This is a genomic window from Myxococcus sp. MH1, from assembly GCF_059738865.1.
Window position 1 is genome coordinate 113,448 of sequence record NZ_AP026947.1, and the last position, 57,671, is coordinate 171,118.

Below are 57,671 nucleotides of genomic sequence, written 5' to 3' on the forward strand. Positions count from 1 at the left end.
CCACATCACGACGAAGGACAGCAGCAGCACGCCGATGGCGAACATGTTGATGCGCCGGCCTCCGTGCGAGTCCGCGTAGCGGCCGACGACGGGGGCGATGAGCGCGCCCACCACGCCGACGACGCCGAAGAGTCCGGCGACCTGGGGGCCGTAGTGCTCGGGGAGGCTCTCCAGATACAGGGCGAGCGTGGACCAGAAGACGCTGAAGGCGCCGAAGGTGAGGGCGCCGAGCACGGCGTGGATGCGCAGCACGGGCTCGGTGCGCGCCAGGTGGACGAGCGAGCGCATCAGCTCCGGGTACGGCATGGCGGCCACGGGCGGCTGCGAGGGCAGGGTGAAGCGCAGCACGAGGGCGAGCAGGAGCATGAAGCCCGCGGCGAGCCAGAACATGGCGCGCCAGCCCAGGTGGGTGCCCACGAAGCCGGCGGCAGTGCGGGACAGGAGGATGCCGATGAGCAGGCCGCTCATCACGGTGCCCACCACGCGGCCGCGCTGCGCCGCGGGGGCGAGGTGCGCGGCGAAGGGGACGAGGAGCTGGGGGACGACGGTGGTGGCGCCCACGAGGAAGCTGGCGATGACGAGCCAGGGCAGGGTGGGCGCGAGCGCGGCGCCGACGAGGGCGAGGCTCACGAGCGCGGACATGGTGACGATGACGCGGCGTCGTTCCAGGCTGTCGCCGAGCGGGACGATGAGCAGCATGCCCGCCGCGTAGCCGACCTGGGTGAGCGTGGGCACGAGGCCGAGCATCCCGCCCGAGGCGCCGAGGTCCCGGCCGATGTCTCCGAGCAGGGGCTGGTTGTAATAGAGGTTGGCGGCGGTCGCGCCGGAGGCGGCGGCCATGAGCCACACGAGTCCGGGGCTGAGCGTGGCGTGCGGCGATTCCGAGGGTGCTGGCGTGGACATGGCGGACGCGGCGCACTCTCCACCCGGGGACAGGTCGGGTCCAGCGCCGTCATGCTCGCTTGCTCTGGAGGTGCCACACACGGTCCGAGTGCGGGCCGGTATAGGCTCCGAGCATGGTGCGTCCTGAAGGACGAGAAAGAGGAGCACGTCCATGCTCCACCAGACCTGCGGGTGAGAGTCCCGTCCGGGTAGACACCGGAGTGCCCGGTAGCAGGCCCCAGCCGGTCGCCGAGAGGCGGCAGGCCACAGCGGGGCGTCAAAAGCCTCCGACAGGGAGGGAGCAAGAGCACGGGCCGCAACATGAAGTGAAGCCTGCCGCCTCGACAGAGACACAATGGGAGAGCCGAGCCGAGCATGTCACGGTGAAGGCCAGGTCCGCTGCGGACGAGTCCGGGTGTGAAGCAGCGGAACTCCCCGGGGTATGGGGCGCGGCACGTGTTCAAGGAGTGGTGGGGAACAGGAGAGACCCGACTGCGCAGCCGTCGTCGCGGCAGGGCCCCGCGTATAAGCCGAAGGCGAAAGCGAGGGGAGTGCAGCGGGAGTCCGAGGGGGCCGTAGTACCGATGAGGGGCGTGCAGGACAACGCGCCCGGAGGGAAGGGCCCCTGCTTGAGTGGTGCTTGGGTGGGAGGTAAGAGCGAGGGCATGAGCCGCCACGGCGGCTCCAATCTCCCCGGTGGACCAGAGTCCACCGACAAAGTTCGACGACTCCAGCGCAAGCTCTTCGTGGCAGCCAAGCGGTGCAAGGAGCGCCGTTTCCATGCGCTGTATGACCGAGTCCACCGGAGTGACGTCCTGTGGGAAGCGTGGGAGCGGGTTCGACGCAACAAGGGCGCGGCTGGCGTGGATGGAGTCACGCTGGCGGCGGTGGAGCGGTACGGCGCGCAGCGGCTGGTAGAGGAGCTGGGCGAGGTGCTGCGAGCAGGAGCGTACAGGCCGCCCGCGGTACTGAGGCGGTACATCCCCAAGGCGGACGGGAAGCGAAGGCCGCTGGGCATTCCGACGGTGAAGGACCGCATCGTGCAGATGGCGGTGAAGTTGGTGCTGGAGCCGGTATTCGAGGCGGACTTCCTGCCGTCCTCGTATGGCTTCCGGCCTCGCCGAAGCGCGTTGCAGGCCCTGGAGCGCATCCGGGAGGTAGTCAATGCCGGATGTCGCCACGTGCTCGACGCGGATATCCGCGATTACTTCGGCAGCATCGAGCATGAGCTGCTGATGGAGCGGGTGGAGCGACGGGTGTCGGACCGCAGGGTGCTCAAGCTGCTGAGGCAGTGGCTGAGTGCGGGAGTGGTAGAAGAGGGCCGGTACTCCGAGACGGTCTCGGGGACGCCGCAGGGCGGAGTGGTTTCTCCGTTGCTCTCCAACATCTACCTGCACTTCTTCGACAGCGTGTGGCAGCGGCAGTGCGCGCGGGTAGGCGAGCTGGTGCGCTACGCGGATGACTTCGTGGTGCTGTGCAAAAGCCGCGAAGCTGTCGAGGAGGCTGAACGAAGAGTGCGAATCATCTTCGAGAGGCTGAAGCTACGACTGCATCCGGAGAAGACGCGGCGAGTGGAACTCACCGAGGGCAAGGAAGGCTTCGACTTCCTGGGCTGTCACCTGCATCAACGCATGTCGGGCAAGCTGCTGGAGGAGCGTGGCCTCAAGCGCTACTACCTGCACAGATGGCCGTCAGCGCGGAGCATGAAGCGGGTGAGGGCCCGGGTGAAGGAGCTGACGAGTCGTCAGCGGTACGGGGTGAAGGACGTGCGAGTCATCATCGCCGACCTGAATCCGGTGCTGCGAGGGTGGGGCAACTACTTCCGCAGCGGGAATGCAGCCCGGAAGTTCAATCAGCTCGACTCCTACGTGTGCAGGCGGCTGCACCAGTTCATGGTGAAGCGCAGGGGAAGGAACCTGCGAGCCGGACAGGCTCACGAGTGGAATCGGGAATGGTTCTGGGGACAGGGGCTCCACCGATTGCGTGGGACGATTCGTTACCCGAAACCGTGCATGCTGCACGACAACACTCTCGTTAAGCCGTATGCGGGAAAACCGCACGTACGGTTTGAAAGGAGGCGGGTGGAAACGGGCCGCTGACCGGTACCGCGCCACCCATCTACCAATGGCTGGAGTCCCCTCGTCTGGAAGTCTGCCTGTCATCGAGATGTCCCCGCTGTTCGACGCGTCCCGCTCCGAGGCTCGGCGGCAGGTGGCGCGAGACATCGAGCAGGCGTGTCGTGACACGGGCTTCTTCTACGTCTCGGGGCACGGTGTGCCCGACGCGCTCCTCGCGCGCATGGAGGAGCTGAGTCACCGCTTCTTCGCGCTGCCGCGTGAGGCGAAGGAGGCGATGGACATGGCGCGGGGTGGCGCCGCGTGGCGAGGGTGGTTTCCGTTGGGTGGAGAGCTCACGTCGGGCAAGCCTGACCGCAAGGAGGGGCTCTACCTGGGCACGGAGCTGGGGCCCGAGCATCCGCGCGTGAAGGCGGGCTGGCCGTTGCACGGCGCGAACCTGTGGCCCGTGGATTTGCCGGAGCTGCGCGGCGTGGTGCTCCGCTGGTACCGCAGCAGCCCGTGGTCCTCGGAGGCACAGCCCATCACGAGCCACAACACCACCACCATCCATCGCGCCATACCCATCCCAAAGCAAAGGGCCCGTCACCCACCCGGATGACGAGCCCGCTCCAACCCAGACGAACAGCCGCTTCAGCGCGACGTCGGCGCCTCACCTCGGGGAATCATCCGTCCCCCGAGCATCGTGATTCGCTTCGCCGCCAGTCGCTCCCGGGCGTCCGGGTGGATGTCCTGCGGCGTCCACTTCAGGTCGTGGTCGAACTCCACGTGCACGGACTCGACACCCTCCTGGCCCGTGAGCCGCTGCTCGATCTCCCGCATGAAGTACGCGGCCATCATGCACATGGGCGAGGTGATGTGCAGACGCACCGTCACCTTCCCTTCCTGATGAACCACGCTCTCGATGAGCCCCATCTCCCCGATGCCCAGCGGCACGCCCGTGGCCAGGCTGCACGGGTCCGGAATCCCCTGGATGCGCTCGCGCAGCGCGCTCTCCACGGGCGTCACGGCCGCCCTCCCTGGTAGCTGTACGGCTGGATGTTCCCCTTCGCCTTCTTGCGCGCGAACTCGTCGTTCGCGATGCGCTTCTTCACCGCCTCCACGTCCACGCCCGCGTAGCGCGCGTAGTTGTCGCAGAGAATCATCCGCTTCACCTCGGGCGTCACCTGCATGCCGCACACCTGGGTGAGCTCCTCGGGCAGCTGGAAGTCGTTCCAGAACTTCTCCAGCGCCGGCTGCGGGTGGCTGAACACCGTGCCGGAGCCCCACATGATTTTCGCGGGGCCCGCCCACTTGAGCAGCTGCGCCAGCGACTCGGCGAACCAGCGCTCGCGCTTCACCAAGAGCGCCCCCGTGACCTCCAGGTTCACGTACACGTTGGGGAACAGCGACAGTTGCATGCCCGTCTCGTCCAGGAACGCCATGCCGCCGTGGACGATTTCGAAGTTCAGGTCCGGGAACGCATCCGCCGCGCCGCCGATGTCGTCGACCTTGTACGCCTCGATGGGCACCGCCCCCATCGGCAGGCCCTTGTGCACCGCGATGTTCTTGATGCCCAGCTTCTGCGCCCGCTCGAACAGCGGGAACGCGATGCGCGGGTCATCCATCCGCCAGCCCGTGTGCTTGAACGAGTCCCCCAGCCACGCCGCCGGATAGAGCTTCAGGCCCGTGGGCTTGAGCTCCTCCACCTGCTTCTCCAGGTCCTCCAGCGCCGCCGTGCCCCGCAGCGGGTCCACGCCCGCGTACACCAGGAAGCGGTCCGGGAAGCGCCGCTTGATGTCGAGCGTCTTCTCGTACGAGCACAGCCCGTCCGTGTAGAGCGTCTGCAGCGGCAGCACGTGGTGCACCGCGAGGTCGACGTCGCTCTCCACGAAGAGGATGTGGGCCAGCTCGTCCACGGACCAGTCCTTCATGAACTGCTCCGGCTTCACGACACGGTGCGTGTCGCCGGACAGCCCCGAGTGCAGGCCGAAGATGAGCTGGGCCAGGGATTCGGCGTACTTCCCGGCACGCCAGTTGGACGGGTGCAGGTTGTACGCGTGCGTAACCGCATCGATGACGAATCCGCCGCCAATCACCAGGGAACTCCCTTCAGGGGCGCGCCGGGACATCCGGCGCGGTGGTTTCACTCCAGGCCGGAGACATCACCGTCAACCCCGACGGCCAATACCTCTCCGACCAGCTGCTGAATCATCTGCGCGTCGAACGGCTTCTCGATGCGCGGGTTGGGGATGCGCTCCAGGAACTGCCGCGCCCGGGCCGTGTACGAGCCGCCGGTGATGAAGATGAAGCGCAGGCTCAACCCCGGCTCCCGCTCGCGCACCCGCTCGTAGACGTCCATGCCGGTGATGCCCGGCATCATCAGGTCACAGAAGATGGCGTCGAAGGGAGCGCCCGAGTCCAGCTTCGCCAACGCCTCCTCGCCGCTGCTCACCACCGTCACCTGGTGGCGCTTGCCGATGATGCGCGCCAGCGAGCGACCCACCGCGGGCTCGTCGTCGATGACCAGCATCCGGCCGGCGCGCTCGGACGAGGGCGGCAGCAGCACGGGCACCTCGCGAGGCGCCGCGTCCGCGGGCGCGGGGGGCAGCAGCACCGTGAAGGTCGTCCCTTGGCCCGGCTCGCTGCGCACCGTGATGTCGCCGCCCAGGCCGCGCATGATGCCGTGGCAGATGGACAACCCCAGGCCCGTGCCCGAGCCCACCGCCTTGGTCGTGAAGAACGGGTCGAAGATGCGCGCGAGCACGCTGGGCGGCATGCCGCTGCCCGAGTCGCTCACGTCCACCGCCACGCCCCCGTGGGGCCCCGGGCGCACCCAGAGCGTCACGTGCTGGTTCGTCGGGTCCCCCTCGGGGATGGCCTGCGCCGCGTTGACGACCAGGTTCAGGAACACCTGCCCCAGCCGCGACGCGTCCGCGTGCACCAGCGGCACGTCCTCGTACTTCTTGATGACCTGGGCGCGCGGGCGCAGCTCGCTGGAGGCCAGCTTGAGCGAGAACTCCAGCGACTCGCGCACGTCGAGCAGCTCGCGCCGCTCCTCGTCCTGGCGGGAGATGTACTTCAGGTCCCGGACGATGTTGCGCACGCGGGTGGCGCCTTCGTGCGCCTCCTTGAGCAGCTCCACCGTGTCCTTCAGGGTCATGGACCAGCTCGGCGCCAGCGCGCCGTCGGGCAGCATCCTCCCCAGCTCGCCGCCCAGCCGGTGCATCGCGTCCAGGGCCGACTCCAGGTTGGCCATGACGTAGGTGAGCGGGTTGTTGATTTCGTGGCCCACGCCCGCGGCCAGCGTGCCCGCGAGCACCATCCGGTCCGATTGGAGCAGCTGGGCCTGCATGCGCTTGCGCTCGGTGATGTCGCGCGCCATCACCACGACGGCGCCCACGCCGTCGAAGTCCACGGGCAGCCCCGCGCTCTCCGCGTCGAACCAGGTGCCGTCTCGGCGCAGGTAGCGGATCTCGCGCAGCGGGGCCAGCTCGCCCCGGGCCACCACCGCGTGCACGCGCTGGCGCACCATGTCCAGGTCGTCCGGGTGGACGATGGTCCAGATGGACCGGCCGATGAGCTCGCTGGCGTGCTCGTACCGCAGCGCGCGCAGCAGCGTGGGGTTCACGTACACGAAGCGCTGGTCGCGGTGGACGAAGATGACCTCGGGCGCCGTCTCGATGAGCTTGCGGAAGCTCTCCTCGGAGCGGTGCAGGGCCTCCTCGGTGCGCTTGCGCTCGGTGACGTCCTCGAAGGCGAACAGCCGGTAGCGGGACTCGTCGCCGCTGGCGCCCATGGGCGTGGATAGCCGGCGCAGGGTGCGGCCGTTGGTCAGCTGCGCCTCGTCCGCGTGCAGCGGAGGCGGGGTGTCTGCCTCCGTCGGGGAGACCAGGCGCAGCACGCTCGCGGCCTCACCCGCGCGCAGGCAGTGGCCGAGCACATCCTCGTGGGTCACCTGCCCCTTGCGGATGGCGCTCTCCAGCGACTCGATGCCCCACAGCTGGCAGAAGCGGCGGTTGGCGTAGAGCACCGCGCCCGTGCGCACCTCCACCACGTAGAGGCCCAGGGGCAGGCTGTCGCTCATCGCCCACGGCGGCAGCGGACCGCCGGGCTCGGAGGTGGTGGGGCCGGGCTCGAGCGCGGGAGGCGACTCCAGCCTGCGCACCGTGCAGTACAGCGGGCCGCCCACCGCGGAGCAGGCCACGCTCCACACCAGCCACGCCCACGTGCCGTCCCGACAGCGCCACCGGCAGGAGAAGCGGGTGGTGCCCATCCTCCGCGCCAGCGACTCCAACCGGGAGTCCACCTGGGCGAGGTCCTCGGGATGGATGAAGCCCCGATAGCCCTCCAGCCGCAGCTCCGTGGGAGACCAACCCACCGTCACGTTCCAGGCCGGGTTGGCTTCCAGAATCCGTCCCTGCGAGCCCAGCACCGCGAACAGCTCGGTCGAGAGCTCGAAGAATCGGTGAGCCCACTGCTCCATCAACATTGCGTTCCTTCGACGTCCTGAGGCTCGACACACCACGGCCCTGGGGGGAGGTCATGGCGTCGCTGGGGTGCGTGACGGGGACTAACGTGCCTTCAGCGACATAGACACCATTTCTGGAAAAAATGCATGTCCGTATTTCTTTGACCCAGGGGAGTGAGTGGGTGCCCGGGTGCAGGGCAACCACAGGGCCGAGCCCTGACGGTGGGGCTCAATTCCTGTCGCATTCCTGGAACCGCGCGAGCGCTCAAGTGGGGCGGCGCAACAGATAGAAGACGTAGCCGTAGGCGTGGCCATGGTGACGGTAGAGGTCCGTCTCGCGGTGGGCGCCGGCGATGACCTGGCGGAGGGGCTCGTCGGCGGTGGGGGCGAGGCGCCGGGCGCGCTCGAGCAGCGGGGTGTAGTAGTCGTCCCACCACGCGGAGGGCGGGAGGGTGAAGGTGTCCAGCACCTCCATGCCCGCGGCGAGCGCGGCGGCGCGGTTCTCCTCGACGGTGCCCATGGTGGGGTAGCCCTCAGTCCAGAACTCCACGGCCTCGGCGGGGCGGGTGTCGGTGAGCCAGGTGCACTCGGTGATGGCGGCGAGGCCGCCGGGTGCGAGCAGGGGCCGCCAGCGCGTGAGGCCGGGGCCGAAGCCCAGATGGTAGATGGCGCCCTCGGACCAGAGCAGGTCCACGGATTGGTGGGGGAGGTCGAGCGCACCCATGTCCTGACAGCGTGTCTGGATGAAGGCTTGCAGTCCTCGCGCGCGGGCGTCCTGCTCCAACTGCTGGAGGAAGGGTGGGTGGAGATCCACCGCGAGGATGTGGGTCCGCAAGGCTTCTGCGAGCGCCAGCGTCTGTCTTCCGTTGCCGCAGCCCAGGTCCACGACGCGGGGGGCGGGTGGCAGGGAGGGGAGGCGTCCCAATGCCTCACGTGTGCAGGCATCACTGCCAGGGCCCAACCGTGGCAGGTCGCTGTAGAGGGTGAAGAAGGCTTCGTCTGTCGTCATGGGCTCGTTCTTCGCTGAAGACCACAGTTGCCCACCCGTGGATGGCGCTGTGGCTGTAAAATTGAACCACTTCCTGGGAAAAGATTGTCCGCTTGTACGCTGAGTGAGGTGCCGGGCTTGACGGCGTTGCGAATGATCTTCAACATGCCCGCCACGTTTCCTCCCAAAGAGTGAGACGCAGCGGCGGCTATCGCCTCCCCCAAAAGCGATACCGCCGTATGAAGTCCCAGTTGAGCCCCGCGCGCCGCGTTCCCCCTCTCGGCGCGCGGTGGCCCCTGGGATTCTCCGAAATCCTCTCCAGCTTCACCAGGCAAGCGTCCGTGACTCGCACGGTGCGTCGAGCGCATCTGGCTTGCGAGCCCTGAGGGCCGGGCGGAGAGTGGGCGCCTCTTCCGGAGGTCCTCTTGCCCGTCTCCACGCTCATCCTGTCGTCATCCCTGGCGCTGCAGCTCGTGTCGGGCGCCGCCCCCGCCGCTCCCGCGAAGCCCCAGGCCCCCGCGAAGTCCGCCGCGCCCGCGAAGAAGGCGTATGCGCCGCCGCTGGCCGTGGCGGAGAAGCTGGTGGGCCCCGCGCTGACGGAAGGACACTCCTACGCGCGGCTCGCGGAGCTGACGGATGGGATTGGCCCGCGCCTGTCGGGCTCCGAGGGCGCCGCCGCCGCGGTGCAGTGGGCCCTCAAGAGCTTCAAGGCCGACGGCGTGAAGGCATGGACCGAGCCGGTGAAGGTGCCTCGCTGGGTGCGCGGCGAGGAGCGCGCGGAGATTCTCCCTTCCGCCACCACGCGCGGCCATCCGCTGTTCATCCTCGCGCTGGGTGGCAGCCCGCCCACGGCCCCCGAGGGCCTCACCGCCGAGGTGGTGGAGGTGACGTCGCTGGAGGCGCTCGCGACATTGGGTGACTCGGTGAAGGGAAAGATCGTCTTCTTCAACCACACCATGTCGTCGCCCGCGGACTACGGCCGCTTCGCGGGGCTGCGCGGTCGAGGCCCGGCGCTCGCGGCGAAGGCGGGCGCGGTGGGCTCGCTGGTGCGCTCGCTGGCCACGGCGTCGCTGCGCACGCCGCACACGGGCTCCACCCGCTTCGATGACGAGGGGCCTCGCATCCCCGCCGCGTCGGTGACGACGGAGGAGGCGGACCAATTGCACCGCCTGCTCGCGAAGGGCCCGGTTCGCGTGAAGATGGTGCTCGGGTGCTCGGAGCTCCCGGACGCGGACTCGCACAACGTGGTCGCGGAGATTCGGGGCCGCGAGAAGCCGCAGGAAATCGTCCTCATCAGCGCGCACCTGGACTCGTGGGACGTGGGGACGGGCGCGCATGACGACGGAGCGGGCGTGGTGATGGTGATGGAGGCCGCGCGGCTCATCGCGAAGCTGCCCCAGGCGCCCCGGCGCACGGTGCGGGTGGTGCTGTACATGAACGAGGAGAACGGCCTGCGCGGTGGCCGCGCGTACGCGGAGGCGCACGCGGCGGAGCTGTCCAAGCACGTGGCCGCCATGGAGATGGACTCGGGTGGCGGGCGGCCGGTGGCGGTGAGCCTGCGCTCTGGGCCGGGTGGCAAGGAGCTGCTGGAGCCGTGGCTGTCGCCGCTGGTGGCGCTCGGCGCGGCGCAGTTCTCCCCGCGCGAGGCCGGGGGCGCGGACATCAGCCCGCTGCTCCCCGCGCGCGTGCCGTTCTTCGGCGTGGAGGTGGACGCGAGCCGCTACTTCGATGTGCACCACACGCACGCGGACACGTTGGACAAGGTGGACCCTCAGGACCTGGCGCGGAGCACGGCCGCCACCGCGTGGGTGACGTATGCGATGGCCGAGTCCCCGGACACGCTCGCGCGGCCGGAGGCTCCGGCTGCGCCCCCGGGTGGCGGGGCTCCCGTGGCCGCCCCTGCGAAGGCCTCGTCGGGGCACTGAGCAGAGGAGGGGCTCGGGACTCCGAGCCCCTCCGTGGCGCCTGAGGGGCTCCAGGGCCGGTGACTCAATTTTGTCGATAATCACGAGATAGCTATCAGCGGACTGGCTGATTGCTAGGAATCGTAGCAGTATCGACAAAATTGAATGAAGCCCGATAGACCCCACTTCAGGGAAGAGTTCTGGAAGGACCCGCCGACGCTTCCGGCGGGCGTGGAGCTGGTGCGTCAGGAGGGGTTGATCATCCCGCGGACCGGTCCGGGAGGGGAGTCGGCGTATGACCTCGCGGAGGTCCGACTTCCGGAGGCCAGGGTCCCGGTGCTGTTGAGCTACCGCGCGCCCCTGTTCCCCGCGCAGGTGGTGGCCCAGAAGGACAAGCTGCTGTCGCTCCGCGAGCAGCTTCGTCACCGGGAGACGGACTTCGACAAGCTGCCGACCTTCCGTGTGCCGATGCTCGTCACCGACTCCGCGTCGCCTCGCGTGGTCGAGGCCTGCGCGAACGAAGAGCTCGCGCTGGTGGATCAACGCGGCACGTTCTTCCTGCGCACGGGGAGCACCTTCATCCGGATTCAGGGGCGCGGCTCCTCGAACCGCGTCCCTCGCGAGCCGGTGTTCCACGGCAAGGGCAGTCGCATCGTGCGCGCGCTGCTCGAGTCCCCCGGCCGTCGCTGGACGGTGCGCGCCCTCTCGGACCAGACCCAGACGAGCTACGCGTATGCGCATGGGGTCATCAAGCGACTCACCCGGGAGGGACTGGTGGACGTCGGTGGCGGCGTGCGCCTGCGCGAGCCCGTGGGTCTGCTCAAGACGTGGATGAAGCACGGACGTCCCACGGCCATCTCGAAGGAGGGGTTCAACGCGCCCTCCACGACGTCCCAGGCGCTCGAGGCGGGGTATCGGAGGCTGAGCTCCCAGGGGATTCGCTCCATCTTCTCCCTGGCGAGTGCCCTTGAACCCGAGGAGCGGTTCGTCTCGGGGCTGCCCCACGGGCTCTATCTCTCCGGTTCGCAGGAGGCGGCCATCCGCGCCTTCGAGCTGCGCCGGATGACGCCGCACAACTTCTGGATTCTCCGCGCGGAGCCCTCCGCGGAGACGGAGGTGGGAGGCATCTATTCCAGTCCGCGCGCCCTCCCGCATGGCCCGGGCGTGGCGCTCCCCCAACTGGCCGTGGACTTCCAGCACAGCGGCGGGCGTGGTGAGGAACAGGCGGACGAGCTGCTGCGTCGCTTCGCGAGGTCGTTGCCGCTCGTCGAGGACTTCGAGTGACCGACGAGGAGCGGTTCGACGAAATCCTGGGCGAGCTCCGGGAGCTGTTGCTCGACCTGGGAGCGCTGTCGACGCCCGTGATGCTCATCGGTGGACAGGTGCTCGCGTTGGAGTCGAAGCGCCGCGGAGGCTCGGGGGTCATCGCCGTCGAGACGGACACGGGCGTGGCCGTGGAGCGGGGGTTCTCGTTCGAGCCCGACCTGCTGTTCGACATGGACGGCTCGGAGTTCATGGCGGGCCGGCTCCCCGAGGTCTTCTCGGAACGAGGCTTCTCCCGACGCTCGAAGGGTTATCGTTGGTCGAAGGACCTGCCCAGTGGTCAGCGCATGGACCTGGACCTCTTCGCGCCAGGGGATGTGGAGGTCGACGCGCTCCCCACGCAGATGACGCCGCTGCTGGACTCTCGCGTCGCCCTGCGTCGGAGCCAGCAGGTGTCGCTCACCGTGGGCGGAAAGTCCCTGGCGATTCTGTTGCCCGACGCGGTGGGCTTCCTCACGATGAAGGAGCGCGCCAAGCGCGAGCATCGTCCCGAGAAGTCCAAGGACAGCTTCGACATGTTCGTCTACGTCAAGCTGGTGGGCGCGCAGTCCACGCGCGAGGCGCTCGACTCGGCGGGTGACGAGGGTGAGCGGCTGCGAGCGCGGCTGAAGACGCTCTTCTGGAGCAGGGACGCGGCGGGCGTTCGGGATGTCCTCACGTACGCGTCGCAGCATTCCTCCGACGAGCAGGCGTTGTTGGCGCAGGCCGTCGTCGACCTGTTCGACGAGCTGTGAGGTCCACGCACACTCGGGGGAGGGGCAGGGACAGGCACCCGCCCGCTCGCTCTCCGAGGTCTCCGTTGACGCTCCGGGTTCGTCATGGTTGCTTCGCGCCCGGCCCGGCTCGGCCCGCCGGGGGGTGGTGAGTGCCTCGTGAAAGTGAATGCCGGAGACTCGCGAAGCCTTCGCGACCATGCCTTCTCCTCCGTGGTGGGCTGGCTCGCCGTGGAAGCAAGGCGTCTGCCCAATCCCGTGCCGCTGCTGTCGGGCCTGTGTGAACGGCTGACCGCGTGCGGTGTGCCCGTGTCGCGCGCCTCCATCGTCCTCTTCACGCTGCACCCGCTCCTGCACGCCCGGAGCTTCCGCTGGCGCGTCGGACATGGCGCCACCGCCGAGGTCCACCCCCACGGCCTCCAGCACCTGCCCGCGTTCTCGAAGAGCCCCTTCAAGGCCCTGCGCGAGGGGCTGCCCGTCATCCACCGCCGCCTGGAGCAGCCGCTCCCGGACGGCGACTTCCCCATGTTCACCGAGCTGCGCGCCGAGGGGCTCACCGAGTACCTCGCGCTGCCGGTGTGCTTCAGCGATGACTCGCGCCACGGCGTCTCCTGGGCCACCTCCGAGCCCGGGGGCTTCACGGACGCGCACCGCGCCCTGCTCCACGAGCTGCAGCCCATCCTGGAGCTGGTGCTGGAGGTCTTCGCGCGCAAGGACATGACGGGCGTGCTGCTCGACACGTACCTGGGCCGCGACGCGGGGCGCCGCGTCCTCCAGGGACAGATTCGGCGCGGCGACGGCGAGACGACCTCCGCCGTCATCTGCCTGAGCGACTTGCGCAGCTTCACCGCGCTGTCGGATGCGCTGCCCCGCGACGCATTGCTCGAGCTGCTCAACGCCTACTTCGAGACGATGGTCGGCGCCTTCCACTCGCACGGCGCGGAGGTGCTCAAGTTCATGGGCGACGCCGTGCTGGCCATCTTCCGCATCGACGACCACGCCCTCGTGGAGGACCGCTGCGCCGCCGCCGCGCGCACCGTGCACGAGGCGGTGCGTGCCAGCGAGCAGGACAACGCCTCGCGCCGCCGCAGGGGCCTGCCCACCTACGAGTTCGGCGCGTCGCTCCACGTCGGCGACGTGATGTACGGGAACATCGGCGCGTCGGACCGGCTCGACTTCACCGTCATCGGCCCGGCGGTGAACCTGGCCAGCCGCATCGCGGGCCTGTGCGCGGGGCTCAACGAGCCCGTGCTCCTCTCCGAGTCCTTCGTCTCCCACTACCGTGGCGACGTGAAGGACCTGGGGCACCACCCCGTCAAGGGCGTGCCCCACCCCGTGCGCATCTACACGCTCGACTCGGAGTCCTCCGCGCTCACCGCCGCGTGAGCCCGGCGCTGTCCCGTCCGTGGTGGTGATGCCCGGCATACCGCCCCGGTGCCCTCGCGCACTGGCGTGTGTACCGGCGCAAGGCCCGGTCCGCCTCCGTGCGCGTTGCGCGCCGCCGAGCTCATTCCGTGGGTGCCGGTGCCCGCGCGCGCCCGCGTTGCAGGGGTTGTTCGGGCAGCCGCAGTGTCACCAGGAACGCGAGCAGCGCGACGAAGATGGCGCAGCGGTACACCGCCTCCACCGCCCGCGTGAAGGACTCCTTCAGCGCCAGCGCCGTCCGGTCGACCGCCTCCAGCGCCCGCTGTTCCTTCGCGTCCACAGCGGAGAGCGCTGACGCCGCGGCAGGCTGCTCGCGCGCATCGGAGGGCGCCGTTTCCTTCGCACGTTGCTCCCGTACCTCCGGGCGCTGAAGGGCCTGCCGCTCGGCCTCCAGCTCCGCGCGCACGCGCTCCTTCACCTTCTCCGCCTGGAAGGCCGACTGCGCGGGGCCCGCCTCGCTCCCGTCGACACCGGGCACCGCGGACGCCAGCTCGGCGCGCAGCTTCGGCGGCAGTCCCTCCGTGGCGCTCGCCACGCGGGTGCCCAGCTGATGCGACAGCGTCGTCGCGAACACCGCGCCGAGCAGCGCCACGCCCAGCGTCATCCCGAGCTGACGGAAGAACGTGGCCATCGCCGTGGCCACGCCGATGCGCTGGGGTGACACCGCGTTCTGGATGGCCAGCGTGTAGAGCGGAATCGACGGTCCCAGGCCCACGCCCACCAGGACCATCTTCACCGTGACCTCCGTCTGCGTCGACGTGGGCGTCAGCGTGAACCCCATCACCGTGAAGCCCACCATCAACACCACCAGCGAGCCCAGCATCAATCCCTTGTACCGGCCGATGCGCGACACCAGCTGACCGCTGAGGATGTTGCCCGCCACCACGCCCAACGTCAGCGGCGTCAACGTCAGCCCCGCGTGCGTGGCCGACAGCCCCACCACGTTCACCATGAACAGCGGCAGGAACACCACGCCCGACAGGAACACCGCGCCGATGACGAACACCGCCGCGTTCCCCAGCGCGAACGTCCGGTCCTGGAACAGCTTCAGGTCCAGCAGCGGCTCCTGCGCGCGCCTCTCCTCGCGCAGGAACAACACCGTCCCCACCGCCGCGAGCGCGAACAACCCCAGCACCTGCCACGAGCTCCACGCCCAGCCGCCACCGTGCGCCACCTGCTCCGCGCCACGCCCCAGGCTGAGCGCGAGCAGGAGCGGCACCACCGCCAGCGCCAGCAGCACCGCGCCCGTCACATCCAGCCTCCCGCGCGAGGCCCCCGGCGGCTTGAGCGCCGGCATGCGCGAGAGCACGAGCGCGAGCGCCACCGCGCCCACCGGCAGGTTGATGAAGAACACCCAGTGCCACCCCAGCCGGTCCGTGATGAAGCCTCCCGCCAGCGGCCCCACCACGCTCGACAGGCCGAACATCGCGCCGAACAGGCCCTGGTACTTGCCTCGCTCGCGCGGCGGATAGAGGTCCGCCACCACCGACAGCGACGCGGTGAAGAGCGCCGCGCTGCCCACCCCCTGCACCGCGCGGTACAGGATGAGCGTCAGCGTCGAGCGCGACACGCCGCACAGGAAGCTGCCCAGCAGGAACACGACGATTCCCGCCGCCAGCACAATGCGCCGGCCCAGCAGGTCCGACAGCTTCCCCCACACGGGCACCATCATCGTCGACGCGACCAGGTACGACGTCGTCAGCCACGGATAGAGCGCGGGGGAGATGCCCAGGTCCGCCTGGATGGAGGGACCCGCCGTGGCGACAATCGTCTGGTCCAGCGCCGCGAGCAGCAACCCGAGCAGCGCGCCCGACATCGTGAACACCCTCTGTGCACGGGTGAACGTGAAGGGCGCGGCGGCGGTGTTCGCGGCGGACGGAGCCATGGTCTGGAGGCGTCCTCCGACGCGGAGCGCCACCGATGAAGGTGACGCCTGCGCGCGGGATGCGCCAGCGCTCATGCACGGCAGGTTGCTCGTCGAACATCCCCGCGCACCGGCAGACGTCACGTCCCCGCGCGTCGAGCGCGCACCGGCGCTTCGCTTGACAGTCCGAAGAGGCGAACAGTACATACCGCCCCATGTTGGTGCTCGGACCTCGGTCCGAGCTTAAAAGGGAACCCGGTTCGAATCCGGGGCTGCCCCGCAGCGGTAAGTGAGAACGAGCCTCGTCATCCGCACTGGTTCCCCTGGGGAGCTGGGAAGCGACGAGTCGTAGGAAGCCGGCCCCCAAGGCCGAAGCGCTCACGAGCCCGAAGACCTGCCCGCATCCGACCGTGGGAGAAATCCACGGACGGTTTCGACCTGGAGCCGCGTGGGACGGCCGGAAGGTTCGAGCGGCGCTCGTGCCTCGACGGGCCCTCACGCACGCTCGACTTCTCCGACCTCCATCCCCCGTGTCTCCAGTCGCCCGTGGGGGCGAAGGTCGGTCCGTGGGCTCCAGTCGGGGCCTGGTGTGCGCTCACGCGCGCATCGTGACTGCCCTTCTTCCACGCGGGAGCCCTGTCGGGCGACCTCCGGTCGTCCGCGCTGCGTGGAGGACGGACGATGCGGGACGAAGCCAGGCACACGGTGCGCTACCCCCAGGGGAACGTGCTGCTGCGCAATCTCGCGCGCGACTTCCCCGTGGTGACGCACGGCCAGGGCGTCCACCTCTTCGACGCGAGCGGCAAGCGCTACCTCGACGCCTCCGCCGGTGCGCTCGTGGCCAGCGTGGGTCACGGCAACCGCGAGGTGGCGGACCGCATCCATGAGCAGCTGCTGCGCGTCGCCTACGTCAACGGCACCCACTTCACCACCGACGTCACCGAGGCGCTCGCCACGCGCCTGTGCGCCCTCGCGCCCCAGGGGCTCACGCGCGCCGCGTTCCTCGGCTCGGGCTCCGAGGCGGTGGAGGCCGCGGTGAAGTTCGTCCGCCAGCTCTGGGTCGAGCGCGGCCAGCCCCAGCGCGGCAAGGTCATCGCGCGCGTGCCCGGCTACCACGGCAACACGCTGTACGCGCTCTCGCTGTCGGGGCGGCCCCACTACAAGACCTTCTTTGGCCCCCTGCTGGCGGAGGTCGTCACCACGCCCGCGCCGTACCCGTACCGCTCCGGGCTGGAGGACTACGCGCGCGACGGCGCCGAGCACTACGCGCGGCTGCTCGAGGAGACGATTCGCCGCGAGGGCCCGGACACCATCGCCGCCTTCATCGCGGAGCCCGTCATCGGCTCGTCCGCGGGCGCGTCGCCTCCACCGCCCGGGTACTTCGAGCGCGTGAGCGCCGTGTGCCGCGAGCACGGCATCCTCACCATCGCCGACGAGGTCATGTGCGGCTGCGGGCGCACCGGCCGCTTCTTCGCCAGCGACCTGTTCCACTTCACCCCGGACGTGCTGGTGCTCGGCAAGGGCATCAGCGGGGGCTACGCGCCCTTGAGCGCGCTGCTCATCCGCGAGGAGCACCTGGAGGAGCTGCGCCGGGGCTCGGGCGGCTTCATGCACGCGCAGACGTACCTCCAGGCGCCCGCGATGACGGCGGCGGGGCTGGCGGTGCTCGACTACTACGAGCGGCACGACCTGGTGGCCCACGCCGGGCGCGTGGGCGCGCACCTCCAGCGCCGCCTGCGTGAGGCGCTGGGCGCGCTGCCGCATGTCGGCTCCGTGCAGGGCGTGGGGCTGATGGCCGGCATCGAGCTGGTCGAGGACACCGCGAGCAAGCGCCCCTTCCCACGCGCGCGCAAGGTCATCGAGCGACTGCTGTCGGCGCTGTTCGAGCGGGGGCTGGTCCTCTGGTCCAACACGGGCCACGCGGACGGGACGAACGGGGACCTGCTCATGGTCGGCCCCCCGTTGGTCATCACCGAGGCGGAGGTCGACGAACTGGTCGACACGCTCGCCCGCGGCATCCACCACTTCTTCCAGGAGGCGTCATGAGTTTCCGCATCACCTACTCGGTGCTGGAGGCGGACCTGTCCGCGCTGCACGCGCAGTTCGACGAGGCGCTCGCCGCGGTGCGCTCGAAGCTGGGCGGAGAGCTGCCGTCGTGGCTCGGCGGCGAGGCGTTCCGGAGTGGAGACCTGCTTCAGAGCCGCAACCCCGCGCGGCCGGACGAGCTGCTCGTGTCCGTCCACCGCACGCCCGTGGCTGAGGTGGACCGCGTGGTGCGCGTGGCGCGCGAGGCCCAGCGCGGCTGGGGCGCGACGCCGTGGCAGGAGCGCGTGCGCATCCTCCGCCGCGCCGCGGACCTCATCTCCGAGCGGCGCATGGAGCTGTCCGCGCGCATGACGCTGGAGGTGGGCAAGAGTCGGCTCGAGTCGCTCGGTGACGTGGAGGAGTCGGCGGACCTGCTGCGCTACTACGCGGGTCAGCTCGAGCAGGCGGAGGGCTACTCGCGGCCCATGGCGCGGCTGTCCCCCAACGAGGACACGCGCAGCGTGCTGCGGCCCTACGGCGTCTTCGTCATCATCTCGCCGTTCAACTTCCCGCTCGCGCTCGCGGCGGGGATGAGCGGCGGCGCGCTGCTCGGCGGCAACAGCGTCATCCTCAAGCCCAGCGAGGAGACGCCCTGGTGCGCGGAGGGCCTGTACCAGGCGCTCGTCGACGCGGGCCTGCCTCCGGGCGTCTTCCAGGTCGCGCACGGCGAGGGCGAGACGGTGGGCGCGGCGCTGGTGCGCCACCCCGGCATCGACGGCGTGTCCTTCACCGGCAGCAAGGCGGTGGGCATGGAGCTGCACCGGCGGATGTCCACGGGCCGCGTGCGGCCGTGCCTCCTGGAGCTGGGCGGGAAGAACCCCGCCATCGTCTGTCGCGACGCGGACCTGGAGGCCGCCATCGAGGGTTGCTTCCGCTCCGCCTTCGGCATGTCCGGTCAGAAGTGCAGCGCCCTGTCGCGCATCTACGTGCACGAGTCGCTGTACAACGCGTTCACCGACGGCCTCGCCGCGAAGGCGCGTGACGCGCGGGTGGGTGACCCGTCGCTCGCGTCCGTCTTCACCGGCCCCGTCATCAACGCGGCGGCGGTGAAGCGCTTCGAGCGGGCGGTGGACGAGGCCCGCCAGGACGGCGCGGTGATTGCGGGAGGTGGACGTCCCCGTCTGGAGGCCGCGCTCGAGGAGGGCCACTTCGTGGAGCCCACGGTGGTGGCGCTCTCGCACGGACATCGCCTCATGCGCGACGAGCTGTTCCTGCCCTTCGTCGGCGTGACGCGCTTCTCGACGTTGGACGAGGCGCTCCTGCGGGCCAATGACTGCGACTACGGCCTCACCGCCGGCATCTTCAGCCGCGATGCCGAGGACGTGGAGCGCTTCATGGCCCAGGCCGAGGCGGGCGTCCTCTACGCCAACCGCCGCACGGGCGCGACGACGGGCGCGTGGCCCGGCGTGCAGTCCTTCTGCGGTTGGAAGGGCAGCGGCGGGTCCGGCAAGGGCGGCTGCGGCCCCTACTACGTCGCTCAATTCATGCGCGAGCAGGCGCAGACACGGATGGGCTGACGCCCTCGACAGGAGACCCCCATGACCATGCTCCATCCCGAAGTGAAGACCGCCCTGCCGGGGCCGAAGGCGCGCGCCATCATCGAGCTGGACCAGCGCTTCAGCTCGCCCTCGTACATCAAGGAGTACCCGCTCGTCGTCGAGCGCGGCGAGGGCCCCTGGGTCCACGACGTCGACGGCAACCGCTTCCTCGACTTCATGGCGGGCATCGCCGTGGCCTCCACGGGCCACGCGCATCCTCACGTGGTGAAGGCCGTCCAGGAGGCCGCGGGCCGCTTCCTGCACATCTGCGGCACGGACTTCTACTACGACGCCTTCTCGAAGCTCTGCGCCAGGCTCGCCGGCTACCTGCCCGAGATGGGACCCAAGAAGGTCTTCCTCACCAACTCCGGCACGGAGGCGGTCGAGGGCGCCATCAAGCTCGCGCGGCACCACACGCGCCGCCAGTACATCGTCGCCTTCAAGGGCGGCTTCCATGGGCGGACCTACGGCGCCATCTCGCTCAACTCGTCGAAGGTGGCCCAGCGCGCCTTCTTCGGGCCGCTCCTGCCCGGCGTCATCCACGTCCCGTACGCGAATCCGTACCGCTGTCCCAACGGCTGCGCGCCCCAGACGTGCGGCGACGCGTGCAACCCGGCCCTGGCGCTGGAGCGCGAGTGGTTCGTCAACCACGTGGACCCGCGCGAGGTGGCCGCCATCTTCGTGGAGCCCATCCTGGGCGAGGGCGGCTACGTGGTGCCCCCGACGAGCTTCCTGAAGGAGCTGCGGCGCATCTGCGACACGCACGGCATCCTGCTCGTGTTCGACGAGGTGCAGTCGGGCATCGGCCGCACCGGGCACATGTTCGCGGCGGAGCACTTCGGCGTGATGCCGGACATCCTGCTGTCCGCCAAGGGCATCGCCTCCGGCATGCCGCTGGGCGCCATCATCGCCAAGGAGTCGGTGATGACGTGGCCGCGCGGCTCGCACGGCAGCACCTATGGCGGCAACCCCGTGTGCTGCGCGGCGGCGCTCGCCACGCTGGACGTGGTGGAGGGGCTGCTCGACTCCGTGCGCGCCACCGGTGCGCTGCTCCAACGTGGGCTGCGGGAGCTGCAGTCACGCCACCCCGTCATCGGCGACGTGCGCGGCGTGGGCCTCATGGTGGGCGCGGAGTTCGTGGACCCCGCGACGCGCGAGCCCGCGAGCGCCTACGTGGGCGAGCTGGAGCAGCTCGCGTTCCGCAAGGGCCTGCTGCTCTTGTCGTGTGGCAAGTCCACCATCCGCTTCGCGCCGCCGCTCGTCGTCGGTGAGCACGAGGTGGCCGTCATGCTGCGCATCCTCGACGCGTGCCTGGGCGAGCTGTCGCTCGACCTGTCCAGGGCCGCGCCCGCCCGGGCCACGGCGGGGGTGAAGCTGTGAAGCCAGGGGCCGTGGACAAGCGCTGCTCCATGCGCGAGGCCATCTCGGCCAGCGTCAAGGACGGCAGCTCCATCGTCATCGACGGCTTCACGCACCTCATCTGCTTCGCCGCGGGCCACGAAATCATCCGCCAGGGCGTGAAGGACCTCACCGCCATCCGGCTCACCCCGGACCTGGTCTACGACCAGCTCATCGAGGCGGGCGCGGTGAAGAAGCTGGTCTTCAGCTGGGCGGGCAACCCCGGCGTGGGCAGCCTGCACGCGCTCCGCCGCCGCGGCGAGGCGTCCTCCTCCGAGCGGCTGGAGCTGGAGGAGTACTCGCACTTCGGGCTGCTCTCGCGCTTCCTCGCCGCGAGCGCGGGGCTGCCGTTCTGGCCGCTGAGCAACTACCAGGGCGCGGACATCGCGCGGGTGAACCCGGCCATCAAGACGGTGCGCTGTCCGTACACGGAGCGGGAGCTGGCCACCGTGCCCGCGCTCCACCCGGACGTGGCCATCATCCACTGCCAGCGCGCGGACATGGAGGGCAACGCGCAGGTGTGGGGCCTGCTCGGCTCGCAGAAGGAGGTGGCCTTCGCCGCGCGCAAGGTCATCGTCGTGGCCGAACAGATTGTCCCCACCGAGGTCATCCGCAAGGACCCCAACCGCACGCTGGTGCCCGGCATCATCGTGAGCCACGTGGTGCACGAGCCCTGGGGCTGTCACCCCAGCTTCGTGCAGGGCTTCCATGACCGGGACAACGACTTCTACGTGAAGTGGGAGGACATCTCCCGCAAGCCGGAGACGTACCGCGCCTGGCTGGAGGAGTTCGTTTACGGCGTGAAGGACCGTCAGGGCTACCTGGCGAAGCTGGAGACGGGGTTGCTCGACAAGCTGCGCGCGAAGGCTCGCGTCTGCGAGGGGGTGGACTATGGGTACTGAGAACAACGTCTCCACCGCGTCCGAGCGGATGGCGTGGCGCGCGGCCCAGGAACTCCACGACGGTGACGTGGTCTTCGTGGGCATCGGCCTGCCCAACCTCGCGTGCAACCTGGCGCGGGCCACGCATGCGCCGGGCCTGTTCATGATCTACGAGTCTGGCGCCGTGGGCGCGATTCCCGAGCGGCTGCCCGTGTCCATCGGCGACCCGTCGCTCGTCACGGACTCGCTGGCCGTGGTGGGGCAGGCGGACATCTTCCAGTGCCTGCTCCAGCGCGGGCTCATCGAGGTGGGCTTCCTGGGCGGCGCGCAGGTGGACCGGTGGGGGAACATCAACACCACCGTCATCGGCGACTACGCGAACCCCAAGGTGCGCCTGCCCGGCAGCGGCGGCGCGTGTGAAATCGCGGTGCACGCGCGGCGGCTGCTCATCGTCATGCGCATGGGCCCGCGGACCTTCGTGGAGAAGTGCGACTTCATCACGAGCCCGGGCCACCGGATGAACGGCAGGACGCGCGCGGAGCTGGGCCTGCCCGGCGGTGGCCCCACGCGCATCATCACGGACCTGGGCGTGCTCGACTTCGACGCCACCGGCGAGGCCGTGCTGTCCGAGGTCTATCCCGGCGTGACACCCGAGCAGGTGCGCGCCGCCTGTGGCTGGCCGCTGCGCGTCGCCGACTCCGTGCGCACCACGGGCGAGCCCGACCTGTCCGTGCTGTCGCTCCTGCGCGAGCGACTGGACCCGCAGCGCCTCTATCTCTGAACGCATCCCCAGGAGCCCCTTCTTATGGCAGAGGCCTTCATCGTCGACGCGGTCCGTACCCCCATCGGTCGATTCCGAGGCGCGCTCAAGGGCGTGCGGCCGGATGACCTCGCCGCGCATGTGCTGCGCGCGGTGCTCGAGCGCAACGCATTGGATGGCGCGCGCGTCGACGAGGTGTTCCTCGGCTGCGCGAACCAGGCGGGTGAGGACAACCGCAACGTGGCGCGCATGTCGCTGCTGCTCGCGGGCCTGCCGCACTCGGTGCCCGGCGTCACCGTCAACCGCCTGTGCGCCAGCGGACTGGAGGCCATCATCCAGGGCTGCCGCATGATTCGGCTGGGTGAGGCGGACATCGTGCTCGCCGGCGGCGTGGAGTCGATGACGCGCGCGCCGTGGTCCATGCCCAAGCCTGAGGACGGCTTCCCCTCCGGCAGGTGGGAGGCGTGGGACACCGCCCTGGGCTGGCGCTATCCGAACCCGAGGCTCGCCGCCCTGTTCCCGCTGGAGCAGATGGGCGAGACGGCGGAGAACGTGGCCGAGCAGTGGGGCATCGCCCGCGAGGCGCAGGACGGCTTCGCGCTCGCCTCGCACCGCAAGGCCGTGGCCGCGCAGGCGGAGGGCCGCTTCGCTCGCGAGCTCATCGCCGTGGACGTACCCCAGGCGAAGGGGGCTCCCGTGCGTGTCCAGGTGGACGAGGGGCCTCGCGCGGACACGTCGTTGGAGCGGCTGTCCGGCTTGAAGGCCGCGTTCCGCGCGGGAGGCAGCGTGACGGCGGGCAACTCCTCCACGCTGAACGATGGCGCGTCGGCGGTGCTGCTCATGAGCGAGGCGGCGCTGAAGTCCTCGGGCGCCACGCCGCTGGCGCGCTTCGTGAGCAGCGCGAGCGTGGGCGTGGACCCGCGCACCATGGGCATGGGGCCGGTGGGCGCGTCGCGCGCGGCGCTGGAGCGCGCGGGGTGGAGCGTGGACTCCGTGGACCTGGTGGAGCTCAACGAGGCCTTCGCCGCGCAGGCCCTGGCGTGCATGCGCGAGCTGAGGCTCCCGTCGGAGAAGGTCAACGTCAACGGCGGCGCCATCGCGCTGGGGCATCCGCTGGGCTCCAGCGGGGCGCGCATCGTCACCACGCTGGTGCACGAGCTGGGGCGTCAGGGCGCGCGAAGGGGCCTCGCCTCGCTGTGTGTCGGCGTGGGGCAGGGGCTGGCGCTGACGGTGGAGCGCTGATGCGAATCGAAGACCTGCGTCACGAAGCCCGGGAGGAGCGCTTGTCCGCCACGCTGCACATCTACCCCGCGACGGAGGCGATGCCCTGGCACTACCACTTCGATTGCCCACACGGGCACGAGGAGTCCGGCACGCTCGAGTCGCTCGACGCGCTGGCGGACGTGCTGCGCCGCTGGGGCCGCCACCTGGTGGACCTGCCGTGGACGGTGCTGCCCACCTTCGGTGGCGCGGCGCCAGCCCGCACCGAAGGGGTGTGGAGCTGGGATGACTCGCGCGTGCTCGTGGGCTCGGATGTCCACGCGCTGACGCTGTGCCCTCGCGAGCAGACGTAGGGCGCCAGATGCCCTTCATCCGGCAAGCATCGCAAACGGGGCCGCGACGGCGGACATAGCCTCTTGCGCCTCACGACTCCCGGCGGGGGGCGCCTTGCGCCGGAGCGTTCGAGAGGAGCGACCATGTTGCGTCTGTCCTTCGTCGTATCGGCCTCCATGCTGTTGGCTGTCCTGGGGGGGTGTGACGACCCGGACCCCAGGCCCGAGCCCGAGCCGGGCCCCGAGCTGTCCGAGACGCCGCTGTGGCAGGTGAAGGGCACCATGACCGAGGCGGGGGAGTGCTTCGGCGGCTCGGTGGCGCTCGCGGACTTCGATGGCGATGGCCAGAAGGACCTGGTGGTCGGCTCATTGCCCTGTCAGGTGCTGCTCGCCCCCACGCGCCATCCCGGGGGCGTGTACCTCTTCAAGGGGCAGCCTCCCTACTTCTCCACCGAGGCCGCGTCCGCGCGGATGAGCTGGACGAACACGCATCCCCAGACCTCCGGGACGCAGCTGCGCGTGAGGACGGGCGAGGTGAACGGGGATGGGTTCGCGGACCTGCTCGTCCAGGGGCGCTATGGCAGCCAGGTCTTCCTGGGGCAGGCGGACCTGAAGGCGATGCTGGCCGCGCCCGCCTTCCGCGCGCCGGGCAATGGCCTCTTCCTCAGCAGCCTCTTCGCGGACCTGGATGGGGACGGACGCGACGACCTCATCGTGAGCCGCGCCAACGAACAGAGCTTCTACCGGGCGACCCCGGGCTCGGAGCAGGGCCCCTTCACCCTGGTGCACTCCCGCCCGGGCTACTACGCCATCGAGGTGGTGGAGGACTTGAACGGGGACGGCGCCGACGACGTGCTCATGACCACGGAGACGGGAGGCCGCGCGTACTTCCTGGGGTGCAAGCCGGGCAGCACCTTCGCGTGTCAGGGCCTGCTGTCCGCCGAGCCCGTGCGCCAGGAGCCCTTCGAGGGCCTGGGCTATCGGCTCCCGGACATGAACGGGGACGGGCACCGGGAGGCCGTCGCCTCCGCGGACAACGGGCCGTACTCCGTGCACCTGTCCGAGCCCGATGGGACGTACGCGTCGACCGCCATCTGGTCCACGCAGGGGGACCCGGCCTTCCCGCTGCTGGGCAGCTTCCAGGCCGTGGGCGACCTGGACGGCGACGGTCACCGCCAGGACTTCGTGATGGGCTCCCTGGGGCGGCTCTACTTCTTCTCGCCCAAGGAGGACCTCTCGCAGTCGCTCCACCCCGTCTGGGCATGGCCTCGCGCGGACACCATCCCCAACGGCTATGAGAACTATCGGCGCTACAGCGTCGCGGTGCCCGGGGACCTCGACGGCGATGGCCGTGATGACCTGGTGGTCGCCTCCGTGCCGACCGGGGACCTGCTGGAGCATCCCCTCGGGGACGTGTCCGTCTTCTCCGGAGGGCGCGTGCCGAAGTCGCCGGCGGAGCCTCCGCACCTGATGGCCGCCAGGTCCTGCGGCCTGAACCTGGACCCGGTGAACGGCAAGCCCGACCTCACGGTGGACCAGGACGTGCTCGAGCGCACCGCGCACGTGACGTGGAAGACCTTCGCCGCCGACTCCTGCGAGGTGCGGGAGCAGTGCGTGATTGCGCCGGGCCGCCGCAAGCTGCTTCGCTTCAGCACCTCCATCATGAACCTGGGCAACAAGGCCGCCATCTTCCCGCCCATCGAGGAGAACCCGGACCTGTATGTCTTCGACGAGTGCCATGGCCATCACCACCTGGCGAACTTCGCCGCGTACGAGCTGCGCGACGCCCAGGGCCACCAGGTGATGTCCGGCCGCAAGCAGGGCTACGCGCTGGTGGACGTGCAGAGCTACTGCTCGGACGCCGAGCCCTGGAACTACTACGAGCCGATGGGCATCTCCGCGGGCTGGTCGGACATCTACACGCTCGACGTGCCGTGCCAGTGGGTGGACGTCACGGACGTGCCGGACGGCACCTACACCTTCCAGGTCAGCGTGGACACGCGCGACATCGTCGAGGAGGCGACGGTGCACCCCAACACCGTGTCCTTCCCGGTGAGCCTGCAGGGAGACACGGTGACGGTGCTGCCGTAATGCTGCGGGGCCATGAGCCCCGAGCGCCCGCTGTACCTGGACCACAACGCCACCACCCCCGTGGACCCGGAGGTGGTGGACGCCATGCTGCCGTACCTGCGCGAGCACTTCGGCAACCCCTCCAGCGGACATGCGTACGGCCGCCGTGCCCACGCGGCGCTGGAGGAGGCCCGCCGCAAGGTCGCCGCGCTCATCGGCGCGAGGCCCGACGAGGTGTTCTTCACCTCCGGCGGCACGGAGGCCAACAACCTGGCCATCCGAGGCACCGCCGAGGCCCGCGCGGACCGGCGCCACCTGCTCACCTCCGTCATCGAGCACCCCGCCACGAAGCTGCCCTGCGACGCGCTCGAGTGGCGCGGCTGGCGCGTGACGTGGCTGCCCGTGGACGCACAAGGGCGCGTGCGCGTGGAGGACGCCCGCGAGGCGCTGGACGCGGCGGGCGGCGAAACCGCCCTCGTGTCACTGATGCACTCCAATAACGAAACGGGCGTGCTGCAGCCGGTGGCGGACCTCGCGGCCCTCGCGCGTCGTCATGGTGCCAGCGTGCACACGGACGCGGCGCAGTCGGTGGGCAAGGTGCCGGTGGACGTGACGGCGCTCGGCGTGGACCTGCTCACGCTGGTGGGCCACAAGCTGCGTGCCCCCAAGGGCGTGGGCGCGCTGTACGTGCGACAGGGCACGCCGCTCCGGGCCGTCACGCTCGGCGGCGGGCAGGAGCGGGGGCTGAGGCCCGGCACGGAGAACGTCCCATACGCCGTGGGGCTGGGCGTCGCGTGTGAGCTGGCGGGCCGGCGGCTCGCCCAGGGCACCCAGGCGCTGCTCGCGCTGCGCGAGCGGCTGTGGACCGGACTGCGAGACGCGGTGCCGGGGCTGGCCCTGAGCGGGCAGGACGCCGAGCGGCTGCCCAACACGCTCAACGTCCGCTTTCCCGGGGTTCGGGGTGGGGCGGTGCTGGCGGCGACGCCGGAGGTGGCCGCGTCCACCGGCTCGGCGTGCCATGACGGGGGCGAGACGGCGTCGCCCGTGCTCCGGGCCATGGGAATCCCGGAAGCGGACGCCCTGGGGGCGGTGCGCTTGTCCCTCGGACCGGACACCACCCAGGAAGAAGTCGCGCGGGCGGTGGTTGTGCTCGCGCGCGGGTGGAAGCAGGTGGCGGGCTGAAAACTTCCGTGCAATCACCCGACCTCGTCCGGCGTAGGGCGTTCTACCGGGGCAGGCCAACGGTGCGGCGCCACCCACCGGCGCGAGAGGGTTTCACGTGAGCTTCAGGGTCGACGTGTGGGAGGGAGGGCGCATCGCGCTGTTCTCCCTGCGGGCCAACCGGCTGCGCACGGTGCTGACGACGGTGGGCATTGGCGTGGGCGTGTGCACGCTGCTGGCCATCGTCGGCATCATCCAGGGCATCAACCAGTCCTTCGCGGACCAGCTCGCGCAAATCGGCGCGAACACGCTCCAGGTGTCCAAGTTCCCCTGGACCATGCGTGGAGACTGGTGGGAGTACCGCAACCGGAAGAACCTGTCGGCGGACCTGGTGGAGCCCATCCTCCAGGCCTCCGAGCACGTGGTGGCCGCCGCGCCGCTCTACTACGACCGGGTGGAGGCGCGCTTCCTGGAGCGGCGCATGGCGTCGGTGACGGCGCTGGGGACCACGGCGGACTACGCCATCATCTCCTCGTTCACGGTGGACAAGGGCCGCTTCCTGACGGAGGCGGACGTGGACAACCGGGCGCAGGTGGCGGTCATCGGCGCGGAGCTGGCGCGCACGCTGTTCCCGGGCCTGGACCCGGTGGGCCACCGCATCATCCTGGGCTCCAAGCCCTACCGCGTGGTGGGCTCGCTGGAGGCCAAGGGCACCATCCTGGGGGAGAACCAGGACACGGTGGTGGTGGTGCCCTTCCGCACCTTCCAGGCGGACTTCGGCAAGCGCAACTCGCCCAACATCGCGGTGTCGGTGGACTCGCCGGACAACGTGCTCAAGGTGCAGGACCAGCTCACCGTGGCGCTGCGGCGTGAGCGCAGGACGCCGCCGGAGGCGAAGGACGACTTCGCCATCAACCGGCCGGAGCAGCTGGCCAACATGTACGCGCAGCTCACCGGCGCGCTCTACGGCGCGGCCACGGGCGTGGGGCTGATTACCCTGCTGGTGGGAGGCATCGGCATCATGAACATCATGCTGGTGTCGGTGCGCGAGCGGACGCGGGAGATCGGCGTGCGCCGCGCGCTGGGGGCCAAGAAGCGCACCATCATCATCCAGTTCCTGATGGAGGCGGCCAGCGTGTCCGCGGTGGGCGGGACGCTGGGGACGGTGGTGGGGTTGGGGCTGGCGAAGACGGTGTCGTTCATCACGCCGCTGGCCGCGACGGTGGAGCCGTTGACGGTGGCGGGCGGCGTGGGGTTCGCGGCGATGGTGGGCCTGCTGTTCGGCATCTGGCCCGCGGCGCGCGCGGCGAACCTGGACCCGGTGGAAGCGCTCCGCCACGACTGAGGACGACTGCCCATGATGGCCTTGCTGGACACCTTGCGGCTGGCGTTCGGGACGTTCGTCTCCAACCCGCTGCGCTCCTTCCTGACGCTGCTGGGCATCGTCATCGGCGCCACCACGGTGGTGTCGATGATGGGTCTCATCGAGGGCCTGCGAATCCAGGTGAACGAGAACCTGTCGGAGCTGGGCGCCAACTGCTTCCAGGTGCAGCGGCTGCCCTTCGGCGCGGGCAACCTGTCGCTGGCGGAGCTGTCGCGCCGGCCGCGCTTCACGCATGAGGACCTGGAGGCCATCCGCGAGCTGCCTTCGGTGCTGACGGCCGCGGGGGAGGACTCGTCCGGTGGCCTGAAGGCGTCCACGCAGCTGCGCGAGTCGCGGGCGAACGTGAGCGTGTGGTCGGGGACGCCGGAGTACTTCCAGACGAACTCCGTGGTGGTGGCGCACGGGCGCGCCTTCACGCAGACGGAGTACCTGGATGGCAGGCGGGTGGCGGTCATCGGCCCGGACCTGGCGGAGACGCTGTGGCCCTCGCTGGACCCGCTGGGCCAGTCGTTCCGCCTGAAGGGGCGCAACTTCATCGTGGTGGGCGTGCTCAAGCGCAAGGGCGGCTTCCTGGGCGGCAGCGGCCAGGACAACCAGGTGATGACCCCGCTGACGGCCTTCCGTCCGCTGTTCGGCGTGCGCGACTTCCGGGTGAGCATCCAGGCGACGTCCGCGGAGGTCGTCAAGCGCGCGCAGGACGAGGTGACGGTGCTGATGCGCCGGCGTCACAACCTCAAGCCGCTGGAGCCGGATGACTTCTTCGTGTTCTCCAACGAGAGCTCCACGGAGATGTTCAACAACATCTCGCAGGTGATTTCGGTGGCCAGCTTCGGCGTGTGCCTCTTGTCGCTGCTGGTGGGCGGTATCGGCATCCTGAACATCATGCTGGTGGCCGTGACGGAGCGGACGCGGGAGATTGGCATCCGCAAGGCGCTGGGCGCGAAGAAGCGGCGCATCCTGGCGCAGTTCGCCACGGAGGCGGTGGTGCTGTCCCTGGCGGGCGGCCTGCTCGGCGTGGCGCTGGGGGTGGGGCTGGCGCACCTGGCGCGCTGGGTGCTGGGCCTGCCCACCGAGGTGCCGGGCTGGGCCATTGGCCTGTCGCTGGCGATGAGCAGCGGCGTGGGCCTGGGCTTCGGAATCTATCCGGCCGCTCGCGCCGCGAAGCTGGACCCGGTGGAGGCGATGCGCACGGAGTAATGCGCCACCTGGCGCCGAGCCGTGTCTGGTGAAAAGGGGGCCCGCCCGCGAGCGTTTCCGCGGACCGGGCCCCTTCCTATTCCACGCGCGAGGGCGTGGGGACTACGGGCAGGGCGCCGTGCAGATGAGCTGGCCGGTGATGGGGTGCTTGTAACAGAACGGCGCGCACTCGGACTTCGGGGCGGGCTCGGTGGTGAAACCCGTGGTGACACCGAAGACAGCGGCGGCGGCGGTGAAGACGACGGCAACGCGGAGGTGCTTGAGAGCCTTCATTGGGGTGTGTCTCCAGACAGCGTGTCCGTACGGCCCGGCAAGAATGGCGCTGGGCGTAATTAATGACAACTAAGAAATTGAGAACATCTCTGTGCGTGTGGCTTTGCTGGTGAGACACGCACAACGCGCGCCGGTGAGACATCCTGGATTGGAGAGGGATTGCGGCGCGCTTGTAACTATCGCGTGGGTTGGTGCGAGCGGGGACCGCCGCCGGCCCACTGGTAGCCGAGCGTCGCGCCGGAGCCGACGAAGGCCAGGGCGATGAGCTGGCGCACGGCCTGGAGGCGGGTGCTGGGCTCGGAGAGCTTCGTCAGCAGGCCGTCGACGGCGGCGGCCAGGAGGGTGCCCGCGGCGGCGCCAGCGAGGGCTCCGACGTAGGCGTCGGCCCTGTCCTCGCTGCGGCCGAACGCGAGCTCGCCCAGGCCCCAGGTCCCGAGCGCGGCGAGGGGCGGGGTGAGCAGGAGGCCTCCGCCGACGGCCGCGACCTCCAGGTCCATGAAGCGTCCGCTGCCCGGCGTGGCGGGGCGGAAGAAGAGCAGGCGCGAGGGCAGGTAGCCCCCGAGCATCCCCGTGGCCGTCTGCGCGCTCGTGGCGCCCAGGCGTGTGTCCCCGCCGACGCGGGTTGCGCCCCAGATGCCGGTGAGCGGGAGCAGCGCGAGGCCGCCGTGCGCGACCCAGGCGCCCGTGGAGAGGGGCGCGTCCTCGGGACGGGTGGGCTGGTACGTGCTGCTCGCGCCGAGCGGAGGCGGGGTGGTGGGCTCCAGCCGAGAGGCTCTCAGCGGGACATCGGCGCGGGACTCACGGGGCGCGACGAGGCCCGCGCCCACGAGGAGCCAGGTGCTCAAGATGACGAGATGTCGTGACATGCGCGCTCGGGCCGTGAGGAAGAACGGGAGGGTGCTCACGTGGATGCACCCGCTCCACCTCGCCCCGGGGCCGAGTGACGTGCGTCACACACTGTCCTCGCGCCCGGGTGTTGTCCGGTGGACGCCGTGTGCGTGCGCTCGGTGTCACCAGACAGGTGCCGCGACAGGGGAGCGCCATTAGCTTCCCAAGGTGAAGCTGGCCTGCTCCGTGCTCGTCGCGTTGCTCGTCGCCGGGTGCCCTGCTCCGAATCATCGGCACGACCTCCGGCTGCGCGCGCTGCCCACCGCAGCGGATGAGACGCGCTCGCTGGCCTTCTTCCAGTCGCTCGGCGTCGCGCTCACGCCCGGCCACCACGTGGAGCTGGTGGAGAACGGCCGCGTCTTCGATGTGCTCGACGAGGAGATTCGCGCCGCGCGCTCCAGCATCCACATCGCCAGCTACATCTGGCGCCCGGGTGAGCCCTCGGAGCGACTGGTGCGCGCGCTGCGCGAGCGACAGCCCGGGGTCGCGTGCCGCGTGCTCGTGGACCCGCTGGGCAGCGTCAACTTCGACTCCGTGGGCATCGCGCTCGCGAACGCGGGCTGCGAGGTGCGCATCTTCCGTCCCATCCAGGGCGCCATGCCCTCGCTCGACGCCGTGCGCATCAAGACACGCCTGCACCGCAAGCTCGTGGTGCGCGACGGCGAGGTCGGCGTCACCGGAGGCTTCGGCATCTGGCGCAGCTGGCTCGGCGACGCGGAGGGGCCGGAGTACTGGCGCGACATGAGCGTGCGCGCCGAGGGCCCCGCCGTGCGCGAGATGCAGGTGGCCTTCGCGCAGAACTGGCAGGAGGCGGGCGGAGACTTCCTTCCACCCGAGGCCTTCCCGGAGCTCGCCTCCCGAGGTGAGGCCCGCGCGGGCTTCGTCGCGAGCACGCAGAACCGCTTCCTCTCCGACGCGCGCCGCATGACGCTGCTCACCATCGCCGCCGCGAGGCGACGCCTCTGGATTTCAAACTCGTACTTCATCCCCTCCGACGCCATCGGCGACATGCTGCTGGAGAAGGTGAAGCAGGGCGTGGACGTGCGCGTGCTCGTGCCCGGGCGACATCACGACATCGCGCCGGTGCACGCCGCGCAGCGCGCGTCCTACGCGAGGCTGCTCGAGGGCGGGGTGCGCATCTGGGAGTACGAGCTGTCGATGATGCACTCCAAGACGATGCTCGTGGACGAGGACCTGTCCGTGGTGGGCTCGACGAACCTGGACCCGCTGGCGCTGAGCACCTCGGACGAGTGCTCGCTGGTGGTGGAGGACCCGGCGCTGGCCGCGTCGCTCGCCGCGGCGTTCGAGAAGGACATGCTCCACTCGCGCGAAATCCACTGGGACGGCTGGCGCCGCCGGGGACTGCTGCAGCGGCTGGGAGAGAAGCTGCCGTGGCTCATCGGCGACTATCTCTGAGGCACACCTCAGAACCGGAACGACGTGCCCAACTGGACGAGGGGCTCCTCGGCCTCCCACGATTCGGTCCGCGGCGCGGCGGCGGGGCTGCACATCCCGAAGGGGCAGAGCAGGATCGGAGGTGGATAGGTCGTCCTGCGTGTCCGCGTGGACTGGACGCCCACGCCGAGCGACAGGTGCCACCGGGTGCTCAGTGGATGGGAGTAACCCACGAGCCCTCCGAAGGAGCTGCGCCTGCCGAACGTGTCGTCGCCCACGGTGAACAGGGTGTAGCTCGCCTGCGCCGCGACGAAGACACCTTCCTGGAACGTCTCGCCGAAGAAGACGCGGCTGCCCACCTGCGCGCCCACGAGGTTGATGTCCGGGCCGAAGTGGGTGCCGCCGAAGAACGACAGGTGCCGGAAGGGCTGATGCTCCATGCTCACCATGAGGAGGGGGAGCTCGGCCCGTGTCCGGTCGAAGCTCCAGGAGTGGCCTCGCGCCCCGACGTTCACCGCCCAGTTCCGGGACTCGAGGTTGGAGGGCGCGTGCCCGGAGGGGCGCGGTGGGGGGCTGGTGTCCCCCTGGGCTCGGGCGAGGAGGGGGAGGGCGACGAGTCCGCTCAGGAGGCCGCATCGAATCAGGTCGAGGTTCATGGGGGCGTGGACCTGGGGAGGCGTGGGGGTCAGAACCGGAGCGTGAGCGCCAGCTGCAGCACGGGCTCCACGGCCTCCGTCTCCGAGACGGCCTCCTGGGCGGCAACCTCCTGCTTGCAGTAGAGGAAGATGCAGGGCGCGATGTTCGAGGCAGGGGAGGTCTGCGTCCGGGTGCGGGTGCTCTGTGCGCCGGCCCCGACGGAGATGATCCACCGCCGCTCCAGCACATGCGAATAGCCCACGAGCCCTCCCAAGGAGGTGCGGGTGCCATCCGTGTTGGAGTCCACCTCGATGAGGGAGTGGCTGGCCTGCGCCGCCACGAAGAAGCCTTCGTGGAACGTCTGGCTGAAGAAGACCCGGGTGCCCACCTGCCCTCCGAAGGTGTCGAGGTCCACCTTGAAGTGGAGGCCCCCGTACAGGGACAGGTAGCGGAAGAGCTGCTGCTCCAGGTTCACCGTGAGGAGGGGGAAGCCGGCGGGCGACTCGTCGAACGAGAACGACTGGCCGCGCACCGCCAGGTTCAAGGACCGAGTCCAGCGGTCGGCCTCGACCTCGGTGGCGGGGTCGAGGAAGGGCGAGGGCGCCGCCTCTTCCTGGGCGTGTGCGAGGAGGGGGAGGGCGACGAGTCCGCTCAGGAGGCCGTGACGCAACGAGCTCAAGTTCATGGTGGCGTGGCCCCAGGGCAAAGGGTGTGCCGGGCGCAACCCGGCGGGATGACAACCCCCGGGACGCGCGAAGTGAGCAAGCCGGTGCACAGACGCGAAGCGCGCTTCGCGAGGCACCGCGTCTTCCAGGTGGCGATGCCCACCGGCGCCGGGCTCAAGCTCGACGAGGTCGGCGCCGTGAGAGGGCGGAGGACTCGCGGTGCGTCGTCGGACGCGCCCCAGACAGTGACGCGCCACGCGTGGTAATGGCTGCGGGCATGAGCACCCAGGACGTGGTGGGGCGGGCCCTCATCCGAGAGATACGGCCCGAGGATGATGTGGCGGTGGGAGAGCTGCTGGTCGAGGCCTTCACCACCCAGTACGCGAAGAAGCTGCCGGAGGTGGTCTACACGGAGGAGCGCAAGCGCGAGCTGCGCGACGTGGCGGCTCGGCGGAAGATCGCCTCGCTCCTGGTGGCGGAGCTCGATGGCGAGGTCGTCGGCACCGTGGCCCTCTTTCCTCCCGGCGCGCCGGGCTCGGAGGCGTGGCTGCCTCGCGCGGCGGACCTGCGTGGGCTGGCCACCGCGGTGAAGGTGCATGGCACCGGCCTGGCCCGGCCGCTGCTCGATGCCGCCGAGGCCCTGGCCCGGCGCTGGGGCGTGGACGCGGTGTGTCTGCACGTGCGCCGGGGCGCCGTCGGCGTCGCCCGCATGTACATGTCCCGCGGCTACGTGCGCGAGCCCGAGGGCGACATGAACCTGCCCACGGTGTTCCTCGAGGCGTACGTGCTGCGCCTGAAGTAGCCGTCGCCCGGTGGCCGCCGCCCTGATGACCCCTGTCATCAGGCCCTCGACGGCGGTCACCAGGAGCGCGCCCACCTCGGCCCCCGGAGTCGCGGACCTCCTCTGTGATTCCAGGGGCTTGGCGAGTCACCGACCCTGGCACACCTCGTGCTCAAGGCACCTGCATCGGCTGACCTGGCTCAGCCCCTCGCAGCCCAGCCCCCGAGGACCTCGTCATGGCGCTCTCCCCCATCTCCCGCTCCGCCGTCTCCCCCGTCGCCCCCTCGCTGTCGTCCCGCGCCGAGTCGGTGTCGCAGGCGGCGCGGCCGACGCCGATGAACGCGCCCTCCGCCCAGTCCCTCTTCCAGAAGGACGGCTTCGAGGTGGGCGGGGGCCTCAAGAGCGCGGAGGGACTCCAGAAGCTGGTGAAGGTGCTCGCCTCGCAGCTGGAGGTCCTCAATGAGCTGGCGCAGGTGCTCGGTGGCGCGCAGGGCCAGGGCGGCACGGGCGTGCCCCCGCTGAGCGGCGCGCAGGGGCAGGGCGGCACGGGCGTGCCTCCGCTGGGTGGCGCGCAGGGGCCGGGCGCGCTCGCGGGCTGCGCCGAGACCTCCGCCGCGGCCCCGTCCCCGCAGGTCCCGAGCATCGGCGCCGAGGCGCCGTCGCCTTCGGGCAAGGCCGCGGCCCCGTCCCCCGGACAGCCCGCGGAGGCGGTCGGCGCGAAGCAGAAGGTCTCCGACTCGCAGGGCGCGAAGAAGGACGGCAACACGCTGTCGCTGCACAACGACGGCGACAAGCCGATGACCATCCAGTTCACGCCCAACGCGGGGGAGAAGGCGGTGGACCCGGTCACCCTCCAGCCGGGCGAGAACCGCACGGTGAAGTTCCCCGAGGGGTGGTCGGGCAACTTCCGCAGCACGTCGGGCGACGGCAAGAACGCCACGCTCGGTGAGGTGAAGTTCGACGGTGGCTTCGGGAAGACCTACTACGACGTCAGCTACATCGAGGGGCACAACACCGCGATGACGATGCAGCCCGCCAGCGGCGGCCGGACGTCCGGGACCCTGGAGAACCTGCTCTCCTCCGCGCCCGACGCCGTGAAGGCCCGAGGTGAGGACGGGTCGGTGTATGGCATCAAGAAGACCACCACCTCGGAGGTGAAGGACCCGGCGGTGGTAGACTTCTTCCGCAAGCACGTCGGCGCGGACCAGGGTTATGTCATCCCCACCGACGACGCGAGCACGCTGGGCAGTGGTGACAGCAACCTGGTCGTCCGCTTGAAGAACCTCACCTGAGTCCCACCGGCGCCGCGCGCGCCGGCCGTGTCCCCTCCATGAGCGTCCGCCTCCCGCCGAATGCCCCCCGCCCCGGAGTCCCCCCTCGGTCCGCGAGGGAGGAGGCGGCGCGAGAGCAGGCGAAGCCCGCGGAGGCGAAGAAGTCGGACAAGTCCACCCAGGCGAAGGGCACCGGAGGCAAGCCCGCGACGGGTGGGAAGACCGGGGCCCGCCCCGCCGAGGGTGAGCAGGCGCAGCAGGGCGCGCAGGGCGGCGTCCACCGCGACGGGATGGATGCCGGCGCCCAGCGCGGCGGCTCCGGCGGGCTCGAGGGCTTCACCCAGGGCGGCGCGGAGGCGCTCGGCACCGCGCCCCCGACGGGCACCTCCACGGGCATGGCGGCGAAGCCCGCGCAGGTGGCGACGCCCACGCCTGCGACGCAGCCGCAGCCGTCCACGCGCGCCGAGCAGCAGGCGCCTCCGACGCCGCAGCAGCCCGCGCGTGAGTCCACTTCGGCCCAGGCTCCGCGCGAGCGGGACCTCGCGGAGCGCGCGCCGCGCGAGGAGACGCCGGCCTCGCGGGAGGGCCGCGCGAGGGTGCGCGCCGCCGTGATGGACCGGCTGATGCGGGGCTACGCGGACCTGGAGGCCAAGCTCTCCCAGTTCGTGCAGGCCCCGGGGCGTCACCAGGGCGTCGTCACGGTGCCCATCATGATGAGCGAGAGCTCCGTCACGCTCGAGTTCTGGGCCGTGGCCGCCGGGACGGCCGATGACCGGGCCTTCCTGGCCGAGGTGCTCGGTGTGCCGGCGAACGTGGATGACGCGTACCTGCTCGAGCTGTTGCGCGAGGAGATCCACCTCGCCTTCGACGTGTTCCAGCGCTCGGAGCCGGGCAAGCAGGCCCGCGCGGCGTACGAGGCGGTGCTCACGCGCTACGACGCGGCCCGCATCCAGCCCGTCATCGAGGGCCACGACGCCGGCCCGATGGTGTCCGAGTGCGCCCGGCTCCAGCTGTCGTGCGAGCCGGCCTTCACCCGCTCACTGCTCCTGTCCCCGCTCCAGCTCGCCGTCGCGCGCTTCGCCGACGAGGGCAGCGCCACGCAGGTGATGGTGGCCGGGCTGACGCTGCAGCAGCTGGGCTCGCTCGTGGGGCACCTGCGCACGCTCAACCCGCTGCTCAGCAACGCGCAGGTGCGCAACCTCCTGTTCCGCGCCTCCACGGATTTGAAGCTCGCGTTGCGAAAGCCACTGGGTGACGCAGAGGTGGAGCGCGTGCAGGAGCTCGCGAAGCAGCTCCTCCGGCTCCAGGCCGTGGAGTACCTCCACGTCTGAGGAGCGACGCCCACGAGGGACATCGCCCGAGCGTCGTGCACTCCGGCGCGGGGCGAGGGAGGCGTCGCGCCGACACGCGTGTGACGAGGGTGCCCCTTGCAACGGGAGCACGCCGCCCGCGCATTGCGCGGGGCAGCGCGGCTCCAGCTCGGCCTGCTCAGCAGAGGCGTCGCGCCGGCATGCGGTCGGCTCGAGACGCAGGTCCCGCTCCGCGCGTCAGTCCGCCAGCCTTCGCGGCGAGCGTGACGCGCGGCCCAGGTAAGGCCCTCCGCTCAGGAGGACTCGCGGGCGAAGGCGCCCCTGCGGGAGCCGCCGCCATCGGAGTTGCCCAGCGCCGTGGCAATCTCGCCGCCGCGCTGCGCGCGCTCGGCCTCGGTGGTGCCCTCGGCCTTCTCGACGACGAGCATGCCGCCGCCGTTGTGCTCGCTCCAGGCGGTGCCCACCGCGTCCTCGAGCGCCCCGGCGTCCATCTTCACGCTCTTGCCGGTCCCCGGGTCCTTCACCGTGTAGTTGCCCTGCGCGTCCTTGCCATCGACGGTGACCCAGTGCGCGCGGCCCTTGCCCGCGTCCTTCGCGTTCGGGTCCACCTTGTTGGAGTCCACCAGCACCGCGGCCTTGCCGTCGCGCGCCAGGGCTTCATCCATCAGCTTCTTGTCGAAGGAGCCGGAGGCCTGCGTCACCGCCGCGCCCTCATGCGCAATCATGTTCGACAGCTCGTGCGGCGTCGTCCCGTCGCCGTTGGTGAATCGCGACTCGAGCGAGTCCATCGTCTCCGTCGACGGCTTCGCGCCCGTGGTGCCCTTGTCCTTGCCCAGCATCACCGCCACCGCGGACCCGCAGTTGGAGTCCTTGGTCTGCTGGAGCACCGAAGCGCCGTCCGCGGGCCCGCCCAGCTGGGGCACCTTCATGGACGACAAGTCACTCACGCAGGCCACCTGCTGGGGCTGGGTGGCGGACGCCGTGCCCACCGCGCTGGCCAGCGCACCGAAGCGCTGCACCCACTCGCTCAGCTGCGCCTCCTGCGCGCCGTACGCATCCGTGGGCGCCTCCACCGGCGTCACCTCGGGGGCCGCCGCCGTGCCCGTCCCGGATGCTGCGGCCCCCGGCGCCGGCGTCACGTCGACGCGTGGCTGCTCGAGGGTCCTCACCAGGGTCGGAGAGAGGGGGATGCGCACGGGGGGCCTCCAGGGACAAAAGGGGTACGTGGTCATCCCACTCTAACCCGAAAGTCCCTCCGCGTTAAGAGTCCCGCCCCGTATCCAGGTCGTGCTTGCGCAGCAGTTTCTTCAAGTAGACACGGTCGATGTCCGCCTCGCGGGCGGCCCGGGAGATGTTCCCCTCGCAGCGCTCCAGTAGATTTTTCAGGTAGTCGCGCTCGAAGCCCTCGATGAGGCGCTCCTTGGCTTCCTTGAAGGGGAGGTCCAGCTCGACCTTGGCGCCCCCCTCCTCGCCGGAGGACTCCAGCTCCGGCAGGGCCTCCTCGCCCAGGTTGACCACCTGCTCCACCACGTTGCGCAGCTCGCGCACGTTGCCGGGCCAGGGGTACTGGGCCAGCAGCGCGCGCGTCTGGACCGACAGCGCGCTGGGCGCCCGGCCCGTCTGCTTGAGCATGTGGTCGATGAGCGCCGGGATGTCCTCGGGGCGCTCGCGCAGGGGCGGCAGGCTCACGCGCAGCACCGCGAGCCGGTGGAACAAGTCCCGCCGGAACTTCCCCTGCTGCACCGCCTGCTCCAGGTTCACGTGCGTGGCGGCCACCACGCGCATGTTCACGGAGATGTAGTCGTTGGCGCCCACGCGCTTGACCTGCCGGCGCTCCAGCACGCGCAAGAGGCGCGGCTGCAGCTCCAGGGGCAGCTCGCCCACCTCGTCCAGGAACACCGTGCCGCCCTGGGCGCGCTCGAAGGCGCCCGCGCGGTCCGTCTGCGCGCTGGTGAACGCGCCCTTCACGTGGCCGAACAGCTCGCTCTCGATGAGCGTGGGCGGCACGCCCGCCAGGTCCACGATGACGAACGGGCCCTTCTTGCGCGGGCTCTGCTGGTGGATGGCCTCCGCGCACAGGTCCTTGCCCGTGCCCGTCTCGCCCTGGATGAGCACGTCCGCGCCGCCGGGGGCCAGCCGCTCCAGCAGCGTGAAGGCCTCGCGCATCTTGCGGCTCTGCCCGACGAGCGCCCCGAAGTGGTCCTTGTCCGACAGCAGGACGGCGCGCTCGCGCGTGTCCTCGGGCATCAGCTTCAGCTCGGTGGTGCCCAGGGTGATGACGGTGCCGGGGCGCAGCTCCAGGGACGTGAAGCGCAGCCGCTCGCAGAACGAGCCGTTGTGCGATTCCAGGTCCGTGGCCACCACGTGCTCGTCATGCACCTCCAGCCTCAGGTGCTGTCGGGACACGGCCTTGTCCGCCAGGACGATGTCGCACGTGGGCGCCTTGCCCACCACGTGCGTGCCCTGTCGGAGCGGATGCACCTTGCCGGAGTCCGGACCCGAGAGGATCCGGAGCACCATCTTCACCTGACCCGCCCGTCCGCGCGTCAGCGTGGCCGTGGCATCCAGGTTCGCCTCTTCCTCGTCCGGCGGCAGCGACACGAGGGCGGACGCTAGCACGCCCCGGCGGGGGTGCCACCTTCCACGCGTGTCACCGCTTCCGGGGGCGCACCAGCGCGCGCACCGGCCGCGCGGCCTTCTTCTCCTCGGGCAGGGAGGAGAGGAAGCCGTCCACCTCCCCCGCGCGCTCGGGCAGCTCCGCCTGGGTGAACCACCCCTTGGCCCGCGCGGCCTCCTCGCGCGCCTGGGGCACCTGCCCCGTCCGGGCCAGCGCCTTCGCCAGCGCGAAGCCGGACTCCGCCAGCGCGTCCGGGGGCGCGTCCGGGAAGCCCACGGCCTCGCGCAGCGGCTTCACGGCCTCGTCCGCGCGGCCCAGCCCGAGCAGCGCCTGGCCCACGCCGTCCAGGGAGAACTGCAGCTTGTCGTCGCCCGCGGGCAGCACCTTCTGCTTCATCGCGAGCGCGCGCTCATACGTCTTCAGCGCGTCCTCGAAGCGGCGCAGGCCGAGCTGACACATGCCCAGCTCGTCGAGCGCCTCCGCCAGCTTCAGGTTGTCCGCGCCGTAGATGGCCTGGAGGATGTCCGCCGCCGCCTGCGCGTGGGGCAGGGCCTTGTCGTCCTGCCCCTGCTCGCGCAGCGTCATGGACAACAGGCCGTGGCGCCGGGCCACGTCGGGGTGCTGCGGGCCCATGGCGGCGGTGGTCTTCTGGAGCGCGTCCTCCATCAGCCTCAGCGCGAGCGCCGAGTCACCGAGCGAGTTCACCACGTGCGCGAGCAGGAACGTGGTGCGCGCGCGCTTGGGGTGCTCCTCCGGCAGCGCCCTCGCGTAGAGCGCGCGGGCCTCCTCCACGCGCGCCTTGGCCACGTCGTACTGCTCCTGGGTGATGGCCAGGTTGGCTTGATTGACGCGCACGTCGCCCAGCAGCACGGCGTCTCCGCCCATGCGCTCCAGGGTGGCCTCGGCCAGTTCGCCCCAGCGCGCCGCGGGCTCGAAGTGCTCGAGTCCATCCTCCACGAAGAGCAGCTTGTTGAGCGCCGTCACCTTCAGCCGGTCCGCGTGGCCGGCCTCCGCGTCGAACACCGCGCGCGACAGCAGCTTCGCGGCCTCGGCGGACTCGCCCGTCTGCTCGAGCAGCCAGCCGTTCAGGTACCGCGCCTCGGAGCGCAGCGGCAGGTAGCCGGTGGCCTCGACGGGGGCCATCAGCGGTTGGATGGCCTCCAGGGCCTGGGGGTGTCTGCCCGCGTCCATGAGCGCGCGCACGTGGGAGAGCTTCTCCTCCAACAGCTCGATGTCCGCGCGGCGCAGCGGGTCCGAGGGCCGTCGCTGCGCCGAGGCCAGCGCCTCCGCGTCCTCGCACTCCCACAGCGAGGGCAGGGCGAGCGCCGCGTCCAGCGACTTCTCCACCATCGCCGCGTCCGCGCTCGACAGCAGCTCCACCGTGGCGCGGAAGTCCTTGCGCCGACGCTCCAGGCACACGAGCTGCCGGTCCAACTGCTCCTCGGGCTTCACGCCCTGCACCTGGGTGGCCTCGCACGCCTGCACGCGCTGCTGCTTCCACGCCTGGGCGTAGTCTTCCAGGGCGTGCGTCACGCGCTCGGCCATCGTCTTCGCGAAGGGGCGGCCCGTGGCCTCGAACGCGGTGGCCAGCTTGTCGCGCGTGGAGGACGACCACGCCTCGTCCATCTGCGCGCCCGCGTCCACGCACGTGCGTGACTGGTGCCACACCGCGCCCGCCGTCAGCGCGAGCGTGGTGCCCAGCGCGCCCGCCGCCGTCGCCCACCGACGGCGCTGCAGCCGGTGGTGCTCCTGGGACAGCGCCTCCAGCAGCGCGGACATCGAGGGGAAGCGCTGGTCGGCCTCCAGCGACAGGCCGCGCAGCACGGCGTCGCGCACCCAGCCGGGCACCTTCGAGTCGCGCGGCGGCTCGCGCACCGCGAGCGGAGGCGGCCGCGTGGAGGAGGTCGTCAGGGCGCCCCGGGGCGTGGCGAGCGACTCGGTGCGCCCGCCGGCCTCGACCATGCTGGAGATGACGTAGGCGCGCACGCTCCCCGGGTCGAAGGGGCGCGCGCCATAGAGCGCGCCGTACAGCGCGGCGCAGAAGCTGAACTGGTCCGTGCGCCCGTCCAGCGTCGCGCCCCGGAACTGCTCCGGGGACATGTAGTTGGGCGTGCCCACCAGCGCGCCATGTCCGGTGAGCGTGGTGTCCAGCATGCGCCGACCGGAGGCGAGCGTCTCGCGGGTCTCCTCGGGGAGCGGGTCCTCCTCGCGCAGCTCGCCGATGGGACGCGCCAGGCCGAAGTCCATCACGTACACGCGGCCCGCGCGGCTGATGAGCACGTTGGCCGGCTTGAAGTCGCGGTGCACCAGCCCCGCCGCGTGCGCGGCCTCCAGGCCCCGGCCCGCGTCCACGTAGCGCGTGAGGATTTCGCGCCACGAGCGCGGCGACTCCTTCAGCCACGACGCCAGCGTGCCGCCGTCCACCAGCTCCATCGCGACGAAGACCTGGTCGCCCCACATGCCCACGTCGAACACCGGGATGACGTGCGGGTGGGAGACGCGCGCCATGGCCTGCGCCTCGCGCAAGAGCCGCGCCCGCGCCTCCTCGGACTCGTCGTGGCGTCCGTCCGGATGCAGCAGCTTGAGCGCCACCTTCCGGTCCAGGTCCGGGTCATAGGCCGCGTACACCACGCCCATGCCGCCCTGGCCCAGTCGGCGCAACAGCACATACCGGCCCACCTGGGAGAACGGCGGCGCCCGGCGGCGCGCCTCGTCCGGCCCCGTGGCGGAATCGTCACCGTGGGAGCTCGAGCCCACATCCCGATCTCCAGTGCCATAGGAGCGCGAGCCCGCACCTCGGGCCCCCGTCCCGTGGGAGCCCGCGCCCGGGCCCTCCGCGCCCAGGGACGCCGTCCCCTCGAGCTTGTCGCCCGTGCCCAGGGACATCGTCCCTTCGGGCTCGCCGCCCGTGCCCAGGGACATCGTCCCTTCGAGCTTGTCGCCCGTGCCCAGGGACATCGTCCCCTCGTCCTCGCCGCCCGTGCCGGCGGAGCCCTCGCCCCTGTCGCCTGTGTCGTTCTTGGTCATTCCTGGCGCACCCTTCCCCCGAGTGTACCCAAGCTCCTTGGGACTCCCAGGTTCTCGCCGCCTCGCGTCAGTCGCCTGGCTGCTCCAGGACAGACGCGCCGACCGGGCGCGAGGTGTCCGCCGGGACCTCGTGCCCTCGGGTGAGGTCGGAGCACAGGCCGCGATGTGGGAAGGTCGCACCTGCGCGAAGGTCCCTCCAAGACCCCACGTCGACGGCGCCCAGGTCCTTGTGCCCACGCGAGGGAAGGCGCGAGCCTGGGTGGGCCATGTCCATCCGCAAGGACTACGTCGAGCGTCTCATCGAGCAGTTCGCCGCCGCGCTGGCGCGACTGCTCAAGGCCCGCCACGAGAAGCGCTTCGCCGACGCGGCGGCGCTCATCCGCTCGACGGCGCTCGACACGTTGGGGATGGAGTACGCGGCCCTGCTGATGGTGGACGCCGCGTCCACCGCGCGCCTGCTGGGCGACCCGCTGCGCGTGAAGGTGCTCGCGCGACTGGTGGCCGAGGACGGCGAGCTGCACCTGGAGCAGGGCGACTCCCAGAGGGCCACCGAGCGCTTCGAGTACGCGCTCGCACTGTATGCCGAGGCGCGCCACCTGGGCCTCCCCCATGACGCGGAGGACTCCGCCGTCCTCACCCGCCTGCGTGCGTGGTTGGGTCCCGGCGCGAGCGCTTGAAAGACAACACTGTCGCCTGAGTCCGCCCGCACCCGTCAATGAATGACGCGGCGCGGCCCATGACGCCATGCATTGAAGACCCCATGGGATGCCATTGCGGGAGGGGGTCCTCTTCCCGACAGGTGGAGTGCTGGGGTGCAGGACAGTCGCCCGGCATTCTGGCGGGCGGCCCCGGGGGTGGGTTGCGGTGATGTCTGTGTTCGCGGCTACGATGAAGCGCACGTCCTCGTTGCCATGTCTGGGGTGTGCGCTTGTCGTTCGTCGAGCTTCCCGAGAGCGTCGTTCCGTGTCGAAACCTGGTGGGAGGCGAGTGGCTGCTGCCGCCGGGCGCGACGCTGCTGGATGTCCGCAGCCCCTACACCGGCACCGTCATCGGCCGGGTTCCCCTCACGCCCGCGGACGGTGTCGCGCAGGCGGTGGAGGCCGCGCGTCCCGCCGCCGCGCTGTGGAGGAGCCTCTCCCCGCGCGAGCGCACCCAGCCCCTGTTCCGCTTCCGGAGCCTGCTGGAGCGGGAGCTGGACCGGCTGTCGAACCTCGCCGCGAGCGAGGCGGGCAAGACGGTGGCGGAGGCGCGCGCCGGCGTGCTCAAGGGCCTGGAGGTGTGCGAGTTCGCGCTGTCCCTGCAGAACCTGGACAGCGGCGCGCACCTGGAGGTGAGCCGGGGCGTCACGTGTGAGCTGCGCCGCGAGCCCTTGGGCATCGTCGCGGGCATCACCCCGTTTAACTTCCCGGCGATGGTGCCCATGTGGCTGTTCCCCATCGCGGTGACGCTGGGCAACGCCTTCATCCTCAAGCCGTCGGAGAAGGTGCCCCTCACCGCGTGCGCGCTGGGCGAACTGATGCGCGAGGCGGGCTATCCCCCCGGCGTCTTCTCCGTCGTGCACGGCGGGCGCGAGACGGTGGACGCGCTGGTGGAGCACCCGGACGTCAAGGCGCTGGCCTTCGTGGGCTCGTCGGCCGTGGCGCGGCAGCTCTACGCGCGCGGAGGTGAGCGCGGCAAGCGCGTGCTCGCGCTGGGCGGCGCGAAGAACCACCTCATCGTCGCGCCGGACGCGGACCCGGACCTCACCGCGCAGGCCGTGGTGGACTCGTTCACCGGCTGCGCGGGCCAGCGCTGCATGGCGGGCAGCGTGCTCCTGGCGGTGGGCGACCTCGAGCCCTTGCTCCAGGACATCGCCCGGCGCGCCGCCCGGCTCGAGGTGGGCCCCGGCATGGGCGCCATCATCGACAAGGGCGCGGTGGAGCGGCTGGAGGCGGCCATCGCCCGCGCGGCGTCCGAGGGCGCGCGCCTCACGCTGGACGGGCGCGGCAAGCGTCCGGCGGGCGAGCAGTGGGCCGGCGGCAACTGGCTGGGCCCGTCCATCCTGGACCACGTGCGCCCGGACATGGAGGCCGCCAGGCGCGAGCTGTTCGGCCCGGTGCTGTCCATCATCCGCGTGCCCACGCTGTCGGCGGCGCTCGCGGTGGAGAACGCGTCCACCTACGGCAACGCCGCGTCCATCTTCACCACCAGCGGCGCGGTGGCGCAGGCGGCGGTGGAGGGCGTGCGCGCGGGCATGGTGGGCGTCAACGTGGGCGTGCCCGTCCCGCGCGAGCCGTTCTCCTTCGGCGGCACCGGCGAGTCGCGCTTCGGCCACGGCGACATCACCGGCGTCTCCAGCCTCGACTTCTGGACGCAGCTCAAGAAGGTCACCCGCAAGTGGTCGGCTCGCACCGACGGCTCGTGGATGAGCTGAGCGTTCCTCCCGCACGAGCTCCAGTCGCGCCCGCAAGGAGGGCGCTCCCATGGCAGACAAGAAGCCCGTCAACTCCATCCGTCTCACCTCCCATCCGGATGGCGACACGCCCAGCGTGCCCATCCGCTGGGGCGAGGTGGATCCGCTGCGCCGGGGGCCCGTGGTGGCCACGCTCACCGAGCCCGGCCACCGCAACGTCATCGGCACGCACGCGGGCTCCTACGCCGTCTACCGCGCGCTCGCCGTGGCCGCGGGCATGCTGCCGCAGGACCACCGCGCGGACCTGAAGGACACCTCGCCCGCCGCGGAGATTGGGCCCCATCCGTCCTGGAGCAACCCCGACCGCATCGTCTCCCTGGACCCGTGGGGCGCGGTGGCGCCGCAGGCCTTCCGCCCCTTCTACGAGCAGGGCGTCGACTTCCGTCCCACCATCGCCGTCACCCGCGCGCACATCAACCTGCCGGAGCTGCGCGACGCGGTGGAGGCGGGCCGGCTGGTCCCGGACGGGGACCTGCTCACCGCCAACGGCGACATCAAGGTGGTGAAGGCCGCGGTGGACCCGGTGTGGCACCTGCCGGGAATCGCTCGGCGCTTCGGCCTGACGGAGAGCGCGCTGCGCCGCGGCCTCTTCGAGCAGACGGGCGGCATGTTCCCGGAGCTGATTACCCGCCCGGACCTGCACGTCTTCCTGCCGCCCATCGGCGGGCTCACGCTGTATGCCTTCGGTGACATCCGCTCGGTGGCGAACAAGGACATCCCGCTGGCGGTGCGCGTGCATGACGAGTGCAACGGCTCGGACGTGTTCGGCAGCGACATCTGCACCTGCCGGCCGTACCTGGCGCACGGCATCGAGGAGTGCGTGCGCACGTCGCAGGCGGGCGGCGCGGGCATCATCGTCTACCTGCGCAAGGAGGGCCGCGCGCTGGGCGAGGTGACCAAGTTCCTGGTCTACAACGCGCGCAAGCGCCAGGAGGGCGGCGACTCCGCGGCCACGTACTTCCACCGCACCGAGTGCGTGGCGGGCGTGCAGGACATGCGCTTCCAGGAGCTGATGCCGGACGTGCTCCACTGGCTGGGCATCACCCGCATCCACCGCTTCGTGTCGATGAGCGACATGAAGCACGACGCCATTGTCCGCTCGGGCATCGAAATCCTCGAGCGCGTGCCCATCCCCGAGGAGCTCATCCCCGCCGACGCGAAGGTGGAGATGGAGGCGAAGAAGGCGGCGGGCTACTTCACCAAGGGCCCCGTGGCGGACGCGGCGGGACTTGCGCAGGTGAAGGGACGGGGCCTCGATGTCTGAGCGGCCCCTGGCGAGGACGGACGTGTCCCCGGCCGTCGCGTGGCTGCGCACCCCCGCGGCCATCCGCGAGCGCTGCCATCAGCTGCTGGACCTGGGGCTCGCCGGGAAGCTCACGCACTTCCGCGTGGAGCCCTCGCGACTGCCGGCCGTGGTGGACACGGTGCTGGCCGTCACGCGCGAGGCGTACCCCACGCTGGACATCCCGCTGCACAGTCGCTGGCGTCACTTCGACGCGGGCGGCGTCAAGCGCGTGGAGGAACTGGAGGCGCGGCTGAAGGGCGTGTCCCCCGAGGAGCGCGCGCGGGCGAAGCTGGACCTGGCCGTGGTGAGCGTGCTGCTGGACGCGGGCAGCGGCCCGAAGTGGCGCTACCGCGAGCAGGGCGGCGGCACGTGGGCGCGCTCGGAAGGCCTGGCGGTGGCCAGCTTCCGCATGTTCATGGACGGCGTCTTCTCCTCGGACCCGGACCGGCCGCTGCGCGCGGACTCGGAGGCGCTGAGCCGGCTGTCGCTCGACGCGCTCGCGCAAGGGCTCCAGGTCACCGGGGCGAACCCGCTGGACGGGCTCGAGGGCCGGCTGCACCTGATGCACGGCCTGGGGCGCGTGCTGCCCAGGCCCGGGACGCTGTTCGACCTGGTGGTGGCGCAGGGGCGCAGCGTGCGCGCCTCGGAGCTGTTGGGGCACGTGCTGGAGCAGCTGGGCCCCATCTGGCCGGGGCGGGTGATGGTGGACGCGGTCAACCTGGGCGACGTGTGGCCGCACTCGGCGCTGGGCCCGGTGGAGGGCGTGGACGCGCTGGTGCCCTTCCACAAGCTGTCCCAGTGGCTGACGTACTCGCTGGTGGAGCCGCTGGAGGAGGCGGGGCTCCGCGTGTTGGAGCTGGACGGGCTCACCGGCCTGCCCGAGTACCGCAACGGCGGCCTCTTCGTGGACCTGGGCGTGCTGGTGCCCCGGGACGCGCGGCTGACCCGCGAGGCCCTGCACCCGAGCGAGGAGCCCATCGTCGAGTGGCGCGCGCTGACGGTGGCGCTGTTGGACCGGGTGGCGGCGCTGGTGCGCGGCCGGCTGGGGATGAGCGCGGAGGAGCTGCCCCTGGGCAAGGTGCTGCAGGGAGGCACGTGGACGGCGGGGCGCAAGGTGGCCGCCGAGGCGCGCCCCGGCGGTGTGCCGCCCATCCGCGTGGACAGCGACGGAACGGTGTTCTGACAACCCGCAGATTCGACGAGGGAGGGACGCAATGGAGTTCCCCAACTGCACCGTGGTGGACCATCCACTGGTGAAGCACAAGCTGACGATGATGCGGCGCACGGAGACGAGCACCGCGACCTTCCGCTCGCTGCTCCAGGAGATTTCGCTGCTCCTGGCGTACGAGGCGCTGCGCGACCTGAAGGTCCGCGACGAGGACATCCAGACGCCCATGGCGCCCATGCGCGCGCCGATGCTGGAGGGCAAGAAGCTGGTGCTCGTCGCCATCATGCGCGCGGGCCAGGGCATCCTCGACGGCATGCTCCAACTGGTGCCCTCCGCGCGCGTGGGCCACATCGGCCTGTACCGCGACCCGGAGACGCTGACGCCGGTGGAGTACTACTACCGCGTGCCCGGGCAGCTGGCGGACCGCGACGTGGTGGTGTGTGACCCGATGCTCGCCACGGGCAACTCCGCGGTGGCGGCGCTCCAGCGCGTCAAGCGCAGCAAGCCCGGCTCCCTGCGCTTCGTGTGCCTGTTGGCCTGTCCGGAGGGCCTGGCCAACCTGCGCGAGCACCACCCGGACGTGCACGTCTACACCGCCGCGGTGGACGAGAAGCTCAACGAGCACGGCTACATCCTCCCGGGCCTGGGCGACGCGGGCGACCGGCTCTTCGGCACCAAGACGTGACGTGCGCCAATGCCTGTCATGGATGACCCCGGGTTCTTCTTGAACTCAGGGGCGTCCGTGTCTGGGATTGTCGCGCCCGCGACGTCCCGAATAGCCTCGCATCCCTCCTGGGGGCCGTGAGCCCATCCCGGGCTCCAGCCCGCCTCGGGGGGACGAGGGACACGATGATGCGCGGACGATGCGGCTGGGGCTGGGTGGCGCTGGCATGTCTGGTGGGCGCCTGTGACGTCGAGCAGCCGGTGGACGAAGCGCCGCGGGAGGAGGTCTCGCGGGCGGCCCTGGCCCCGCCGGAGCCGAACCACGCGGACGCGGTGGCCGTCTCGGGCACGTCGTCGTCGGTGTTGAACCCGGACGCGGCGGTGGGCCCGCCGGACGGCATCGCCGCGACGCTGCCCATGGACACCACGGCGGGGCTGATGCTGGACCTGGGCGAGGGGCAGGAGGCGACGGGGATGCTGACCGTCTACTACCGGGGCCCTCGCGAGGTGTCGTCGCAGTCGACGGTGCTGTTCCTGGCGGTGGACGGCAGCTACCTGTACGGGAGCACGCTGTACGTGGTGCCGCGGGGTGAGGGCACCTTCGAGTGGACCGTGTGGAACGGGCAGACCATCCCCTATCGCTATGTGCTGCTGCGCGGGGCGGCCGAGGCGCCCATCCTGGTGGACGCGGTGCGGGGCCTGCGCAACCCGGTGTGTGGCGACGGCGTCATCGACGGCTCCGAGGAGCGCTGTGACGACGGCAACCAGAGCTCCGGAGATGGCTGCAGCAGCGTCTGCTGGCCGGAGGCCGGCTATACCTGCTCGGGCGAGCCGAGCGTCTGCGCGGACGTGGACGAGTGCGCCCTGGGCACGGACACCTGCGCGCCGGAGCAGGTCTGCGTCAACACGCCGGGTGGCTTCCAGTGCCAGACGCCCGCGTGCCTGCCGCCGAACCTCCCGTGTGGCTCGGCCTGCGTGGACCCGAGCAGCTCGAGCGAGCACTGCGGCGGCTGCGGGAATGCCTGTGGTGGGGGCGCGGCCTGTCAGGCGGGCGCGTGCGTGGGCACGTCGCTGCTGCAGATTTCAGCGACCTGGAGCCGGCCCGGAGACGCGGACCTGTATGTCCGCACGCCGGGCGACAAGCTCATCCACTACAACAACCGCGGACCGGACGCGCAGACCGAGTACGGCGAGCTGGACCGGGACGAGGTGACGGGCACCGGCCCGGAGAGCGTCTTCTGGGCGAATGGCCGGATTCCGCCCGTGGGCGGCTACCGCGTCTGTCTGATGGCGGTGGGCTTCTCTCCCCAGCCGAGCCCCTCGAATCCCGTGGGCTACACCGTCCGCGTCCGACGCGCGGGCAGGCCGGAGGTCGTCTACACCGGCGCGCTCACGCAGCTGCCCTCCACCTGGGGCTGCGACTGGGGCGACCCCGCGGTGGCGTCCTTCGGCATCCCCTGAGGCCGTCGCCCCGCGGGGGCGCCGGGCCGGGCATGGTGAGTGTTGGCCATGTCCCAGCCCGGGCTTCGCTCGAGCAGGGCGCGCAGGCGTTGTCGGCGCACCCCTCCGCGAACGAGGTGGAGGCTGGGACCACCGTCGCCGTACGCAACCCGGACGCCGCCCTGGGCGCCCCCGCCGGCCTCGTCCGAGTGCACCGAGGACAGCGAGGCCCGCATCCGGGACCTTCACCTGGTCTGCCTCGCCGTGACGTGAGGTGCCTGGGCTCGCCCGAGGACCACCGGGCGGTCCCTCGCCGAGTCAGGGGACACGGTGTCTGGGTGGAGAAGGTTGCCCTGGGCAACGATGTCTGGCTCCGCTCCCTGTCAGGGGCCAGGATGCGTGCCCGCGCAGGGGCCGACATTCGAGGCGGAGGTATCGAGGATGCGAACGACGTTCATTCCCCGGGGCCTGTCCATGCGGCTGGGGTGGGTGTTGGCGACGGCGGTGGTGGTGGGTTCGGCGGGGCCGGCCCGGGCCGAGAGCGAGCCGTGTGACTGCGTCACCGAGCGACAGAGCGTGGTGTCGGAGAAGCCGTGCCTCATCATCTCCACCTACGCCACGTGCGGCACCAGCCGGGTCCGCAACGCGTGTGACGAGCCCGTGACGCTGGTGGGCTGGCCGCTGGCGGGCTGCGAGGGCGCGACGGTGTGCGACGAGGAGCTCCTGCCGAACGAGGAGGCCTCCTTCTACTTCGCCAACGACCAGCGCGCGGACCCGCTCCAGAAGGGGCAGGTCGAGGAGCGCTTCGAGGAGGAGCACTACGTCGTCTCCGTGGACGGCCAGGAGCACGACGTCGTGGTCTCCGCGAACGTGGCCTGTGTGTCGCGGGACACGCCGTCGGGCGGCTGTTCCTCCACGTCCACGGGCGGAGGGCTGCTGCTCGGAGGCGTGCTGGCCCTCCTGGGCGCGGTGCTCCGCCGGCGCCGCGTCGCGCGCTGAGCCGGCTTCGTGTCTGTCTTTGATTGAGGGGAGAGGTCCACCTGGGTGGGGTCTCCGGGTGGACCCGTGGGTCTGGCGCGAACCCCATCATCGTGTTTCGAGAAACATGTGTCTGCCGTGTTCTCGAAAAGAGAGACATGGTGGGTGTTCGTGTCTCGGAACGTGACGTGGGGGCGAGGGGTGTGTCGACTGTCTTTCGCCAGGGCGGGGTGTGGCGGCTGGCATGTCCGCTCGCGCACGGCGCGGGGGACTGCTCGCGGAAAATCGCCGCAAGAAAAAGCCGTCGTGCGTTTCTTGGAGTGAGACGGAAGTCCCCACCGTCATCTCCCTGCACGCGGGCTTTTCCGTCCAGCCAGACGAGCGGAATGGAGCAGAACATGAAGGTCAATCGTGGTGTCTCGGCGTCGCGCTGGTTGAGCGCGGTGTTCGCATTCGTCGTGGGTGGTTGTGGCGTCGCGCTCGAGGAGGACACGTTCCCGACGGAGGATGTGGTGACACGGGAGCAGGCCCTGGCCCCGAACTACGCGAACGCGGTGGTCCAGAGTGGCGTCACGCTGGTGGCCAATCCGCAGAACGCGGTGGGGGCGCCGGATGGGCAGACGGCGAACTTCCTGAGCCTGTTGGGCGGCGCGCTGACGCTGGACATGGGGCAGGGTGAGGAGGGCACGGGGCCCTTGCGCATCTACTACCGGGGGTTGTCGCTGGGGGTGGTGGTGCAGGTGGAGTTCCGGCGCGCGGACATGAGCGTCATCGCCACGGGGCAGGCGCAGCTGCTCGACGTGGGCGTGGGGACGCACTCCGCGCTGGTGCCGTACCTCCAGCCTGCTGCCTACCGTTACGTGACGCTGCGTGGCGCGTTGCTGTCGCTGTACCAGGTGGACGCGGTGGAGGCGACGGGGGGCGCGACGGGCGGGATGTGTGGGGACGGGATGGTGGGGACGGGCGAGCAGTGTGATGACGGAGGCCGGGTGGCGGGCGATGGCTGTGGCGCCACGTGCCAGGTGGAGCCGGGCTACACGTGTCAGGGCCAGCCGAGCGTGTGTCACGACGTGAACGAGTGTACCAACGGCACGGCGCAGTGCTCGCCGAACGCGTACTGCACGAACACGCCGGGCAGCTACACGTGTACGTGCCGGCCGGGCTACACGGGCAATGGCTTCACGTGTGTGGACATCGACGAGTGCGCGCTGGGGACGGACAACTGTGGGCCGGGTGAGCAGTGTGTGAACACGCCGGGGGGCTTCCAGTGCAATCCGCCGAGCTGTCCGTCGCCCAGGGTCCAGTGCGGCCAGGTGTGCACGGACTTGTCCTCGGACCCGAACAACTGCGGCTGCTGCGGCAACGTCTGTGGGGCGGGGAAGACGTGCTCGTCGGGGGTGTGCGTGGGGGGTGGCGGTGGAGGGGAGCCGCTGCGGTTCACGGCGACGTGGGGGCGGGACGGCGACGCGGACCTGGTGGTGAGGACGCCGACGGGGAAGATTGTCTCGTATGGGAACCCGGGGCCTGGGCCGAGCACGGACCAGGGGCGGTTCGAGGGGGACGTGGCGAGCGGGATGGGGCCGGAGAACGTGGCCTGGTACGAGGGGACGATGCCGCCGGCGGGGACGTACGACGTGTGCCTGAAGGCGGCCAACTTCCACCCGGCGGCGAGTGAGGCGACGCCGGTGCACTACTCGGTGACGGTGAAGCGGGCCGGGCAGGCGGACCAGGTCTTCACGGGGGCGCTGAAGCGCCAGGACGTCGGCGACGAGTGCCACCCGAAGCACCATGCCTACGTCGGGTCCATCGTGGTCGCGGGCTCGCACTGAGCGGGTGACACTACTTCCGGCGCGTGGGCACGGTGCCTGCGCGCTGGAGGGGCTCAGGGGGTGTACTCGAAGCCCTCGTAGTCGAAGGCGCGGGAGATGGCGTTCAGGTCGGCCTCCGTGCCTCCACACTCCGTCACCACGGCGCGCCACCGCGTGGACACGGTGGTCTTCATCTGGGTGATGAGTCGGCTCGCTTCGTCACGGGACAGATGGGGCGGGAAGGGATTCAGAAATCGTCGTCCAGCCGGCTGGATGCACGAGCCCGCGTGGGCTGGCGAGCGGCTTCGAGTGTCTTGCCTTCCTCGTCCCGGTCAGGGGATGCGAGATTCACGAACTCACGCTCGAGCCCCAGGGCCCACAACACCACGAAGTAGGCGCTGATAGCGGTGGTGGGGCTTCCCTCTTCGAGGCGCTTGAGAGTGCCGAGTGCGAGCCCCGTCTTCTTCGCGAGGTCTGCTTGCTTCATGCCTCGACGAAGCCGGGCGCGCCTGATGTTCGCTCCCAGGGCGATCACCGAACGGGCCACGGCGAAAGGCATCGTCTCCTGGGTCAGATTCTGGCGAGGCATGATTTTGGGCCGCTGATTTCAGTTCGGGTGGAACCAGTCTAGGAGCTTTCGGCGCGGGTTTTCATCAATCTATTGAGTATAATCCGGGTTTGTGGTCAATAGATTGGCTTCGCCAGCGCGCCTGCTCGCTGAGCGGCACAAAGCCGAAACGCTGGGACGGACGAACTCTGTCTCTTGCGAGGCGAGGACTTCTGATGAGTCGCACCTTCCTCCAGGGGGGATGTTCAGCGTGAGACCCGTGGACGGCCCGCAGCGCGGAGAGATGCGGCCGCGCTGCCGGATTGATGGGATTGCGGTGCGAGACGCGCCTAGGACCGCCAGGCCCGTTCTCTCCGGACGGGCCTGACGGGAGTCGATGCACATGCGCGCGAATCGTGGCCTGTGGATGTGTTTGTTGTCGGTGGTCCTCCTCTCGACGTCCGCGCGAGCGCAGCTCGTGCAGCTCACGTGTCCGGGCACGGAGGCGACGCACTACGAGCCGGGCGTCACGCAGACGCCCCGGACAGTGGCCTTCACGGGGCAATCCACGCTGGGCCCGTGCGTGGGACTCCCGCTGGGCGTCATCTCCGCGAGCATCCAGGTGGTGGGCTCGGGGGTGCTGAGCTGCTCGCTGGGGTCGTCGACCTTCTCGATGCGCATCGACTGGAACGATGGAACGTGGAGCACGGCCGAAGGCACGTCACTCATCAACGCCCGGCCCGCCGGAGAGATGGTCATCGTGCTCACCGGCAAGGTGACGGCAGGGCGCTTCCTGGATGCGACGGTGGTACGCACGCTGACGCTGCTCCAGACGGACCTGGCGGCCTGCTGGACCCCCGAGGGCGTCACGGATGTCGCGGGCGTGGTGACGCTCACTGTCTCCAAGCTGCTCTGACGAGGCGCGGGCGACACTCGCCGAGTCGGAACGGACTTCCTCTCATCACCCAAGAGAGACACCGGATGAAACACCGCGTCGAGCCGGCGGGTGAGGGGGATTCCGTGCGGGTGGTGGGCCTGGACTAAGCTGTCGGGCGTGCCTGCGCCTGTCTTGTTGTTGGTCCCCTTGCTGTTCGCCACCGCGCCCACCCACGTCGAGCTCGTGTTCGGCGGGGATGTGATTCCGCATGGGGAGGTGAAGACGGTGGCGCGGCTGCACGCGCGCAACGGCGCCGAGCCTCCCGAGGGTGGGCCCGCGCCGTCGCTGAACAACGACGGCTGGGACCACGTCTTCGGCCCCATCGCGGACGTGCTGCGCACCGCGGACATCGGCGTCTTGAACCTGGAGACGCCCGTCACGGACAACAAGAAGGCGGTGACGCGCGAGCTGCTCTTCAACGCGCCGTCCTCCATGGCCCGCGCGATGGCGCGCGCCGGCGTGAAGGTGGTGTCCACGGGGAACAACCACGCCAGGGACCAGCTCCCCACGGGCCTGGTGGAGACGCTGCGGCACCTGGATGCGGTGGGCCTGCGTCACACGGGGACGGGCGCGACGAGGGACGCCGCGTGGGAGCCCGTCTTCATGGACGTGCGAGGCATGAAGGTGGGCTTCCTGTCCTTCACGCGCTGGCTCAACGGCTTCAGCAACCCGAAGGAGGCCGAGGCGCCGCACGTGGCCTTCGTGCCCTACCCGCAGCACCGCTTCCACCGGGGCCTGACGACGGACGAGGTGACGCAGAAGGTGCGCGAGCTCTCGGCGCGCTGTGACGCGCTCATCGTCCTGGTGCATTGGGGCGTCGAGTACGCGGACAGCCCGCACCCGGACGACCGCAAGCTGGGGCAGGCGCTGCTGGACGCGGGGGCGCTGGCCGTCGTGGGGCATCATCCCCACGTGCTCCAGCCGCTGGAGGGCTACACCACCGCGGACGGACGGCGAGGGCTCATCGCGTTCTCGCTCGGCAACCTGGTGGCGAACCAGGACCGCTTCTATCTCCACGCGCCCAAGCCGAAGAAGGGCGTGGCGGGCGACAAGCGAGACTCCATGCTGCTGCGAGTCTCCCTGACACGCCCGAGCCCCAAGGCGCCGGTGGTGCTGGGCGACGTCGCGGTGCTGCCGGTGTGGATTGAGAACAACGCCGTGGGCCGCAAGCGCAAGGAGACGCGCAACATCCAGCCGGTGCTCATCGACCGGGAGCTGGAGGCGGTGACCGAGCGCCTGGCGACGCTGGCCGCGCGGCCCGCACCGCAGGACCAGGAGACGAAGGAGGAGCGCGCGGAGCTCGAGCGTCGGCTGGATGGCTCCCGTCATCGCCGGGAGCGAATCCTCCGAATGCTGCCCGAGGGCTTCGCCGTCGCCTCCCCCGCGCTGCGCCAGCGCGCCACCGCGTACGTCCCACCGGCGTACGTGCCGCCCGTGTATGCGCCCACCGTGGTGGCGGAGCCCGCGGGCCCCTGAGTCGCGACGCGGTGCATCAGCGTTGCGTCAGTCACGGCATGGCGCCGACTGGCTTGAAGTCAGGGTGGGAGGTGTCGCTAAGTGGGGGTTTCCACCTGAAGGGAGTCCCCCATGTCCCGTCCGCGTCTGCTGCGATGGTGTACCACCTTGGTCATGGCATCCGCGTTGTCCTGCGTGCCCGTCGAGGAGGGCGAGAGCCCCCAGGCGCTCGCCGAGGTTGAAACAGAGAAGACGGCGAGGCTGGCAGGCGTGCCGGGCTTCGCGGAGCTGCACCACCACATGTTCGCCGAGGAGGCGTTTGGTGGCGGTTGGTTCCACGGCACGGTGACGGACGCGCTCACGCGGTGTGACGGAGGGTGGCCGGAGAGCGACCACGCGCGGGTGCGGATGGACTTGAGCCATCTGCTGAACCTGTGTCCGAACTCGAGCAACATCGACCTGCGCGGAGTGCCGGTGTTGTCGCAGCTGTTCGGCATCGCGGGCGCGGTGGGCTCGGAGTTCCTGGGGAAGATTGAGGGCACGCAGGGCGACACGGGCCTGCACGACGGGCGGCGCGACCCGAACAGCGAGTGGCCGCGCTGGGACACGATTGCGCACCAGCAGTCGTGGGAGGGGTGGCTGCGCCAGGCGCACCAGGGCGGCATGTCGCTGGTGGTGGTGTCGGCGGTGAGCAACGGCTTCCTGTGTGACGCGTTGCCGCCGCAGAACCGCACGCGGGCGTGCGACGAGATGATGGACGTGGAGGTGCAGCTGCAGAAGGCGCGCGACTTCGCGGCGACGCGGGACTGGGTGGACCTGGCGCTGACGCCGGCGGACGCTCGGCGCATCATCGGCGAGGGGAAGCTGGCGATGGTGCTGTCCATCGAGACGAGCAAGCTGTTCGGCGCGAAGGACTGGCGGGCGGAGCTGGAGCGCTTCCACGGGTTAGGGGTGCGCACGTTGCAGCCGGTGCACCAGCTGGACAACCGGTTCGGTGGTGCGGCGCCGCACAACGCCATCTTCCAGGCGGCGCAGTTCCTGGAGAACTGTCACATCGACTCGGACTGTGGGCTGACGGTGGGCGGGAAGACGTTGGGGTTCGACGTGGATGGGAACTGCAAGAACACGAAGGGCCTGACGGGGGAGGGGCGGGCGCTGGTGCAGGCGATGATGGACAAGGGGATGCTCATCGACCTGGCGCACCTGTCGGAGAAGGGCATCCAGGATGCGTACTCGGTGGCGGAGACGAACAAGTACTACCCGCTGTACGTGAGCCACGGACACTTCCGCGAGGTGATGAACGGGAAGCTGGCGGAGAACGAGAAGACGACGCCGGCGTGGGTGGTGCAGATGTTGCGGCGCACGGGCGGCATGTTCGGCTTGCGCACGGCGCATGACGAGACGCGGACGTATACGAAGTCCGGCGTGGAGAACAACTGCCAGGGGTCGACGCGCTCGTTCGCGCAGGCGTACGAGTTCGGCCGGCAGGGTCTCAAGATTCCGATGGCCTTCGGCGCGGACTTCAACGGGTTCATCCAGCAGACGCGGCCGCGGTTTGGAGAGAACGGGGCGTGCTCGGCGGGGTTCGAGGCGGAGGCGGACGCGCAGGCGCGTCAGCAGGAGCTGCAGGGGCCTGGGCGGTTGGGGACGGCGTTCGACGAGGCGGGTCTGGCGCACGTGGGGTTGTTGCCGGACATGGTGAAGGACCTGAGGAACCTGGGGGTGAACACGGCGGGGCTGACGGGCTCGTCGGAGACGTTCATCCGGATGTGGGAGCGGGCGTCGTTGCCGCGAGTGGGGATGGCGGACCCGGCGAACGACATCGACACGTCGGGGGTGGCGGCGTGGGTGAAGCCGGAGGACCGGGAGGCGGCGTATCCGACGGTGTGTGGGAAGCACTACGCGCCGGACAGCAAGGACATGAACGAGCAGTGCCGGTTCGACGACGAGTGCCTGACAGAGCAGTGCTCGTCGGTGGTGTGCAGCCTCATCAAGGGCCGGTGTGTGTGCAACGGGGACGAGGACTGTGGCGGGGTGGGGTACTGCCAGAAGGATACGCCGGGGAATCCGGCGGACAACGACTGTGTGCCGAAGAAGGCGGACTGGGTGTCGTGCAGTCGGGATGGGCAGTGCCAGTCGGGGGCGTGTGGCGGGTGTGCGAACGCGGTGGGGTGGTGCTTCACGCCGGACTCGAAGGGGTACGGGGAGACGTGCAAGTCGGATAGGGAGTGCAGGACGGACCGTTGCAGCGCGGACTGTTACCTGAATCCGACGGGCAGTTGCCTGTGCGACAGCGACTCGCACTGTGGTGCGACCCAGTACTGTGGCTGGGGGTTGAACTCGGGCAAGTGCCAGAACAAGAAGGGCCGAGGGGCGGCCTGCGGGTCCGGCCGCGAGTGCCTGTCGGGCACGTGTCGGTGGTCC

46 protein-coding genes and 1 riboswitch (2 of these 47 cut by a window edge) are annotated in these 57,671 nt (G+C 70.6%); of the genes, 32 read left to right on the plus strand and 14 right to left on the minus strand.

Translation table 11 applies throughout. From position 1 onward, the window contains the following. A protein-coding gene (locus tag AC6JA9_RS00475) for an MFS transporter (protein ID WP_497958922.1) crosses the window boundary here: on the minus strand, positions 1 to 903 show its 5' portion. It extends 291 nt beyond the left edge of the window; the window shows 903 of its 1,194 coding nt (coding positions 1–903); its start codon is at positions 901 to 903; the stop codon falls past the left edge of the window. A 644-nt stretch (positions 904 to 1,547) separates the two neighbouring features. On the opposite strand from AC6JA9_RS00475, the gene ltrA reads away from it, so the two are divergent. Together ltrA and AC6JA9_RS00485 are read left to right on the plus strand one after the other, a co-directional pair. Beyond that, entirely contained in the window at positions 1,548 to 2,981 is a 1,434-nt protein-coding gene (gene ltrA / locus AC6JA9_RS00480) for a group II intron reverse transcriptase/maturase (protein ID WP_223786090.1), read from the plus strand. Positions 2,982 to 3,006: 25 nt separating this feature from the next. Further along, positions 3,007 to 3,558, plus strand: coding sequence for a 2-oxoglutarate and iron-dependent oxygenase domain-containing protein (locus AC6JA9_RS00485; RefSeq protein WP_497958923.1), 552 nt, complete (start codon positions 3,007 to 3,009; stop codon positions 3,556 to 3,558). A gap of 32 nt (positions 3,559 to 3,590) precedes the next feature. On the opposite strand, the gene AC6JA9_RS00490 is transcribed toward AC6JA9_RS00485, so the two are convergent. The 4 genes from AC6JA9_RS00490 to AC6JA9_RS00505 all read right to left on the minus strand — a co-directional run bounded on the left by AC6JA9_RS00490 (position 3,591) and on the right by AC6JA9_RS00505 (position 8,416). Then, the gene (locus tag AC6JA9_RS00490; protein WP_267698694.1) at positions 3,591 to 3,965 is read right to left on the minus strand and encodes a metal-sulfur cluster assembly factor; all 375 of its coding nucleotides are present in this window, start codon (positions 3,963 to 3,965) and stop codon (positions 3,591 to 3,593) included. Beyond that, the gene (locus tag AC6JA9_RS00495) at positions 3,962 to 5,035 is read right to left on the minus strand and encodes an amidohydrolase family protein (protein WP_141324563.1); all 1,074 of its coding nucleotides are present in this window, start codon (positions 5,033 to 5,035) and stop codon (positions 3,962 to 3,964) included. Before AC6JA9_RS00495 ends, AC6JA9_RS00490 begins: the two co-directional genes overlap by 4 nt. A gap of 47 nt (positions 5,036 to 5,082) precedes the next feature. After that, positions 5,083 to 7,422 (minus strand): PAS domain S-box protein, encoded by a 2,340-nt coding sequence (locus tag AC6JA9_RS00500; RefSeq protein ID WP_223749417.1) that lies wholly within the window; start codon positions 7,420 to 7,422, stop codon positions 5,083 to 5,085. Between the two features lie 250 nt (positions 7,423 to 7,672). Next, positions 7,673 to 8,416, minus strand: a complete 744-nt coding sequence (locus AC6JA9_RS00505; protein WP_223749416.1) for an SAM-dependent methyltransferase — start codon at positions 8,414 to 8,416, stop codon at positions 7,673 to 7,675. A gap of 404 nt (positions 8,417 to 8,820) precedes the next feature. Here AC6JA9_RS00505 and AC6JA9_RS00510 point away from each other — a divergent pair, with 404 nt between their 5' ends. The 4 genes from AC6JA9_RS00510 (at position 8,821) to AC6JA9_RS00525 (ending at position 13,721) form a co-directional block, all read left to right on the plus strand. Beyond that, a complete protein-coding gene (locus AC6JA9_RS00510) occupies positions 8,821 to 10,320 on the plus strand; it encodes a M20/M25/M40 family metallo-hydrolase (protein WP_223749415.1) in 1,500 nt (499 codons plus the stop codon). Positions 10,321 to 10,464: 144 nt separating this feature from the next. Next, positions 10,465 to 11,583, plus strand: coding sequence for a hypothetical protein (locus AC6JA9_RS00515; RefSeq protein ID WP_497958924.1), 1,119 nt, complete (start codon positions 10,465 to 10,467; stop codon positions 11,581 to 11,583). After that, positions 11,580 to 12,356, plus strand: a complete 777-nt coding sequence (locus AC6JA9_RS00520; protein ID WP_497958925.1) for a hypothetical protein — start codon at positions 11,580 to 11,582, stop codon at positions 12,354 to 12,356. The genes AC6JA9_RS00515 and AC6JA9_RS00520 overlap by 4 nt, the downstream gene beginning before the upstream one ends. A 138-nt stretch (positions 12,357 to 12,494) precedes the next feature. Continuing rightward, positions 12,495 to 13,721: an adenylate/guanylate cyclase domain-containing protein gene (locus AC6JA9_RS00525; RefSeq protein WP_223749412.1), complete on the plus strand. Its 1,227-nt coding sequence runs from the start codon at positions 12,495 to 12,497 to the stop codon at positions 13,719 to 13,721. A gap of 121 nt (positions 13,722 to 13,842) precedes the next feature. Here AC6JA9_RS00525 and AC6JA9_RS00530 read toward each other — a convergent pair whose 3' ends face one another. Further along, positions 13,843 to 15,645: an MDR family MFS transporter gene (locus AC6JA9_RS00530; RefSeq protein WP_408888508.1), complete on the minus strand. Its 1,803-nt coding sequence runs from the start codon at positions 15,643 to 15,645 to the stop codon at positions 13,843 to 13,845. A 181-nt stretch (positions 15,646 to 15,826) separates the two neighbouring features. Beyond that, a riboswitch (cobalamin riboswitch) is annotated at positions 15,827 to 16,040 on the plus strand. Positions 16,041 to 16,305: 265 nt separating this feature from the next. Between AC6JA9_RS00530 and AC6JA9_RS00535 the strand changes: the two genes are divergently transcribed. The 11 genes from AC6JA9_RS00535 (at position 16,306) to AC6JA9_RS00585 (ending at position 29,651) form a co-directional block, all read left to right on the plus strand. Beyond that, positions 16,306 to 17,670 (plus strand): aminotransferase family protein, encoded by a 1,365-nt coding sequence (locus AC6JA9_RS00535; RefSeq protein ID WP_223749410.1) that lies wholly within the window; start codon positions 16,306 to 16,308, stop codon positions 17,668 to 17,670. Next, positions 17,667 to 19,226 (plus strand): aldehyde dehydrogenase family protein, encoded by a 1,560-nt coding sequence (locus AC6JA9_RS00540; RefSeq protein WP_497958926.1) that lies wholly within the window; start codon positions 17,667 to 17,669, stop codon positions 19,224 to 19,226. The genes AC6JA9_RS00535 and AC6JA9_RS00540 overlap by 4 nt, the downstream gene beginning before the upstream one ends. Positions 19,227 to 19,247: 21 nt before the next feature. Beyond that, positions 19,248 to 20,627 (plus strand): acetyl ornithine aminotransferase family protein, encoded by a 1,380-nt coding sequence (locus tag AC6JA9_RS00545; protein WP_497958927.1) that lies wholly within the window; start codon positions 19,248 to 19,250, stop codon positions 20,625 to 20,627. A gap of 11 nt (positions 20,628 to 20,638) precedes the next feature. Next, positions 20,639 to 21,547 carry a CoA transferase subunit A gene (locus tag AC6JA9_RS00550; RefSeq protein WP_223749407.1) on the plus strand — a complete coding sequence of 303 codons (909 nt, stop codon included), beginning with the start codon at positions 20,639 to 20,641 and terminating at the stop codon, positions 21,545 to 21,547. Continuing rightward, entirely contained in the window at positions 21,537 to 22,307 is a 771-nt protein-coding gene (locus AC6JA9_RS00555) for a CoA-transferase subunit beta (protein WP_223749406.1), read from the plus strand. The genes AC6JA9_RS00550 and AC6JA9_RS00555 overlap by 11 nt, the downstream gene beginning before the upstream one ends. Positions 22,308 to 22,331: 24 nt before the next feature. Next, the gene (locus AC6JA9_RS00560; protein WP_223749405.1) at positions 22,332 to 23,528 is read left to right on the plus strand and encodes a thiolase family protein; all 1,197 of its coding nucleotides are present in this window, start codon (positions 22,332 to 22,334) and stop codon (positions 23,526 to 23,528) included. After that, on the plus strand, positions 23,528 to 23,860 hold the full coding sequence (locus tag AC6JA9_RS00565; RefSeq protein WP_223784266.1) for a hypothetical protein: 333 nt from the start codon (positions 23,528 to 23,530) through the stop codon (positions 23,858 to 23,860). The genes AC6JA9_RS00560 and AC6JA9_RS00565 overlap by 1 nt, the downstream gene beginning before the upstream one ends. Positions 23,861 to 23,983: 123 nt before the next feature. Beyond that, positions 23,984 to 25,930 carry a lysyl oxidase family protein gene (locus AC6JA9_RS00570; protein WP_497958928.1) on the plus strand — a complete coding sequence of 649 codons (1,947 nt, stop codon included), beginning with the start codon at positions 23,984 to 23,986 and terminating at the stop codon, positions 25,928 to 25,930. A gap of 12 nt (positions 25,931 to 25,942) precedes the next feature. Next, positions 25,943 to 27,091, plus strand: a complete 1,149-nt coding sequence (locus AC6JA9_RS00575; RefSeq protein WP_223749402.1) for a cysteine desulfurase family protein — start codon at positions 25,943 to 25,945, stop codon at positions 27,089 to 27,091. 97 nt (positions 27,092 to 27,188) lie between these two features. After that, a complete protein-coding gene (locus AC6JA9_RS00580; protein ID WP_223749401.1) occupies positions 27,189 to 28,415 on the plus strand; it encodes an ABC transporter permease in 1,227 nt (408 codons plus the stop codon). A 12-nt stretch (positions 28,416 to 28,427) separates the two neighbouring features. Continuing rightward, positions 28,428 to 29,651 carry an ABC transporter permease gene (locus AC6JA9_RS00585; protein ID WP_223749400.1) on the plus strand — a complete coding sequence of 408 codons (1,224 nt, stop codon included), beginning with the start codon at positions 28,428 to 28,430 and terminating at the stop codon, positions 29,649 to 29,651. 102 nt (positions 29,652 to 29,753) lie between these two features. Here the strand turns inward: AC6JA9_RS00585 and AC6JA9_RS00590 are convergent, their stop codons facing one another. Further along, positions 29,754 to 29,924, minus strand: a complete 171-nt coding sequence (locus AC6JA9_RS00590) for a hypothetical protein (RefSeq protein WP_194869373.1) — start codon at positions 29,922 to 29,924, stop codon at positions 29,754 to 29,756. A gap of 176 nt (positions 29,925 to 30,100) precedes the next feature. Next, a complete protein-coding gene (locus AC6JA9_RS00595) occupies positions 30,101 to 30,769 on the minus strand; it encodes a hypothetical protein (RefSeq protein ID WP_408888506.1) in 669 nt (222 codons plus the stop codon). 211 nt (positions 30,770 to 30,980) lie between these two features. Between AC6JA9_RS00595 and AC6JA9_RS00600 the strand changes: the two genes are divergently transcribed. After that, entirely contained in the window at positions 30,981 to 32,228 is a 1,248-nt protein-coding gene (locus tag AC6JA9_RS00600) for a phospholipase D-like domain-containing protein (RefSeq protein WP_497958929.1), read from the plus strand. A gap of 8 nt (positions 32,229 to 32,236) precedes the next feature. On the opposite strand, the gene AC6JA9_RS00605 is transcribed toward AC6JA9_RS00600, so the two are convergent. Beyond that, positions 32,237 to 32,656, minus strand: a complete 420-nt coding sequence (locus AC6JA9_RS00605) for a hypothetical protein (protein ID WP_497958930.1) — start codon at positions 32,654 to 32,656, stop codon at positions 32,237 to 32,239. A gap of 236 nt (positions 32,657 to 32,892) precedes the next feature. After that, positions 32,893 to 33,528 (minus strand): hypothetical protein, encoded by a 636-nt coding sequence (locus AC6JA9_RS00610; protein ID WP_223784270.1) that lies wholly within the window; start codon positions 33,526 to 33,528, stop codon positions 32,893 to 32,895. 257 nt (positions 33,529 to 33,785) lie between these two features. Here AC6JA9_RS00610 and AC6JA9_RS00615 point away from each other — a divergent pair, with 257 nt between their 5' ends. From AC6JA9_RS00615 to AC6JA9_RS00625, 3 genes are all read left to right on the plus strand, one after another. Beyond that, positions 33,786 to 34,310: a GNAT family N-acetyltransferase gene (locus tag AC6JA9_RS00615; RefSeq protein WP_426748582.1), complete on the plus strand. Its 525-nt coding sequence runs from the start codon at positions 33,786 to 33,788 to the stop codon at positions 34,308 to 34,310. A 215-nt stretch (positions 34,311 to 34,525) separates the two neighbouring features. Continuing rightward, entirely contained in the window at positions 34,526 to 35,581 is a 1,056-nt protein-coding gene (locus tag AC6JA9_RS00620) for a hypothetical protein (protein ID WP_426748581.1), read from the plus strand. A gap of 38 nt (positions 35,582 to 35,619) precedes the next feature. Continuing rightward, a complete protein-coding gene (locus AC6JA9_RS00625; RefSeq protein ID WP_223784273.1) occupies positions 35,620 to 36,891 on the plus strand; it encodes a hypothetical protein in 1,272 nt (423 codons plus the stop codon). A gap of 272 nt (positions 36,892 to 37,163) precedes the next feature. On the opposite strand, the gene AC6JA9_RS00630 is transcribed toward AC6JA9_RS00625, so the two are convergent. From AC6JA9_RS00630 to AC6JA9_RS00640, 3 genes are all read right to left on the minus strand, one after another. After that, positions 37,164 to 38,066 (minus strand): hypothetical protein, encoded by a 903-nt coding sequence (locus tag AC6JA9_RS00630; RefSeq protein WP_223784274.1) that lies wholly within the window; start codon positions 38,064 to 38,066, stop codon positions 37,164 to 37,166. A 64-nt stretch (positions 38,067 to 38,130) separates the two neighbouring features. Beyond that, a complete protein-coding gene (locus AC6JA9_RS00635) occupies positions 38,131 to 39,471 on the minus strand; it encodes a sigma 54-interacting transcriptional regulator (RefSeq protein WP_408888502.1) in 1,341 nt (446 codons plus the stop codon). 49 nt (positions 39,472 to 39,520) lie between these two features. Next, positions 39,521 to 42,514, minus strand: coding sequence for a protein kinase domain-containing protein (locus AC6JA9_RS00640; RefSeq protein ID WP_497958931.1), 2,994 nt, complete (start codon positions 42,512 to 42,514; stop codon positions 39,521 to 39,523). A gap of 266 nt (positions 42,515 to 42,780) precedes the next feature. Between AC6JA9_RS00640 and AC6JA9_RS00645 the strand changes: the two genes are divergently transcribed. From AC6JA9_RS00645 to AC6JA9_RS00680, 8 genes are all read left to right on the plus strand, one after another. Beyond that, entirely contained in the window at positions 42,781 to 43,191 is a 411-nt protein-coding gene (locus AC6JA9_RS00645) for a hypothetical protein (protein WP_408888500.1), read from the plus strand. A gap of 251 nt (positions 43,192 to 43,442) precedes the next feature. Further along, positions 43,443 to 44,927 (plus strand): CoA-acylating methylmalonate-semialdehyde dehydrogenase, encoded by a 1,485-nt coding sequence (gene mmsA, locus AC6JA9_RS00650; protein ID WP_223749390.1) that lies wholly within the window; start codon positions 43,443 to 43,445, stop codon positions 44,925 to 44,927. A gap of 49 nt (positions 44,928 to 44,976) precedes the next feature. Then, positions 44,977 to 46,230, plus strand: a complete 1,254-nt coding sequence (locus AC6JA9_RS00655) for a GTP cyclohydrolase II (RefSeq protein WP_223749389.1) — start codon at positions 44,977 to 44,979, stop codon at positions 46,228 to 46,230. Continuing rightward, positions 46,223 to 47,434, plus strand: a complete 1,212-nt coding sequence (locus AC6JA9_RS00660; RefSeq protein ID WP_426748576.1) for a URC4/urg3 family protein — start codon at positions 46,223 to 46,225, stop codon at positions 47,432 to 47,434. The genes AC6JA9_RS00655 and AC6JA9_RS00660 overlap by 8 nt, the downstream gene beginning before the upstream one ends. Before the next feature lie 31 nt (positions 47,435 to 47,465). After that, positions 47,466 to 48,104: a uracil phosphoribosyltransferase gene (upp, locus tag AC6JA9_RS00665; protein ID WP_141329226.1), complete on the plus strand. Its 639-nt coding sequence runs from the start codon at positions 47,466 to 47,468 to the stop codon at positions 48,102 to 48,104. A gap of 164 nt (positions 48,105 to 48,268) precedes the next feature. Then, a complete protein-coding gene (locus tag AC6JA9_RS00670) occupies positions 48,269 to 49,543 on the plus strand; it encodes a DUF4215 domain-containing protein (RefSeq protein ID WP_497958932.1) in 1,275 nt (424 codons plus the stop codon). A 420-nt stretch (positions 49,544 to 49,963) separates the two neighbouring features. Then, positions 49,964 to 50,521 carry an MXAN_0125 family MYXO-CTERM protein gene (locus tag AC6JA9_RS00675; protein WP_223784279.1) on the plus strand — a complete coding sequence of 186 codons (558 nt, stop codon included), beginning with the start codon at positions 49,964 to 49,966 and terminating at the stop codon, positions 50,519 to 50,521. A gap of 377 nt (positions 50,522 to 50,898) precedes the next feature. Beyond that, positions 50,899 to 52,329, plus strand: coding sequence for an EGF domain-containing protein (locus AC6JA9_RS00680; RefSeq protein WP_426748574.1), 1,431 nt, complete (start codon positions 50,899 to 50,901; stop codon positions 52,327 to 52,329). A gap of 226 nt (positions 52,330 to 52,555) precedes the next feature. On the opposite strand, the gene AC6JA9_RS00685 is transcribed toward AC6JA9_RS00680, so the two are convergent. Continuing rightward, positions 52,556 to 52,867 carry a helix-turn-helix domain-containing protein gene (locus tag AC6JA9_RS00685; protein ID WP_223749385.1) on the minus strand — a complete coding sequence of 104 codons (312 nt, stop codon included), beginning with the start codon at positions 52,865 to 52,867 and terminating at the stop codon, positions 52,556 to 52,558. Between the two features lie 391 nt (positions 52,868 to 53,258). Here AC6JA9_RS00685 and AC6JA9_RS00690 point away from each other — a divergent pair, with 391 nt between their 5' ends. The 3 genes from AC6JA9_RS00690 to AC6JA9_RS00700 all read left to right on the plus strand — a co-directional run. Further along, positions 53,259 to 53,771, plus strand: a complete 513-nt coding sequence (locus tag AC6JA9_RS00690) for a hypothetical protein (RefSeq protein ID WP_223784280.1) — start codon at positions 53,259 to 53,261, stop codon at positions 53,769 to 53,771. Between the two features lie 138 nt (positions 53,772 to 53,909). Further along, positions 53,910 to 55,268 carry a CapA family protein gene (locus AC6JA9_RS00695; RefSeq protein ID WP_267698713.1) on the plus strand — a complete coding sequence of 453 codons (1,359 nt, stop codon included), beginning with the start codon at positions 53,910 to 53,912 and terminating at the stop codon, positions 55,266 to 55,268. Between the two features lie 153 nt (positions 55,269 to 55,421). Then, a protein-coding gene (locus AC6JA9_RS00700) for a membrane dipeptidase (RefSeq protein WP_497958933.1) crosses the window boundary here: on the plus strand, positions 55,422 to 57,671 show its 5' portion. 15 nt of this gene lie beyond the right edge of the window; the window shows 2,250 of its 2,265 coding nt (coding positions 1–2,250); the start codon lies at positions 55,422 to 55,424; its stop codon lies off the right edge, out of view.

Excerpts from the sequence above, each read along its gene's own strand:
- ltrA (WP_223786090.1), top strand. The coding sequence starts at position 1,548 with ATGAGCCGCCACGGCGGCTCCAATCTCCCCGGTGGACCAGAGTCCACC.
- AC6JA9_RS00485 (WP_497958923.1), top strand. The coding sequence starts at position 3,007 with ATGGCTGGAGTCCCCTCGTCTGGAAGTCTGCCTGTCATCGAGATGTCC.
- AC6JA9_RS00500 (WP_223749417.1), bottom strand. The coding sequence starts at position 7,422 with ATGGAGCAGTGGGCTCACCGATTCTTCGAGCTCTCGACCGAGCTGTTC.
- AC6JA9_RS00505 (WP_223749416.1), bottom strand. The coding sequence starts at position 8,416 with ATGACGACAGACGAAGCCTTCTTCACCCTCTACAGCGACCTGCCACGG.
- AC6JA9_RS00515 (WP_497958924.1), top strand. The coding sequence starts at position 10,465 with ATGAAGCCCGATAGACCCCACTTCAGGGAAGAGTTCTGGAAGGACCCG.
- AC6JA9_RS00530 (WP_408888508.1), bottom strand. The coding sequence starts at position 15,645 with ATGGCTCCGTCCGCCGCGAACACCGCCGCCGCGCCCTTCACGTTCACC.
- AC6JA9_RS00535 (WP_223749410.1), top strand. The coding sequence starts at position 16,306 with ATGCGGGACGAAGCCAGGCACACGGTGCGCTACCCCCAGGGGAACGTG.
- AC6JA9_RS00540 (WP_497958926.1), top strand. The coding sequence starts at position 17,667 with ATGAGTTTCCGCATCACCTACTCGGTGCTGGAGGCGGACCTGTCCGCG.
- AC6JA9_RS00545 (WP_497958927.1), top strand. The coding sequence starts at position 19,248 with ATGACCATGCTCCATCCCGAAGTGAAGACCGCCCTGCCGGGGCCGAAG.
- AC6JA9_RS00555 (WP_223749406.1), top strand. The coding sequence starts at position 21,537 with ATGGGTACTGAGAACAACGTCTCCACCGCGTCCGAGCGGATGGCGTGG.
- AC6JA9_RS00560 (WP_223749405.1), top strand. The coding sequence starts at position 22,332 with ATGGCAGAGGCCTTCATCGTCGACGCGGTCCGTACCCCCATCGGTCGA.
- AC6JA9_RS00565 (WP_223784266.1), top strand. The coding sequence starts at position 23,528 with ATGCGAATCGAAGACCTGCGTCACGAAGCCCGGGAGGAGCGCTTGTCC.
- AC6JA9_RS00570 (WP_497958928.1), top strand. The coding sequence starts at position 23,984 with ATGTTGCGTCTGTCCTTCGTCGTATCGGCCTCCATGCTGTTGGCTGTC.
- AC6JA9_RS00575 (WP_223749402.1), top strand. The coding sequence starts at position 25,943 with ATGAGCCCCGAGCGCCCGCTGTACCTGGACCACAACGCCACCACCCCC.
- AC6JA9_RS00585 (WP_223749400.1), top strand. The coding sequence starts at position 28,428 with ATGATGGCCTTGCTGGACACCTTGCGGCTGGCGTTCGGGACGTTCGTC.
- AC6JA9_RS00590 (WP_194869373.1), bottom strand. The coding sequence starts at position 29,924 with ATGAAGGCTCTCAAGCACCTCCGCGTTGCCGTCGTCTTCACCGCCGCC.
- AC6JA9_RS00605 (WP_497958930.1), bottom strand. The coding sequence starts at position 32,656 with ATGGTGAGCATGGAGCATCAGCCCTTCCGGCACCTGTCGTTCTTCGGC.
- AC6JA9_RS00610 (WP_223784270.1), bottom strand. The coding sequence starts at position 33,528 with ATGAACTTGAGCTCGTTGCGTCACGGCCTCCTGAGCGGACTCGTCGCC.
- AC6JA9_RS00615 (WP_426748582.1), top strand. The coding sequence starts at position 33,786 with ATGAGCACCCAGGACGTGGTGGGGCGGGCCCTCATCCGAGAGATACGG.
- AC6JA9_RS00620 (WP_426748581.1), top strand. The coding sequence starts at position 34,526 with ATGGCGCTCTCCCCCATCTCCCGCTCCGCCGTCTCCCCCGTCGCCCCC.
- AC6JA9_RS00625 (WP_223784273.1), top strand. The coding sequence starts at position 35,620 with ATGAGCGTCCGCCTCCCGCCGAATGCCCCCCGCCCCGGAGTCCCCCCT.
- AC6JA9_RS00640 (WP_497958931.1), bottom strand. The coding sequence starts at position 42,514 with ATGACCAAGAACGACACAGGCGACAGGGGCGAGGGCTCCGCCGGCACG.
- AC6JA9_RS00645 (WP_408888500.1), top strand. The coding sequence starts at position 42,781 with ATGTCCATCCGCAAGGACTACGTCGAGCGTCTCATCGAGCAGTTCGCC.
- AC6JA9_RS00655 (WP_223749389.1), top strand. The coding sequence starts at position 44,977 with ATGGCAGACAAGAAGCCCGTCAACTCCATCCGTCTCACCTCCCATCCG.
- AC6JA9_RS00660 (WP_426748576.1), top strand. The coding sequence starts at position 46,223 with ATGTCTGAGCGGCCCCTGGCGAGGACGGACGTGTCCCCGGCCGTCGCG.
- upp (WP_141329226.1), top strand. The coding sequence starts at position 47,466 with ATGGAGTTCCCCAACTGCACCGTGGTGGACCATCCACTGGTGAAGCAC.
- AC6JA9_RS00670 (WP_497958932.1), top strand. The coding sequence starts at position 48,269 with ATGATGCGCGGACGATGCGGCTGGGGCTGGGTGGCGCTGGCATGTCTG.
- AC6JA9_RS00675 (WP_223784279.1), top strand. The coding sequence starts at position 49,964 with ATGCGAACGACGTTCATTCCCCGGGGCCTGTCCATGCGGCTGGGGTGG.
- AC6JA9_RS00680 (WP_426748574.1), top strand. The coding sequence starts at position 50,899 with ATGAAGGTCAATCGTGGTGTCTCGGCGTCGCGCTGGTTGAGCGCGGTG.
- AC6JA9_RS00685 (WP_223749385.1), bottom strand. The coding sequence starts at position 52,867 with ATGCCTTTCGCCGTGGCCCGTTCGGTGATCGCCCTGGGAGCGAACATC.
- AC6JA9_RS00690 (WP_223784280.1), top strand. The coding sequence starts at position 53,259 with ATGCGCGCGAATCGTGGCCTGTGGATGTGTTTGTTGTCGGTGGTCCTC.